This is a genomic window from Sphingobacterium spiritivorum ATCC 33861, from assembly GCF_000143765.1.
Classification (GTDB): Bacteria; Bacteroidota; Bacteroidia; order Sphingobacteriales; family Sphingobacteriaceae; genus Sphingobacterium; species Sphingobacterium spiritivorum.
In genome coordinates, this window is record NZ_GL379773.1 from 173,015 (window position 1) to 230,685 (window position 57,671).

At 39.8% G+C, this 57,671-nt stretch carries 49 protein-coding genes and 2 tRNA genes (2 of these 51 running past the window's edge); 17 read left to right on the top strand and 34 right to left on the bottom strand.

The window, feature by feature from the left end:
- Both HMPREF0766_RS16970 and HMPREF0766_RS16975 read right to left on the bottom strand, forming a co-directional pair.
- A protein-coding gene (locus HMPREF0766_RS16970; protein WP_002999901.1) for an Ig-like domain-containing protein crosses the window boundary here: on the bottom strand, positions 1 to 118 show its start. Its footprint begins 2,342 nt before the window's first position; only the first 118 of its 2,460 coding nucleotides appear in the window; the start codon lies at positions 116 to 118; the stop codon falls past the left edge of the window.
- A gap of 5 nt (positions 119 to 123) precedes the next feature.
- On the bottom strand, positions 124 to 3,480 hold the full coding sequence (locus HMPREF0766_RS16975) for a beta strand repeat-containing protein (protein WP_002999904.1): 3,357 nt from the start codon (positions 3,478 to 3,480) through the stop codon (positions 124 to 126).
- Positions 3,481 to 3,951: 471 nt separating this feature from the next.
- Here HMPREF0766_RS16975 and HMPREF0766_RS16980 point away from each other — a divergent pair, with 471 nt between their 5' ends.
- Both HMPREF0766_RS16980 and HMPREF0766_RS16985 read left to right on the top strand, forming a co-directional pair.
- Complete coding sequence (locus HMPREF0766_RS16980; RefSeq protein ID WP_002999907.1) at positions 3,952 to 6,108, top strand: O-antigen ligase family protein; 2,157 nt, start codon at positions 3,952 to 3,954, stop codon at positions 6,106 to 6,108.
- A gap of 218 nt (positions 6,109 to 6,326) precedes the next feature.
- On the top strand, positions 6,327 to 6,572 hold the full coding sequence (locus tag HMPREF0766_RS16985) for a helix-turn-helix domain-containing protein (protein WP_002999910.1): 246 nt from the start codon (positions 6,327 to 6,329) through the stop codon (positions 6,570 to 6,572).
- Between the two features lie 216 nt (positions 6,573 to 6,788).
- Here the strand turns inward: HMPREF0766_RS16985 and HMPREF0766_RS16990 are convergent, their stop codons facing one another.
- From HMPREF0766_RS16990 to HMPREF0766_RS17010, 5 genes are all read right to left on the bottom strand, one after another.
- Positions 6,789 to 7,556, bottom strand: a complete 768-nt coding sequence (locus tag HMPREF0766_RS16990) for an exodeoxyribonuclease III (protein WP_002999913.1) — start codon at positions 7,554 to 7,556, stop codon at positions 6,789 to 6,791.
- Positions 7,557 to 7,624: 68 nt separating this feature from the next.
- A complete protein-coding gene (locus HMPREF0766_RS16995) occupies positions 7,625 to 8,380 on the bottom strand; it encodes a peptidylprolyl isomerase (protein ID WP_002999916.1) in 756 nt (251 codons plus the stop codon).
- 17 nt (positions 8,381 to 8,397) lie between these two features.
- The gene (locus HMPREF0766_RS17000) at positions 8,398 to 8,745 is read right to left on the bottom strand and encodes a hypothetical protein (protein WP_002999919.1); all 348 of its coding nucleotides are present in this window, start codon (positions 8,743 to 8,745) and stop codon (positions 8,398 to 8,400) included.
- A gap of 95 nt (positions 8,746 to 8,840) precedes the next feature.
- Positions 8,841 to 9,275 carry a low molecular weight protein-tyrosine-phosphatase gene (locus HMPREF0766_RS17005; protein ID WP_002999923.1) on the bottom strand — a complete coding sequence of 145 codons (435 nt, stop codon included), beginning with the start codon at positions 9,273 to 9,275 and terminating at the stop codon, positions 8,841 to 8,843.
- An 86-nt stretch (positions 9,276 to 9,361) separates the two neighbouring features.
- A complete protein-coding gene (locus HMPREF0766_RS17010; RefSeq protein ID WP_002999926.1) occupies positions 9,362 to 10,927 on the bottom strand; it encodes a Do family serine endopeptidase in 1,566 nt (521 codons plus the stop codon).
- 212 nt (positions 10,928 to 11,139) lie between these two features.
- Between HMPREF0766_RS17010 and dapF the strand changes: the two genes are divergently transcribed.
- Positions 11,140 to 11,919, top strand: coding sequence for a diaminopimelate epimerase (gene dapF, locus HMPREF0766_RS17015; RefSeq protein ID WP_002999929.1), 780 nt, complete (start codon positions 11,140 to 11,142; stop codon positions 11,917 to 11,919).
- A 110-nt stretch (positions 11,920 to 12,029) separates the two neighbouring features.
- Entirely contained in the window at positions 12,030 to 14,912 is a 2,883-nt protein-coding gene (locus tag HMPREF0766_RS17020) for a DEAD/DEAH box helicase (protein WP_002999933.1), read from the top strand.
- A 55-nt stretch (positions 14,913 to 14,967) separates the two neighbouring features.
- On the opposite strand, the gene HMPREF0766_RS17025 is transcribed toward HMPREF0766_RS17020, so the two are convergent.
- Both HMPREF0766_RS17025 and gltX read right to left on the bottom strand, forming a co-directional pair.
- Positions 14,968 to 15,810 (bottom strand): sugar phosphate isomerase/epimerase family protein, encoded by an 843-nt coding sequence (locus HMPREF0766_RS17025; protein ID WP_002999935.1) that lies wholly within the window; start codon positions 15,808 to 15,810, stop codon positions 14,968 to 14,970.
- Between the two features lie 164 nt (positions 15,811 to 15,974).
- Positions 15,975 to 17,501, bottom strand: a complete 1,527-nt coding sequence (gltX, locus tag HMPREF0766_RS17030) for a glutamate--tRNA ligase (RefSeq protein WP_002999938.1) — start codon at positions 17,499 to 17,501, stop codon at positions 15,975 to 15,977.
- A 123-nt stretch (positions 17,502 to 17,624) separates the two neighbouring features.
- Here gltX and HMPREF0766_RS17035 point away from each other — a divergent pair, with 123 nt between their 5' ends.
- The 6 genes from HMPREF0766_RS17035 (at position 17,625) to HMPREF0766_RS17065 (ending at position 24,050) form a co-directional block, all read left to right on the top strand.
- The gene (locus tag HMPREF0766_RS17035; RefSeq protein WP_002999941.1) at positions 17,625 to 18,860 is read left to right on the top strand and encodes a sensor histidine kinase; all 1,236 of its coding nucleotides are present in this window, start codon (positions 17,625 to 17,627) and stop codon (positions 18,858 to 18,860) included.
- A complete protein-coding gene (locus tag HMPREF0766_RS17040; protein ID WP_002999944.1) occupies positions 18,838 to 19,359 on the top strand; it encodes a DinB family protein in 522 nt (173 codons plus the stop codon). Before HMPREF0766_RS17035 ends, HMPREF0766_RS17040 begins: the two co-directional genes overlap by 23 nt.
- Positions 19,352 to 19,780, top strand: a complete 429-nt coding sequence (locus HMPREF0766_RS17045; RefSeq protein WP_002999947.1) for a hotdog fold thioesterase — start codon at positions 19,352 to 19,354, stop codon at positions 19,778 to 19,780. The genes HMPREF0766_RS17040 and HMPREF0766_RS17045 overlap by 8 nt, the downstream gene beginning before the upstream one ends.
- Positions 19,781 to 20,081: 301 nt before the next feature.
- Positions 20,082 to 21,368, top strand: coding sequence for a sugar MFS transporter (locus tag HMPREF0766_RS17055; RefSeq protein WP_002999953.1), 1,287 nt, complete (start codon positions 20,082 to 20,084; stop codon positions 21,366 to 21,368).
- An 87-nt stretch (positions 21,369 to 21,455) separates the two neighbouring features.
- On the top strand, positions 21,456 to 23,189 hold the full coding sequence (locus HMPREF0766_RS17060) for a DUF4091 domain-containing protein (RefSeq protein WP_002999956.1): 1,734 nt from the start codon (positions 21,456 to 21,458) through the stop codon (positions 23,187 to 23,189).
- Positions 23,190 to 23,213: 24 nt separating this feature from the next.
- Entirely contained in the window at positions 23,214 to 24,050 is an 837-nt protein-coding gene (locus HMPREF0766_RS17065; protein WP_002999960.1) for a DUF2911 domain-containing protein, read from the top strand.
- A 46-nt stretch (positions 24,051 to 24,096) separates the two neighbouring features.
- Here the strand turns inward: HMPREF0766_RS17065 and HMPREF0766_RS17070 are convergent, their stop codons facing one another.
- Together HMPREF0766_RS17070 and HMPREF0766_RS17075 are read right to left on the bottom strand one after the other, a co-directional pair.
- Positions 24,097 to 27,021, bottom strand: coding sequence for an FAD-binding and (Fe-S)-binding domain-containing protein (locus tag HMPREF0766_RS17070; protein WP_002999962.1), 2,925 nt, complete (start codon positions 27,019 to 27,021; stop codon positions 24,097 to 24,099).
- 28 nt (positions 27,022 to 27,049) lie between these two features.
- Positions 27,050 to 27,958 (bottom strand): DUF1338 domain-containing protein, encoded by a 909-nt coding sequence (locus HMPREF0766_RS17075; RefSeq protein ID WP_002999967.1) that lies wholly within the window; start codon positions 27,956 to 27,958, stop codon positions 27,050 to 27,052.
- A 78-nt stretch (positions 27,959 to 28,036) separates the two neighbouring features.
- Between HMPREF0766_RS17075 and HMPREF0766_RS17080 the strand changes: the two genes are divergently transcribed.
- Complete coding sequence (locus HMPREF0766_RS17080) at positions 28,037 to 28,924, top strand: LysR family transcriptional regulator (protein WP_002999969.1); 888 nt, start codon at positions 28,037 to 28,039, stop codon at positions 28,922 to 28,924.
- A gap of 8 nt (positions 28,925 to 28,932) precedes the next feature.
- Here HMPREF0766_RS17080 and HMPREF0766_RS17085 read toward each other — a convergent pair whose 3' ends face one another.
- Both HMPREF0766_RS17085 and cdaA read right to left on the bottom strand, forming a co-directional pair.
- Complete coding sequence (locus HMPREF0766_RS17085; protein ID WP_002999972.1) at positions 28,933 to 30,177, bottom strand: dicarboxylate/amino acid:cation symporter; 1,245 nt, start codon at positions 30,175 to 30,177, stop codon at positions 28,933 to 28,935.
- A gap of 8 nt (positions 30,178 to 30,185) precedes the next feature.
- A complete protein-coding gene (gene cdaA / locus HMPREF0766_RS17090) occupies positions 30,186 to 30,971 on the bottom strand; it encodes a diadenylate cyclase CdaA (RefSeq protein WP_002999975.1) in 786 nt (261 codons plus the stop codon).
- 126 nt (positions 30,972 to 31,097) lie between these two features.
- On the opposite strand from cdaA, the gene HMPREF0766_RS17095 reads away from it, so the two are divergent.
- On the top strand, positions 31,098 to 31,814 hold the full coding sequence (locus tag HMPREF0766_RS17095) for a pyridoxine 5'-phosphate synthase (protein ID WP_002999978.1): 717 nt from the start codon (positions 31,098 to 31,100) through the stop codon (positions 31,812 to 31,814).
- 95 nt (positions 31,815 to 31,909) lie between these two features.
- On the opposite strand, the gene lepB (HMPREF0766_RS17100) is transcribed toward HMPREF0766_RS17095, so the two are convergent.
- From lepB (HMPREF0766_RS17100) to HMPREF0766_RS17125, 6 genes are all read right to left on the bottom strand, one after another.
- On the bottom strand, positions 31,910 to 33,316 hold the full coding sequence (lepB, locus tag HMPREF0766_RS17100) for a signal peptidase I (protein ID WP_002999982.1): 1,407 nt from the start codon (positions 33,314 to 33,316) through the stop codon (positions 31,910 to 31,912).
- Positions 33,317 to 33,337: 21 nt separating this feature from the next.
- A complete protein-coding gene (lepB, locus tag HMPREF0766_RS17105) occupies positions 33,338 to 34,771 on the bottom strand; it encodes a signal peptidase I (protein ID WP_002999985.1) in 1,434 nt (477 codons plus the stop codon).
- Between the two features lie 5 nt (positions 34,772 to 34,776).
- Entirely contained in the window at positions 34,777 to 35,520 is a 744-nt protein-coding gene (dapB, locus tag HMPREF0766_RS17110) for a 4-hydroxy-tetrahydrodipicolinate reductase (RefSeq protein ID WP_002999988.1), read from the bottom strand.
- A 174-nt stretch (positions 35,521 to 35,694) separates the two neighbouring features.
- Positions 35,695 to 36,435 (bottom strand): DUF5683 domain-containing protein, encoded by a 741-nt coding sequence (locus HMPREF0766_RS17115; protein ID WP_002999991.1) that lies wholly within the window; start codon positions 36,433 to 36,435, stop codon positions 35,695 to 35,697.
- Between the two features lie 8 nt (positions 36,436 to 36,443).
- Positions 36,444 to 37,370 carry a ParB/RepB/Spo0J family partition protein gene (locus tag HMPREF0766_RS17120; RefSeq protein WP_002999994.1) on the bottom strand — a complete coding sequence of 309 codons (927 nt, stop codon included), beginning with the start codon at positions 37,368 to 37,370 and terminating at the stop codon, positions 36,444 to 36,446.
- A gap of 1 nt (position 37,371) precedes the next feature.
- Positions 37,372 to 38,169, bottom strand: coding sequence for a ParA family protein (locus HMPREF0766_RS17125; RefSeq protein ID WP_002999997.1), 798 nt, complete (start codon positions 38,167 to 38,169; stop codon positions 37,372 to 37,374).
- Between the two features lie 237 nt (positions 38,170 to 38,406).
- On the opposite strand from HMPREF0766_RS17125, the gene HMPREF0766_RS17130 reads away from it, so the two are divergent.
- Positions 38,407 to 38,928, top strand: coding sequence for an NADPH-dependent FMN reductase (locus HMPREF0766_RS17130; RefSeq protein WP_002999999.1), 522 nt, complete (start codon positions 38,407 to 38,409; stop codon positions 38,926 to 38,928).
- A gap of 4 nt (positions 38,929 to 38,932) precedes the next feature.
- Here HMPREF0766_RS17130 and HMPREF0766_RS17135 read toward each other — a convergent pair whose 3' ends face one another.
- Complete coding sequence (locus HMPREF0766_RS17135; protein ID WP_003000002.1) at positions 38,933 to 39,760, bottom strand: UDP-2,3-diacylglucosamine diphosphatase; 828 nt, start codon at positions 39,758 to 39,760, stop codon at positions 38,933 to 38,935.
- A 108-nt stretch (positions 39,761 to 39,868) separates the two neighbouring features.
- On the opposite strand from HMPREF0766_RS17135, the gene HMPREF0766_RS17140 reads away from it, so the two are divergent.
- The gene (locus HMPREF0766_RS17140; protein ID WP_003000003.1) at positions 39,869 to 40,603 is read left to right on the top strand and encodes a 3-keto-disaccharide hydrolase; all 735 of its coding nucleotides are present in this window, start codon (positions 39,869 to 39,871) and stop codon (positions 40,601 to 40,603) included.
- 64 nt (positions 40,604 to 40,667) lie between these two features.
- On the opposite strand, the gene HMPREF0766_RS17145 is transcribed toward HMPREF0766_RS17140, so the two are convergent.
- The 3 genes from HMPREF0766_RS17145 to HMPREF0766_RS17155 form a co-directional block, all read right to left on the bottom strand.
- On the bottom strand, positions 40,668 to 42,296 hold the full coding sequence (locus HMPREF0766_RS17145; RefSeq protein ID WP_003000005.1) for a peptidase associated/transthyretin-like domain-containing protein: 1,629 nt from the start codon (positions 42,294 to 42,296) through the stop codon (positions 40,668 to 40,670).
- A 70-nt stretch (positions 42,297 to 42,366) separates the two neighbouring features.
- Entirely contained in the window at positions 42,367 to 43,329 is a 963-nt protein-coding gene (locus tag HMPREF0766_RS17150) for a FecR family protein (RefSeq protein WP_003000007.1), read from the bottom strand.
- Positions 43,326 to 43,880, bottom strand: coding sequence for an RNA polymerase sigma-70 factor (locus HMPREF0766_RS17155; RefSeq protein WP_003000010.1), 555 nt, complete (start codon positions 43,878 to 43,880; stop codon positions 43,326 to 43,328). Before HMPREF0766_RS17155 ends, HMPREF0766_RS17150 begins: the two co-directional genes overlap by 4 nt.
- A 265-nt stretch (positions 43,881 to 44,145) precedes the next feature.
- Between HMPREF0766_RS17155 and HMPREF0766_RS17160 the strand changes: the two genes are divergently transcribed.
- The 3 genes from HMPREF0766_RS17160 to HMPREF0766_RS17170 all read left to right on the top strand — a co-directional run bounded on the left by HMPREF0766_RS17160 (position 44,146) and on the right by HMPREF0766_RS17170 (position 46,175).
- Positions 44,146 to 44,961 (top strand): lysophospholipid acyltransferase family protein, encoded by an 816-nt coding sequence (locus HMPREF0766_RS17160; protein WP_236590603.1) that lies wholly within the window; start codon positions 44,146 to 44,148, stop codon positions 44,959 to 44,961.
- A 94-nt stretch (positions 44,962 to 45,055) separates the two neighbouring features.
- Positions 45,056 to 45,622, top strand: a complete 567-nt coding sequence (locus tag HMPREF0766_RS17165) for a porin family protein (RefSeq protein WP_003000016.1) — start codon at positions 45,056 to 45,058, stop codon at positions 45,620 to 45,622.
- A 154-nt stretch (positions 45,623 to 45,776) separates the two neighbouring features.
- Complete coding sequence (locus HMPREF0766_RS17170; RefSeq protein ID WP_003000019.1) at positions 45,777 to 46,175, top strand: hypothetical protein; 399 nt, start codon at positions 45,777 to 45,779, stop codon at positions 46,173 to 46,175.
- Here HMPREF0766_RS17170 and HMPREF0766_RS22175 read toward each other — a convergent pair.
- The 11 genes from HMPREF0766_RS22175 to HMPREF0766_RS17225 form a co-directional block, all read right to left on the bottom strand.
- The gene (locus HMPREF0766_RS22175) at positions 46,146 to 46,553 is read right to left on the bottom strand and encodes a GIY-YIG nuclease family protein (protein ID WP_081454864.1); all 408 of its coding nucleotides are present in this window, start codon (positions 46,551 to 46,553) and stop codon (positions 46,146 to 46,148) included. The genes HMPREF0766_RS17170 and HMPREF0766_RS22175 overlap by 30 nt on opposite strands.
- Positions 46,554 to 46,655: 102 nt before the next feature.
- Positions 46,656 to 46,907 (bottom strand): GIY-YIG nuclease family protein, encoded by a 252-nt coding sequence (locus tag HMPREF0766_RS22180; RefSeq protein ID WP_081454866.1) that lies wholly within the window; start codon positions 46,905 to 46,907, stop codon positions 46,656 to 46,658.
- A 39-nt stretch (positions 46,908 to 46,946) separates the two neighbouring features.
- A tRNA-Val gene (locus tag HMPREF0766_RS17185) sits at positions 46,947 to 47,024 on the bottom strand.
- Positions 47,025 to 47,038: 14 nt separating this feature from the next.
- Positions 47,039 to 47,113: transfer RNA gene (locus HMPREF0766_RS17190), tRNA-Val, on the bottom strand.
- Positions 47,114 to 47,486: 373 nt separating this feature from the next.
- Positions 47,487 to 49,478, bottom strand: a complete 1,992-nt coding sequence (locus tag HMPREF0766_RS17195) for a putative porin (RefSeq protein ID WP_003000022.1) — start codon at positions 49,476 to 49,478, stop codon at positions 47,487 to 47,489.
- Between the two features lie 62 nt (positions 49,479 to 49,540).
- On the bottom strand, positions 49,541 to 50,356 hold the full coding sequence (locus tag HMPREF0766_RS17200; protein ID WP_172462544.1) for a purine-nucleoside phosphorylase: 816 nt from the start codon (positions 50,354 to 50,356) through the stop codon (positions 49,541 to 49,543).
- Between the two features lie 79 nt (positions 50,357 to 50,435).
- A complete protein-coding gene (locus tag HMPREF0766_RS17205) occupies positions 50,436 to 51,923 on the bottom strand; it encodes a sodium:solute symporter (protein ID WP_003000027.1) in 1,488 nt (495 codons plus the stop codon).
- Positions 51,924 to 51,951: 28 nt separating this feature from the next.
- The gene (gene murQ, locus HMPREF0766_RS17210; protein ID WP_003000032.1) at positions 51,952 to 52,773 is read right to left on the bottom strand and encodes an N-acetylmuramic acid 6-phosphate etherase; all 822 of its coding nucleotides are present in this window, start codon (positions 52,771 to 52,773) and stop codon (positions 51,952 to 51,954) included.
- A gap of 31 nt (positions 52,774 to 52,804) precedes the next feature.
- The gene (locus HMPREF0766_RS17215) at positions 52,805 to 55,285 is read right to left on the bottom strand and encodes a bifunctional glycoside hydrolase family 9 protein/polysaccharide deacetylase (RefSeq protein ID WP_236590604.1); all 2,481 of its coding nucleotides are present in this window, start codon (positions 55,283 to 55,285) and stop codon (positions 52,805 to 52,807) included.
- A 39-nt stretch (positions 55,286 to 55,324) separates the two neighbouring features.
- Positions 55,325 to 57,181, bottom strand: coding sequence for an outer membrane protein assembly factor BamB family protein (locus HMPREF0766_RS17220; protein ID WP_236590605.1), 1,857 nt, complete (start codon positions 57,179 to 57,181; stop codon positions 55,325 to 55,327).
- A gap of 19 nt (positions 57,182 to 57,200) precedes the next feature.
- Positions 57,201 to 57,671 carry the 3' end of an exo-beta-N-acetylmuramidase NamZ family protein gene (locus tag HMPREF0766_RS17225; protein ID WP_003000042.1) on the bottom strand. The gene runs 759 nt beyond the window's last position, so the window shows 471 of its 1,230 coding nt (coding positions 760-1,230); its start codon lies beyond the right edge, outside the window — the gene reads right to left on this strand; its stop codon occupies positions 57,201 to 57,203.

Consider the following 57,671-nt stretch of genomic DNA (forward strand, 5'->3'; position numbering starts at 1 on the left):
TTATTGTAAATTGTGCATCCGCATTTTTTTGCATAAAAAAGAATGCAATAGCCAGGACTGTCATTTTTAAGACAGCCCTGAATGTAATGTTGTGCGTATTCAAATTTACTTGTGTCATTTTTACTATGGTTTTACAGCAAACACAATATTCATAAATGATCCGATTGTTACATCAGCATTTGCTTTTATTGTATAAGTCAGTATACCTGTATTGCTTACTGACACACTTGCAAATACATTTGTGTCGTACCATGTAATGTAGTAATCTAACTCACCTGAAGGTAAAACAGGTAAAGCCGTTGTCACTGCAGCATTCTGAGCCATTGGTGTTCCGAATTGTTTTTTATAACGATCGTAAAGATTGATTGTTCCAAAAGACTCTCCAGATACACCTGTTTCCGCTACAAACTGATCTGCTGCTGTAGGAACGATAATAGACGGCATATAGAAGAATTTCGGCATTGTCGCTTTGACTTGTTTTAATACTCCGTTTGCATCAGCTACGACTACTCTATCTGTACTTACTCCATTTGTTCCGTTATAAGCTGCTGCTGCTGTATTTTGCAATCCTGCCACAGCAAGTGTGTTTGTTGCCGTTGCGGTTATAGTTGTAGCTTTTGTTAAGCTACCGCCAAGCTGTACATTATTTCCTGTTTTTGTCAAACCATTATCTGCAGTCGTATTATCTGCCAATGTAGACTGTGCTACCCATTGTGCATTTGCACCTGTAGCATCTGTCACTAACACCTGATTCGCTGCTCCCGGTGCAATCTTACCTGCTGTAACATTTTTGTCTGCTAATTTAATGGTAGTAATTCCGGCATCCGCAACTTTAACATTTGCATCCACTAAGGTTGCGCCTGTTCCTGCACCTACAACTATTGATCCGTCTCCTGCTGACAAAGTTTTTGCATTTGTCAGATTACCGGCAGAAATTGCCTGATAGGTAACTGTACCATCTGCATTTGCTGTAGCTACTTTACCAGCATCAGCTGCCGTAGCTCCTAGTTTTGCAGCCGTAACATTCTTATCCGCTAACTTAATAGAAGTAATTCCGGCATCCGCAACTTTAACATTTGCATCTACTAAGGTTGCGCCTGTTCCTGCACCTACAACTATTGATCCGTCTCCTGCTGACAAAGTTTTACCTATGCCACTTGTACCTGTATTCACACTTAATGTTCCGTTTGCATCAACAGATAAACCTGTTCCTGGTTTTACAACCCCCAACGTATTCGCTGCTGCAGTTGACACATTAACCGTGTATGCTGTATTTCCTGTTGCATTTGGTGCTGCAGGTGTAACAGACACATTGCTTCCTGCAACTACTGTAGTTGTTTTCTGAGCAGATTGAATTGCATCTTTCAGATCAACAGAAGCAGAAGCAACTCCATTTACAGTAGTTACAAGTCCTGTTCCTGTAATCGTATTGCTCACACCATTTACAACCGGTGCTGTAGCAACTTTACCGTTTACTGTAGAAGTAAGTGTATTAGTACCATTATTTACTAATGTATTTGTTGTTTCAGGAGAGATTGTAGTTTTATCAACCCATGTTCCTTTGCCATCTGCACCTACAGTCATTACCTGTCCTGAAGTTCCGCCCGCAACCTGGTTTGCATTTAACGCCCCGCCAATATTTTGTAATCTTAGATTAGATTCATTTACATCAAGCGTAGTATTTTTAAGGACAGTACCCGTTCCGTCTGTAACAACAATTCTGTTTCCTGATGCTGCAGTAAGGTTTTTAGCATCGGATAAGTTAGTAGCAGAAATAGCCTGATAGGTAACTGTACCATCAGCATTTGCAGTAGCTACTTTTCCGGCATCGGCCGCTGTTGCGCCTAATTTTGCAGCTGTAACATTCTTATCTGCTATTTTGGTTGTTGTAATTCCTGAGTCTGCAACTTTAACATTAGCATTGATTAATGTTGCTCCGGTTCCGTTACCAACTGCAATTGATGCATCTGCTGCTGTCAAATCTCCTTTTGTTCCTTGAATAGTTTTTATGGTCGCAAGTAATTCATCGATCGCACCTTGTACATCTTTAGAAGTAAGTCCTGAAGTCGTGTTATTATATGTAATATGATCTGCATTTGTATTGATTGTAGTCAATACATTTCCTTCCGCATCTTTAAAAGTATAAACTCCGTTTGCAAAAGATACATTAACCATACTAGGATCCAGAGTTACCTCTTGTTGTTTTTCATTCTTATACGTATACGTTCCGTTAGCATTCTTTACTAAGGTCGTAACGGTCTCGTTCGCTTTTACAATGTTTGAGATGTTGATCGTCTGTGTTGTACCGTTATCATCTAAATATGTGAAGTTTGAACCGTCGTAGTATACATTACCACCTACATTCTTGATCAGGTTTGTGATCGCATTGGTAACATTGGTATCACCTAAGATATTGTTGAAGTTGTTGATAACATCTGCAGGTACATTGATGGTAGTCGTAGTACCGTTCTCTGAGGTATATGTGTAGGTACCGTTACCATTGTTGACTAAGGTCGTAACGGTCTCGTTCGCTTTTACAATGTTTGAGATGTTGATCGTCTGTGTTGTACCGTTATCATCCAGGTATGTGAAGTTTGAACCGTCGTAATATACATTACCACCTACATTCTTGATCAGGTTTGTGATCGCATTGGTAACATTGGTATCACCTAAGATATTGTTGAAGTTGTTGATAACATCTGCAGGTACATTGATGGTAGTCGTAGTACCGTTCTCTGAGGTATATGTGTAGGTACCGTTTCCATTATTGACTAAGGTCGTAACGGTCTCGTTCGCTTTTACAATGTTTGAGATGTTGATCGTCTGTGTTGTACCATTTGCATCTACATATGTAAAGTTAGAGCCATCATAGTACACATTACCTCCGATGTTTTTGATCAGGTTAGTGATTGCATTGGTAACATTGGTATCACCTAAGATATTGTTGAAGTTGTTGATAACATCTGCAGGTACATTGATTGTAGTCTTTGTGCCATTTTCTGAAGTATACGTATAGGTACCGTTACCGTTATTGACTAATGTAGTTAGCGTTTCATTCTTCTTAACTACCTCAGCCAGATTTATAATTACAGAATTACCGTTTGCATCTATATAAGAAATCTCGTAAGTGGATGGATTATAAGTAATGTTCGTTGCTCCTGTTGAACTGCCTGCTGCCACCCATTTACTTCCGTCGTTATAATATATACCAGGTCTCACATCATTGGAGGACACGGTATTATATACCATCATACCTGCAACATGTTTATTCCCCTGTAATGGAGCCGGATTCGCTGTCGAAATCAACTCTACACGAGAAAACAGAAGTCCTTTGAACTTACTTTCCAGTTCTAGCATAGCATCCTTATTCGGAAGAGCAGATTCTCCGGTTGTAGAGCCATCACTGATTTTCTGCTGAGCATACACAGATCCTACTGATACAACGAAAAATAGGAGAAAGAGAGCCAGACGATTTTTCATATTATGTAAATTATATTTTGCATTTCAGTTATTCTCAATTCAACTTTCTATGTTTGAATACATAGAAAATCCGTTTGATCACGATATAAACTACTCGTGGCTGCAAAACTAATAAAGCTACAATAGGCTACTTTTTTTTATTTCTACGATGTAGACATCACGCTACAAAACACCTGCATTTACATATATTCCTTAAAATTTTATAGACAATCAACTACATTTAACTGTTAATTCTTTCCTAAATAATGACGCTGAGGCAATAGATCCGGAAGGTATACGTTGATAAAATTCCTGAATAGAAAACATCTAATGATTTTCAATAATTAACAAGAGTGTACAGGAAGAAAGGAGCGGGTTTGTAGCTAAAAACCGATAATTTCTTAATTAATTTTTCTATAATTAGGCATATTGTGAAAACCCATTAAAAAACATGTATTTTCGTTTAGTTTTGAATGAAGATCACGTCCAAAAATGACAAAATCAAAAAAAGTTCATAAGAAGTCTGTCCTGAAAAATGGCAACAAAATAGCCGCTGATATAAACGAATCATTACCTCATAAAGAATTTGATGCAAGCGCTTATGTCTATCTTATTTTTATTGCACTTTATCTTATTGTTGATATTATACCACGTGGGGATATTATTGATACAGCAGGCCAGCAAAGAATACAGTTGGATATCATTAATATTTCAGCGATTATCTATATACTGAGGAAGTTTTCGCAGGGTTTTGGTTTTAAAGTCTCTTTATTTTTTAGACAAATCATACCCATACTTTTTATTTCCTTTTTTGTGCTGTCAGGTATCTCCATCTTTGCCGGGATCAACAAAGTTGAAGGTCTGTTGGAGTATGCGGCCTATACGACTACATTAATCTCATTCCTTAATATTTTCACCTTAATATTTCTGGCAAAAGATAATATTAAGGTCATCTCCATTATAGTTACCTGTATTGTTCTATATCAGTCAGGCGCCGAACTGTATAAATTCATACGTGAGGTTAAAACACTTCCGTTATGGGAGGCAATACTGAATATCAAATGGACCACTGGCAACAAGAATATCTTTGGCGCGACTTTGATCGTTAAACTTTGCTTTGTAGTCTATACATTTTTACGCTCGAAAGGTATATTCAGATACATTGCCCTCTTAACCTATTTTATTGCTCTGCTGACGTTGTTTTTTATTAGTGCCAGAGCTATTTACATTAGTTCGACACTTATTATTTTATTCATAGCTCTAGGTACAACTATTCTGTATTGGAAATCTGAGAAAAGGAACAGCACACTACTCCATAATGCAGTACTCATTTCTTTATTTATCATCAGTTTTCTGATCGTTGACAAGACCCTTACGAAATATTCAAAAGTCGGATCTGATAAGCAAATTAATACTGAACAGGCCCAGAGCAGTTCTTTTATTGAAGAACGTGCTCAGACAATTACGGATTTTGACAACTCAGGAACGAACATTCGTCTTTTTATGTGGAAAGCGTCATTAGAAGGCATAATAGAGCGCCCTTTATTCGGCTATGGGTTAGGGAATTATAAAATAGAATCGTCAAGAATTACAGGAAAATATTATACATCTAACGTCTTCAACCGCTATAATCACAATGACTTTCTACAGGTCGCTTTCGAAAGTGGCATAATTACAGGACTTTTGTATTTTGGTCTGTTTGTTTTTGCCTTTATTTACACATTAAAAATTCTTTTCAAAAAGGAATATAGTCAGGAAAGAAAATTTGCCGCAATATTGATTTTCAGCGGAATAATCGGATACTTTATTGATTCTGTCTTTAACTTTCCTCTGGCACGTCCCAATATGAATATTATGTTCGTATTACTACTAGCGATGACTATTGCTAATTATGTGAGTGTCAAAGTAAAAGCAGACACAACAAGTTATAAACCCGTTTACAAGTACATCTACATCTTCATCTTTATTCTGGGAATAGCCACGTTTTTCATTAATTACATAAATTATAAATCATATAAAGCGCAATATCTGATAGATACCGATTCAGACAATGTAGACTATTCAAATCCACACCCAAAATATACCTATCAGCAAGTCGAACAAATGTTATCCGGATCTGTTCCTAATCTCGGTGTTGACAGCGAACCCTTGCTTCTTAAAAAAGCGAAATACCTGTACTTTGAAAAAAGATATCGGGAAATGCTTGACATCTTAAAGGATTATGACAAAGTAAGCCCATACACGGTATATGATGATAATATGAAAATGCTTATGTATTCCAATTTGGGAAAATTAGATTCTGCATATAAATATAGTCAGGTTATGTTTAATGAAAGACCATATAGCTATAGTGACTATAAGATGAATATCGAATTAGCTGGCAGCAATAAAGATATAAATGGCGTTAAAAAGTCTTTCCATGACTTTAATAAGTACACCCAAAGTCAGGAGGCATATGAATATTATCTTAAAAATTTACTCAAATCAGAGTATGATTTTAAATCGGACACAACTATTCTGGCGGAGGGGATGAGACTGTATCCTGAAAGTGAGACTGTGACATCCTTAAAGAAATATGTTGATTTCTTAAAATCTTCGAATCTAACAGCAGAACAACTCAAGCATATACTTAATCAGAATAAAAAATAGCAATTACAGTATCACGCTGAAAGATGCGGAGGAAACATCCGGAGATTATATATGTCTCATTATTTATATGAATTGAACTACCATTCCTTCCCCTTAAAATCTTAGCATAGATTTTGCAATTATTTCATAACTGCTATTAACCATTATCATTGAGCTTAGCATAAAATATGTGGTACATGTATAGCATTATCAATTCATTTTTTTAACAATTTAAAGCTATGAAAGGAAAAACGAATATTACTCCTTTTGAGCAATCTGTAATTGATTTTGTAGTTAAGTTAAGGAATAGAAAAAACCTTACGCAACAAGACATTGCAACAATTTTGCATGTGGAAAGAACATTTATTACAAGTGTGGAAAGTAAAAACAGCAGAGCTAAGTACAACTTAAACCACCTCAATATGATTGCAGATCATTTTGGAATGTCGCCGAAAGATTTCCTACCGGAAAAACCAATAATATAATTTGGAATAAGCGGTATACCTTCATAAATACCGCAGCAGTGAAGTATTCTAACAATGCGCACACTAAGTTAAAAGACCAAAGGAGTTCGAAATGAACTAACCTTGGTTATCCAACATCAAGGTTAGCCTTTTCGGATGATTGTTAATAGCCTGACATCAATGTGTTCTTTATCCAGACAATGAAAATAGTCGCCTTTACGCATTCAAAAAAATTCTTTATTCGCTGATTTCTACGACAACAGGACAATGATCGGAGTGTACAGCATCATTAAGTAAATATGATTTTTCAATCTGACTAGCCAACGGAGCTGATACCATATTATAATCAATACGCCAGCCCAGATTTCTTGCTCTGGCACCCGCTCTGTAGCTCCACCATGAATACTGATGAGGCTCCGGGTTTAAGTGACGAAAAGAATCTACGTACCCGGAATTAATAAAATTCTCCATCCATTCCCGTTCTTCCGGTAAAAATCCGGAAGTATTCGCATTAGACTTAGGGTTATGAATATCTATTGCACGATGGCAGATATTATAATCTCCGCATACAATAAGGTTAGGAATATCCTTAAGGAGACGATCGCTGTATTGCTGGAAATCATCTAAAAACTGATACTTGAAAGTTTGTCGTGTCTCACCCGTTGTGCCTGAAGGAAAATAAGTGCTCATAACGGAGAATTTTTCAAAATCAGCGCGGATTATTCTTCCTTCAAAATCATACAACTCGTGTCCGCATCCATATTCCACACGTTTAGGAGAGACCTTTGTAAATATTGCAGTTCCGCTATACCCCTTCTTCTGTGCAGGGTACCAGTAATGCTCATACCCCAATTGCTCCAATAAAGCTATTTCAGGAATCAGATCCGGTGTAGCCTTTATTTCCTGAAGACAGATCACATCTGCATTCGTACTTTTTAGCCAGTCCAGCCAACCTTTTTTAAGAGCAGCACGCAGGCCGTTAACATTATACGTAATGATTTTCACGAGAAAAAAATAAAAGGTAAATCCTTAATTAAAATACAGGTTCAGACAGATTAATTCTGCCTCAGGCACTAATAATCCTTTCCTGAAAAGATATCGAAAAACCGGGTTAGAAAACCTGTTTTAGGTTTCTGTCCTTTGAGCTCCAGTTCGAGGTTCAGCGCTTCTCTTCTGGTTAACACTTTCATAGACATCCTTATATCATCTACCGGCCTGTCCAGAGCATCGGTTTTCACTTTAGCGATTGTCTCCACCACTTCTATCCCATTCAAAAGCTCCCCAAAAACAGTATAATTACCATCCAGATGAGGAGTTCCTCCGACAGTAGTATAAATTTTGCGTTGTGCATCCGTAAACTTACGGCCCTTTAATTTAAACTGTTCCAGACTATCCAGCCCTGCATTTGTAAAAACGCGGCCTTCAACCAGGTAAAACTGAGATCCGGAAGATGCTTTTGCAGGATTATTATCTCTTGCAGCTCCTATTGTTCCTTTTTTATGGAACAAAGTATCCCGGATTTCCGCATTGATTGTATATTTGGGACCTCCCTCTCCAAAAGCCTGTCCCTTTGCAGCGTGTCGTGAATCCGGATCTCCTCCCTGAATCATAAAATGATTAATCACTCGGTGAAACAGCAGACTATCGTAATATCCTTCACGTACCAGTTTCACAAAATTGTCCCGATGTAGCGGAGTAGCATTGTACAATCTCAACAAACATGTGCCTTTGTCTGTACTGATACTAACATACTTAAATTCAGGTTTAGCAGCCCGGACATACAGGCTGCATATCATTACAAAAAACAGTAAGATTATTTTTCTCATCATAAAAGAATAAGCAGAAGCTACATCATTTCCATTTCCTGGAAATAATCGACTATTAAAGATTTTATAATTAGTTCTTGTTCTAATAATGTATAATTCGGAATAGGTTTGACTAATTCCCAGTGTGGCCAACCTTCCTGATCAATGCCCTGTAATTCATAAAATCCCATAGCACTGAAAAGCTTACAGGTAGCGATATGCATCAGTTCTTCCTTTTCTCTTTTAGAGAATGTCTGAGGCCCCTTACCTAATTCCTGTACTCCTATCAGAAAAAGCATAACTTTGATATCCGGTATATCCATATCAAAACTTTCTGCCATTTTCCCCTGTAGCACAGACCAACTCTTATTCACTTGACTAGCATTCATATCTATAAACTCAAAAGTAAAAATTAAAAAGGTAAAAACCTTTTACAATAAACGGTACTTATTTTTCTAACAGCTTGCCTATGAACAACAGTTCTTTACCTGAGCTCGTTAATCAGTTCTGCACAACGTTTCTCAATCATTTTGTAGACAGGATCGAACATTTTAGCATCAAAATAGGGGTCAGGAACAGCATTGTCCGGAATGAATAATTTTACTTTCTCACGCTCATCCACAGAAGTTGTCTGTGCGATTACATCTTTATAATTTTGATTGTCCATCACCAGGATATAATCATATCTATCAAACAGGGTCGGGTTAAAATGTTGCGCTTTTTGCTTACTGATATCGATTCCATATTTTGCTGCCACAGCAATGGACCTATGATCCGGAGCCTGTCCGATATGCCAGTCGCCTGTGCCGGCCGAGTCAATCTCCCAGCCTAAACCGTGCTCATCTACTAAATGTTGTAACACACCATGTGCTAAAGGAGATCTGCAAATATTCCCCAAACAAACCATTAGAATTTTCATGCTCCTAAATTACTATTAAATATTACAATCAAAAAAGGGTTGCCAGATGTATGGCAACCCTTTGATCTTATCATGACAGTTATCGTTTAATATTCCACCGGAACATTCAACATAACGGTACTGCCTCTTTCCGGCACACCTTTGATACGGATAATATTACGATCGGTATCTCCTAATGCAGACTCTATATCATCTACATTGTTTACTGGTTTACCATTTATTTCAGTGATGACCAGACCTCTTTCTACTCCGAAGTATTCAAACAGGCCGCCACGATTCACCTGAGCTACCACAACTCCCGAATTGACGCCCAATTCTTTTTTGCGTGCAGATGAAGCGGGTACAAAGCTGGCGCCTAATTTATTGTAAATTTCGGTTGCGCTCTTACTTGAGCCTGAAGCGGTTTTCTTCGTATCTTCTTCTGCCTTCAGTGTAACCGTTACATTTCTTTCTTTACCACCTGATTTGACGGTAAGATTTACTTTATCTCCAGGACGAAGACGTGCCACACGTTCCTGAAGATCTGATGATGAGTAAATAACTTTGTCTTCGATCTTCGTAATCAGGTCTCCAGGCTTGATGCCTGCTGCTTTAGCTGCTCCATTGGCGACCACATCCTGTACATACAGCCCATTCAGCTCATCCAATCCCTTTTGTTTAGCCAGTTCAGGTGACATCTCTGTAAATGTAACACCAATCAAACCTCTTTTTACGGATCCAAACTTCACAAAGTCATCCATGATCTTTTTCATCAGATTCACCGGAATAGCAAAGCCATATCCTGCATACACTCCTGTAGGAGATGCAATAGCAGAGTTAATACCGATCAGCTCCCCACGGGCATTTACTAAGGCTCCTCCACTATTTCCTTTGTTGATCACTGCATCTGTCTGGATGAAAGATTCAATAGCGGTATTAATAATAGGCTCTTCTGATTGCTGTCCGTAACCTCTGGGATATCCTTGCTGATTTTGAGAATCACCGAGAATACCGATCTGACGACCTTTAGCACTCACAATACCAGCTGTCACTGTAGACTGCAGACTCAGCGGATACCCTACTGCCAATACCCACTCACCGATCTGTACATCATCCGAATTACCTAATTTAACGATAGGGAGCTTTGTCGCACTAACTTTCAATAGTGCCAGATCCGTATTGGGATCACGTCCGATGACTTTAGCTTCAAAAGTACGCTTATCCGTCAACTGCACTTCTATTTTATCAGCATCTTCAACAACGTGATTATTCGTGACGATATAACCGTCATCAGAGATAATCACTCCCGAACCTGAAGCTTGTTGCGGAGCACGGGGCTGTGATCTGCGGCCCTGCGGCATTCCAAAAAATTCTTCAAACATATCAAACGGTGATCCGGACTCTCCTCCTCTTGAACCTTTATTTGAATACGTGGTTCGGATATGTACTACACCCGGAGATACCGCAGCAGCTGCCTGTGTAAAATCAGGGTTACCTGTTGAAGCCATTACTTCACCAGCGGGGTTATTTGCATAGTAAACTTTTTGTCTTTCTTCGAAAGACATGTTGTCATAACGTTGATTTTCGAAGAGTTTATACCCTCCGATGGCAATCGCCCCACCAAAGGCTGCTGTCATCAATGTTAAAGTGATTTTTTTCATATTATCTTTCATCTTGTGTCTGTTATTAATTTACCAAAAAAACGTTAACACTCATTATTTATTAAATCTTATATTCAAATGTAATACCATTTGGCAGCTGTTGTCAAGTCATGTCAGTTAAAAAGTGTTAACAATAAAGCATATTCAGAAGATTTTAACAAGATTTAACGATTGGCCAAATTATTGTAACAAGAATATTAAATTTGTAGCATATTTCAGCAAAAATGACAGATCAAATCAAATTTTATAAATATCAGGGAGCAGGCAATGATTTTATCCTGATCGACAACCGAAATGGGGCCTTTGAGCGTGCTAATGAAGCTTTTATTAAACAAATATGTGACCGGAGATTTGGAGTCGGTGCTGATGGATTGATGCTCCTTCAAGATACGAAAAATTTTGATTTTGAGATGGTCTATTATAATGCTGATGGCAGAGAAGGCAGTATGTGTGGTAATGGCGGACGTTGCATCGTCGCGTTTGCCCGTGACCTTGATATCATTCGTCAGGATGCTGCCTTTTTGGCAGTGGACGGCCCTCACCAGGCTCAAATACATGACAATCAGGTCAATCTGCAGATGATAGATGTCGATCAGATCACGAAAGATGAAACAGCATATGTCCTCAACACAGGCTCTCCGCATTTTATTAAAATAGTAAGCGATCTCAAAAATATGGATGTATATAAGGAAGGATATACCATACGCAATAACGCTACCTATAAAAATGAAGGCATCAATGTCAACTTCGTTGAAAAAGAAGAAAACGGATACTTTGTGCGCACCTTTGAAAGAGGTGTGGAAGATGAAACATTAGCCTGCGGCACTGGCGCTACAGCAGCAGCCATGGCAATGTCCATCGAAGAAAATATGGAAGGACAGATCGAAATTCCTATTCGTGTGTTAGGCGGACAGCTCTACATTAGCTTCTTTAAAAAAGGGCTTACGTTCAGAGAAGTTTATCTAAAAGGTCCGGCGAAATACGTTTTTGAAGGAAATATCTAAAACCGGAACACAAAATTTATCTACATAAAAAGTAGATTATCTCACAAACCACCAAAAAAACCATAATAATCACTATATTAGAAACCTTTTTTAGTGATTTTAGCTTTTAAATGCAGCAGACAAAAGATAATCTGAGTTACAAACTTGTTTATTCCTTAGGGGAACATCCTTACCTGGGGTACCTGATCGAACCGCACATTGTATTTCTAAATGCAAACGGCAGTTACTCGCTCAAGTATAAACGGGTGTTCAGCAATACAGTAGATGAATTTGCTGACAAACTTGATGAAACAGACTATAAGCTCATCAAACTGTTAGATGAAACAGAACAAACACATGTCATCAAACGCTATCACAAAAAAGCTGTCCGGCCAATAGATTTCTTTGCCAAAATATTTGACAAGAAACTTTACGATTATATCCGTCCTAAATTAGACAACAAAATGCTGAAGGTACTGGATCTTATCGGAGATAAGCCTTTATTTTTAATGAGCAAGGATGGATATCCGGCGGAGCAGCAGCTACACATTGCCCCTCTTCCGGCATCCGTATTATTCCATTTTCGTCGCAGTGAAGAGGAAACACGCTATTTTCCCACAATCAAGTACGATGATAACCGCATAGAATTTATGTTTAAAGATGCGCAGGTTATCATCAATGAACAAGCCTGGTTGCTATTAGGAAACACACTCTATCATTTTGATCAGGCTGTGGAGGGAAAAAAACTAAGCCCTTTTCTCAATAAAAGATATATTTCAGTTCCCAGGGGAACGGAGAAAAAGTATTTTGAAACGTTCGTATGCGGACTTATTGAAAAATACCATGTCTACGCAGAAGGATTTGATATCAAAACCTATCAGCACGAAGCCACGCCTATCATCAAACTGGTGCATCTCAATACAGGATCACAATTACAACTGTTATTTCAGTATGGCCCTTACCTCTTTGAGTCAGGAGGTGAACATCGTGTCACAGTAAGAATGACCTATGATGAATCTGAAGATCTCTACACTTTTCACCGGATAAAACGTTCTCTTATTTGGGAAGAGAAGCAATTTGCCCTCTTAGAAAAACTTGGACTGGAGAAAATTGACAAATTATTCAGCAATCTTATTCCAAACGGGCAGAATGGCGGAGAGACAAACACCCTGGAATGGCTTTCCAGACATCAGGAACAATTGCTTGAATCCGGATTTCAGGTTATTCAGGAAGAATCAGCAAAGCGGTACTTTATCGGAAAAACAGTTCTTGACATTGCTGTGGAAGAAGATAATGACTGGTTTGATGTAAAAGCAGTAGCCCGGTTCGGGCCATATGAAATCCCTTTTATACAATTGAGGAATAATATCCTGAATAATATACGGGAATTTGTGCTTCCCAACGGAGAGATTGCGATTATTCCGGAAGAATGGTTCGCACAATACCAGCACCTGTTTCACTTTTCTTCCACAAAAAATGAACTTAAGCTGAATAAGGTACACATTGGCGTACTTAATGATATCAGCGAACATACCGCACTTACTTTCACTCGAAAATTAGAAAAACTTGCTGATTTTGAGGAAATAAGTGATGTTGCAGAACCTAAAAATTTCAAAGGTCAGCTACGTCCTTATCAAAAGGCAGGATATAACTGGTTTCATTTTCTGCAACATTATAAATTCGGAGGAGTTCTGGCGGACGACATGGGACTTGGAAAGACTATTCAAACGCTGGCTTTGCTTCAAAAACAGAAAGAAGACGCCGGAGAGGATGGGCAGCCTCATACTTCTATTTTGATTCTACCGACTTCACTGATCTATAACTGGCAAAAGGAGGCATCCAAGTTTGCACCCAAACTAAGAATCTTACTACACACCGGAACAAACAGGATCAAGGACAATTTCTCTCTTTCACATTTCGATCTGGTGATCACCACGTATGGTATTGTACGAAGTGACGAGCAAATGCTGGAAAAGTTTTACTTCAACTATATTATTCTGGATGAAAGTCAGAATATCAAAAACCCTGCATCCAAATCATTTAAGGCTATCAAAAGTCTAAAGAGCAGACATAAGCTGGCCTTAAGCGGAACCCCGGTTGAAAACTCAGTATCGGATCTTTGGGCTCAGATGCACTTTACCAATCCGGGATTACTAGGCACTTTTACCTATTTTCAAAAGGAATTTGTGCAACCTATAGAGAAAAAGAAAGATGAAGAGCGTGCAAAGAAACTACAGTCTATTGTCAAACCTTTTATCCTCCGAAGAACAAAAGATCAGGTAGCTACAGAATTGCCTCCGAAAACGGAACAGATCATCTACTGTGAAATGACAGAAGATCAATCTGAGACTTATGAAAAAGTAAAATCCGAATACCGCAATGCTTTGTTAAATGTTAATACAGAAGATAAAGCAAAAACTTCACAGATAACATTGCTGCAGGGATTGACAAAATTACGCCAGTTGGCCAATCATCCAAAAATGATTGATGATGATTTTGAAGGAAACTCCGGCAAATTTGATCTGGTACTGGAGACTTTAGAATCCGTGCTTCATGTCGGAAATAAAGTGCTTATCTTTTCTCAGTTCGTCAAACAGCTAAGTATTTTCAGAACTTATTTTGAAGAGAAAGGCATTCAGTATGCCTACCTGGACGGAGCCACAAAAAACCGATCTGAAGCAGTAGCTGAATTTCAAAAGAATAAAAATACCAAGCTGTTTCTGATATCCATCAAAGCGGGTGGTGTAGGACTAAATCTTATCGAAGCGGATTACGTATTTATTCTTGATCCGTGGTGGAACCCTGCTGTCGAACAGCAGGCAGTGGACCGGTCACATCGCATCGGACAGACCCGCAGTGTATTTATCTACAAATTCATTACGAAAGATACCGTAGAAGAGAAAATACTGGCAATGCAGAACCGAAAAAGAGGAATTGCCAAGAGTCTCATCACTACCGAAGAAAGCTTCATTAAGTCGCTGTCACAGGAAGACCTGAAAGAACTCTTAGGATAAATAAAAAAAACCTTCTGTATATGACCTCATAATACAGAAGGCTTTTTACTAAGGATTACAATTGTTTTCTAAAGTTAGCTACGCTCTTTTTCACATCCTCTTTATTGTTCTCCCAGTTGTATTCATATTCTGCAGAGATCATTCCTGAAAATTTCTGCTTTTTCAGTTCATTGATGATATCCTTCATACCGATAATACCTGTTCCCCAATGTACATCATGGGCTTTTTTGTCTCCAAACACATTCAGATCTTTAAAATGCACATGAAAAACACGTCCTTCCAGTTTTTTCAACGATTCTACCGGATTAAGTCCCGAACGCGCCCAGTGTCCCACATCCGCACAAGCGCCCATTCTTGCACTCTTACCTTTCAATAGAGTCAGGATTTTATCCGGATTCCAATAGAAAGAAGGATCAGGATGATTATGTATAGCTGCTTTGATATCATATTTATCACACAATTGAGATACGGTCTCCAGATCTGCTTCCTTTGGTTCACAATTAATAACCGGAATATCCATTGATTTTGCGAAAGCAAATATTTTCTCCCATTCCGCAGCATTCTTTCCGGATACCACTCCATAGGCCTGAAGGGAAATATTCTTCTTCTTCAACAGAGCTTTCACAGCTTTTTTACCTTCTTCGGAAAGATTATAGTCCATTTTTCCTTCGATTCCTCCGCCGATATCTTGCCCCGGAAAAGCTTCTACATACCGCAGGTCACAACTGTCAATCTTATCTAAAGCCTGAGCAAAGGTAAACAGTCTGAACGTATAAGCCTGTGATCCCAGCTTCCAGTTTAATTTCTTCTCCGGATATGCTGCTGCTTTTTTCTGAGCGTGGACCGATACTGTCGTTAGTGCGATCAGTGCACAAATAAGGAATTTTATATTTCTCATATTAGTAGTTTTTACATCCGCAACAGGGATGGTTGATCTTTCAAATGTACCTATTTGAGATCCATTCGTAAAACGATTAATCTATCATTTCTGTTATAAAAAAAGCCCGTCCGGAAATATCTATATTCCGGACGGGCCCATTCCTTTAGGACTAAGATTATTCTCTAGCTAAATAAAGGCAATGCTTTGCCAATACGACGAATAACCTCTTCCTTACCCAAAAGTTCTGTAATCTGAAACACATCGGGGCCAAACTTTCCGCCTACCAGCATAATACGGTATGGCATCATCAGTTCACCCATCTTCAGACCTGAACTTGTTATTTTTTCTTTAAACAAGGGTTCTAATACTGCTGCAGTCCAGTCAGACTGCAGCTCAAAATCGTTTATTATTTCCTGAAAAAATGCAGTCTTCTGTTCATTCCATTTCGGTTTTACGGCTTCCACATCGTATTGTTCAGGGGTTACAAAGAAGAACGACGCCTGTGTCCAGAAATCTTCAACATAGGTGAGGCGCTCTTTGACAGCTCCCAATACATTCAACATATACGTTTCCGATTGTGTAGAAGTATCTACTCCATGTTGCTCTATATTTTCTTTTATTTTAGGTAAAAGGGTTACATCATCAGTACGTTTGATCCACTCATGATTGAACCATTTTGCCTTTTCAAAGTCAAACTTAGCTCCGGCTTTGCTGACACGTGATACAGAGAATTTTTCGATCAGTTCTGCTAACGAAAACAATTCCTGCTCAGTACCATCATTCCAACCCAATACGCCCAGCATATTAACAAATGCTTCCGGTAAAAAACCTAATTCTCTAAATCCTTTAGTCAGATCTCCGGTCTTAGGATCGGTCCAGTTCATGGCATACACCGGAAACCCAAGACGATCTCCATCACGCTTGCTCAGTTTACCGTTTCCATCCGGTTTAAGGATTAACGGCAGATGCGCCCATTGAGGCATTTCATCAGCCCAGCCCAGGTATTCCCAAAGCAATATATGTACAGGCGCAGACGGCAACCACTCTTCACCTCTGAAAATATGACTGATTTCCATTGCTTTATCGTCGACTACTACGGCCAGATGGTAAGTAGGCATACCATCGGCTTTCAATAATACCTTATCGTCCACGAGCCCCGTCTCAAAGCTAACTCTTCCGCGAATCATATCCTCAAAAGAAACAGTCTCGTCCTGAGGCATTTTGATACGAATAGTATGTGAATGGCCTTCAGCCAGCAATTGTTGCGTTACTTCCGCAGGAAGGCTCAACGAGTTGCGAAGATTCATGCGGTTTTCATGACTGTATCTGAAGTTAGGCTGAATCTTTCTTTGTTCATCCAATTCCTCTGCTGTATCAAACGCATAATAGGCAAATCCCTTTTCTACCAGTTGTTCCGCATACTGACGGTAAGAAGGCTTACGCTCACTCTGTCTGTATGGTCCGTAGGCACCTTCTTTGGAAGGACTTTCGTCCGGTACTATTCCGCACCAGGCGAGACATTCATTTATATATTCTTCAGCTCCCGGGACAAATCTTGTCTGATCGGTATCCTCAATACGAAGGATAAATTCACCTTGATGCTGACGCGCAAACAAATAGTTAAATAAGGCTGTACGTACACCACCTAAGTGCAGACCGCCGGTAGGACTGGGGGCAAAACGCACCCTAACTCTTTTTTGAGAACTCATGCTGCAAAATTACCATAAAATTTTTTATTTGCGACAACTGTTATCTTCTGTTAAAGTTTGACCATATTTATCACAACTCATCTATTTTCCCTATTTTGCGGCATCATTTTGCAAAGTCGGCGCATGAATCCTTATCAATACAACAAACAACGCTGGAAATTTTTATTACTGATTTTTGCAGCGATCATCGCTGGAGCCTCTCTCTTTTATACCAATAATCTGGTCAAAAATCTGTCTGCATCCGAGCGGACAAAGGCACAGGTATGGGCCATGAGTACCAAAAGCATTATTACCATGCCCGATGTGGATGACGAGTTTATCACCTTCATCTATGCCGTAAGAGATAGTCTGGCACTACCGGCGATTATCACAGATCAGAAAGATAACATTATATTCTGGAGGGATCTGGATTCAACCAAAACCAATATCAGGCACAGCGAACAGGATTCTGTTGCAGCAAACAGCCCTGTCTATGATCCCGGATACTTTCAGAAAGAGCTGAAAGAGATGAAGCGCAGTCATCCGCCCATTACCATTAACCTGGACAATGGAGATCAATGGCAGGTATTCTATAAGGATTCAAACGAACTGATACAGCTCCGGATATTTCCCTATGTACAACTTTCCGTTATTGCGATTTTTCTTATAATAGCCTATACTGTATTCAATTCGATCAAGAAGTCAGAGCAAAATCTGGTATGGGTAGGTATGGCCAAAGAAGCAGCACATCAGCTCGGTACGCCTATTTCTTCCTTAATGGGCTGGTTGGAGCTCGTCAGAATGAGATTTGATGCAGAAGATGATAATATTCTGAACGAAATGGAAAGAGATGTCAAACGGCTGGAGATTGTCGCCGACCGGTTTTCCAAGATTGGTTCCATACCTTCTTTATCCAACTACAATGTCTACACGATAGTAAATGATTTTATAAATTATTTCAGAGTACGGACAAGTGATAAAATTACATTCACCCTGACAGGCGATACCCATATAGAAGCGAAGCTCAATGCACCCCTGTTTGACTGGATACTTGAAAATTTACTCAAAAATGCAGTGAATGCTATTGAATCAGAAGGACTCGTGAGTGTTAACATTTCAGAAAACATTGCAAAAGAAGAAATTTTTATAGACATTAGTGATACGGGAAAAGGAATTCCAAAATCAAATTTTGAAACTGTCTTCCAACCGGGATTTACAACCCGTAAAAGAGGATGGGGGTTGGGACTAAGCCTGACCAAACGTATGGTAGACTATCATAAAGGACAGATTTTTGTCAAAGAATCCGAAATAGGAAAAGGAACAACATTTAGAATAGTATTAAAGAGCAATTTAAGATATGAACCCACTCAAATCGGATGAGTATCCGGCAATCTACGCTGACTACATTGAGACCATTGTCGGAGATGTAATGGAAGTCCTTGAAGATCAACTCAGCACCTTTCCTGCTTTTATATCATCTATCCCCAAAGAAAAGGAGCTGTACAAATACGCAGAGGATAAATGGACCATCAAAGAGGTATTGTGCCATATTCTGGATGCAGAACGTGTCATGTCTTACCGCGCATTACGCTTTGCAAGAAATGACATGACTTCATTGCCTGCTTTTGAACAGGAAGAGTTTGTACAAAACGGACGACACAACGAACGTACACTGGAAAGTATAATCGAAGAATTCAATTATCTGAGACGATCAAACCTTTCTTTGTTCCACACCTTTAATGAAACTGAACTGAGCCGTAAAGGGATGGCTTCTGATCGTCTGATCAGTGTCCGTGCATTTGTTTATATTGTAGCCGGCCATTTGAATCACCACAAATTTATCATACAAGAACGTTACCTTAATCCTGACAATGAGTAGTATATGGTTTAAAGAATATAATCTGGATGAACTAAACGTCATATTTGCAAAAAATATGACCGGTTTTCTGGGTATTAAAGCAACAGAACTGACAGAGAACAGCATTACAGCGACTATGCCTGTTAATGAAAAAACTAAACAACCATTTGGCCTTTTGCATGGAGGGGCTTCTGCAGTATTAGCGGAATCTGTCGGAAGTATTGCTTCCAACATGGTTGTCAACGATGAAAAATATATGGGTGTAGGGTTGGAGATCAATGCTAATCATATACGATCAGCAACAGATAAAGAGGTAACAGCTATATGCAGCCCTTTACATATCGGTGCAACTACGCATGTATGGGATATCCGGATTAATAATCATCGCGGGCAATTGCTTTGCATATCGAGACTTACCGTTGCCATAGTTCCAAAAAGATAATTTGTTACAAAACTTTTTTAAAAATACATTGTCTAATACGTATATAAACCATTTTCTTGGTTTTGTGATACGGTTTAGGTTTTGAGAGCGGTTCCACCCCCTGGATTCGCTCTTCTTTTGTAATATCCTTAGTATAATTAATATAAAACTGAAGTTTTTTTATTAATATTATAAGATTTTTTAACCTGTCTATCGATTTAACAAACGTTTGCATAAACATTTGCATTTAAAAAGTGAAATTATTTCAGTAGCCTTGTAATAAAGATTTTTTCCAACAATAAAATAATCTATAATCCTAAACATGGAACCACAAAAAACTAATCAACAATCTACTTTCGGGCCGATGATAATCTGTTGTGCCCTCTTTTTTATCTTAGGTTTTATTACCTGGGCCAATGGTACATTAATTCCCTTTCTGAAAATTGCATGTAACTTAGAAACTGACCTACAGGCTTTCTTTGTTGCTTTTGCTTCATATATCGCTTATTTCTTTTTGGCTTTACCAAGTTCATGGATACTGAAAAAGATCGGTTTCAAAAACGGACTTATCGTCAGTTTAGTAATTCTTGGATTAGGTTCATTAATCTTTATTCCGGCAGCGGATAGCCGCAGCTACGGATTATTCCTTACCGGAATCTTTGTACAGGGGGCAGCAATGGCTTTATTGCAAACTGCTGTCAATCCTTATTTAAGTATCATAGGACCCATTGAAAGTGCGGCGCAACGTATATCAATAGCCGGATTATTTAATAAAGGAGCAGGGATCACAGTTCCTATTATCTTCGGAACTCTGTTTTTGAAAGATGCTCATCAAGTCACAGAAAAACTGGCCGCTACAACAGATGAGCTTGTAAAAAATCAGATTTTGGATGATTTACTGCAAAGAGTTCATGCACCTTATATTGCATTAGCGGTTATTTTTGTAGTATTTGCCATTATTATCAGATTCGCTCATTTACCAGATGTAGAAATAGACAAGGAAGAAAGCAGCGAACTGGATGCTTCTGATACTCATCAGAAACAAAGCGTATTTCAGTTTCCTCACCTGTTTCTGGGATCATTAGCCATATTCTTCTGTGTTGCAGTAGAAGTTATGGCCGGAGACATTATCGGTGTATATGGCCGTGAATTGAAAATTGACAGCTTTTTTGTTACCTATGCGACCACTTTTACACTATCCTGTATGCTGGTCGGATATGTTATCGGTATCATTGCTATCCCTAAATATGTAACCCAGCAGATGGCTTTACGTGTATGTACTATCGTTGGTATTATTTTTACTCTTATCTCTGTATTGACTACCGGCACTACATCTTTCATCTTCGTTGCTCTTCTTGGTATTGCAAACTCATTAATGTGGCCGGCAATCTTCCCGCTTGGCATCAAAGGATTAGGCAGATTTACGAAGGTCGGATCTGCTATTATGATCATGGGTATTGCGGGTGGTGCTATCTGGCCTCTGGTATACGGATATTTAAAAGATCATTTACATATTGATTTCCAACACGCATTCTTATATGCAATGGTTCCTGCTTACCTGTACATTCTGTTCTTTGCAGTCAAAGGACATAAAGCCGGTAAAGCATAAATTCAATCTTTGACATTTAAACTTTTTAAAAAGCAATTATAAACACGTATTATAATTGCTTTTTTAGCATAATTACAACTTAATACTATGAGCATTAAACCCTTTTTAACAGGTTTAACCCTGTTTTGTTCCACCTTATTGTTCGGACAGATCGGACATGAGTCTGCTGATCCGAAACCAGGTAGTTCTGCTAATTGGAAAACCGTTAGTCCCGGCATTAATCTTTCCTTTTCATCGACCAATTTTAGTCATTCCAAAACCACTCCTTCTCTGCAGCAGGTATTGAAGACATCCTGGTCTCAGAAAGCCTGGAAAGGTGAAAAAGTCGGAATACAAGCTGTGTTATGGTCTTCAAAAGATTTTCAGGATATCGAACTTTCTGCAACAGACCTTACCTCTGATTCTAAAAACACCATCAGCGCAGATCATATCTCTATCAGTTATGTGAGCTATGTGATGTCGGATCTTATCGGAAACCTCAAATCAGGTTGTGGTATCAGCGGAAAACTGGATTCTATCTTAGTTGCTGACCGTATTGAAAATGAACAGCACTTCCGGTATGATAAAAACACAACCCGACCGATATGGATATCTCTGGATATTCCGCAGAATACCAAGGCTGGCATCTACAAAGGTAAGGTCATCGCAAAAAGCGGCAATAAAGCTCAGGAAATCAATTACAGTATAGAGGTTCTGAATCATACGCTACCAACCAGTGACCAGTGGCAGTTTCATCTGGACCTCTGGCAGAATCCGTTCTCTACCGCCCGTTATTACAACGTAGAACCTTTTTCAGATAAGCATCTGGAAATACTAAAGCCATATATGCAAAAGTTAGCCAGTGCCGGACAAAAAAGTATTACGGCCAGCATCATTCATGATCCCTGGAACGGACAGACGTATGATAAATATCAAACGATGATCAAATGGATCAAAACGAAAGATGGCAGCTGGAAATACGACTATAGCAACTTTGATAAATGGGTCAGATTCATGACCGGTCTGGGCATGGGTAAGTTCATTAATTGCTACAGCATGATTCCCTGGGATCCAAAATTCTATTATGAAGATGAAGCTACGGGTAAAACCACTTTCCTAAAGGCAGCTCCCACATCTGAGGAGTACAAAAAACACTGGCTTCCTATGTTGAAGGATTTTGCACGCCATTTAAAAGAGACCGGTAATTTTGACCGTACAACTATTGCGATGGACGAGCGTCCTATGGATCAGATGCAAAGTGCTATTGCTATTATCAAAGAAGCTGATCCTTCTTTCAAAATTTCGCTGGCCGGAACATACCATAAAGAATTATCAGACGATCTGGCAGATTACTGTATTACGCTGAAGGAAGACATGGACAAAGAAGTACTGGCCAGCAGAAAAGCAAAAGGGCTGACCACGACTTACTACACCTGCTGTACCGAACCATTCCCGAATACATTTACCAGTTCAGGCTACAGTGAAGCCACCTGGCTGCCCTGGAACAGTGTACAGCGCGGATTTGACGGATATCTCCGATGGGCCTTTGACTGTTGGAACAAAAATCCTAACTTAGATACGCGTTTCGGGACCTGGCTGGCAGGTGATGCATGGTTTATCTATCCGGATGTAAAGACTTCAATCCGTTTTGAAAAACTCATTGAAGGAATACAGGATGCAGAGAAAATCAGAATTATCCGTGAAAAGCTTAAAGGGGAAGGCAAAACTGCCGAACTTAACAAATTAGAGTCTGTTATTCAGGAATTCAATAATAAGAATATCCATCAGAATACGATTCACGATCAGGTAATAAAAGCACGTGAATACCTGAATAGCTTATAATATTTAAGAATACACTAAACAGATATGAAAAAGTCAATTTTAACATTATTAGTTGCTTCAGCTTTAGCCTTCGGAGCTCAGGCGCAACTGAAAATACCTCAGCCTAGCAGCGCTACTGAAGTAACGCAGGCGATCGGGATTCACAATGTGGTATTGAAATATAGCCGCCCTAATACAAACGGACGTACTATTTTCGGTGATCTTGTACCTTACGGACAAGTGTGGCGTACCGGAGCTAATACCGTGTCAACACTGACATTTGAAGAAGAGGTCACTATTCAGGGAACAAAAGTTCCTGCCGGTACTTATGGGATTTTCACCATCCCTAACAAAAATGAATGGACAATTATTCTGAGCAAGAACAGCAAACAATGGGGAGCGTATACGTACAAACAAGAAGAAGATCTTGTGCGTTTCAATGTAAAACCAACTACATTAGCGAATAAAGTAGAAACTTTTACCATCAGTTTTGACCAGGTAACGACGACATCCGGTGTAGTGAGCATTGCATGGGATAAAGTCTCAGTACAGTTCAATATCAAGGTAGATCAGTCAAAAGAAATTTTAGCTTCTATTGATCAGGCTATGCAGGGTGAGAAGAAACCTTATTTTCAAGCTGCATTATACTATTTCAACAACAATCTGGATATCAAAAAAGCTGTTGAATGGGTAAATATTGCAGATCAGGGAAACACAGAGGCTCCATGGATTAAATACTGGAAGTCACAGATCCTGTTAAAATCCGGAGATAAAAAGGGCGCTGAAGAGACTGCTCAACAAGGTATTGATATGGCTAAAGCGGGTAAAAATGATGAATATATCAAATTAAATACGCAGGCTTTGAATAACGCCAAAAAATAATATTTGCGCACACCAGCACAAATAATAATGCCCGGAAATCCGGGCATTATTTATTTAATAAGGCATCGTACAGTATCTCTACGGGATGCATCGCTTTTACACCCGTACCATCCTGAATCTGATGGCGACAACTTGTCCCCGGAGCAGCAATAAGCTGCTGTGCGGCTTTATTTCTCACCTCCGGAAACAGTACAAGTTCACCGATCTGCATAGACACATCGTAATGTTCTTCTTCGTACCCGAATGAACCAGCCATCCCGCAGCAGCCTGAAGCGATCAATTCGACATCATAATGCGCCGGAAAACTCAGTATCTTCTCAGATGTTGCCTGAAGTTTCCAGGCCTTTTGCTGACAATGTCCGTGAAGTTTGATAGAACGTTGCTCCTCCGAAAATTCCGAACTGGAGATTTTCCCAGATGAAATTTCTCTCAATAGAAATTCATCAATCATTAAAGCATTAGCGGCTACCTTTTGCGCATCTTCCAACAGGTATTCATCTACAAGATCGACATACTCATCTCTGAAAGTCAATATTGCAGACGGTTCTACCCCTATCAGAGGAGTCTCGGCTGTAATCCTCGATTTAAAAATACGGATCTGCTGCTCCGCTATTTTCTTTGCTTCACGCAGAAAACCTTTAGACATCAGAGCTCTTCCGCTCTGCGGATGAGGAATCATCAAGACCTCATAGTGCAAACCTTCCAGCAGACGGATGGCTTTCTTGCCTAACTCCACATCATTATAGTTTGTAAATTCGTCACAAAAGAAATAGACAGTACCCCTTATTTCTTTCGTATAAAGAGGTTTTTCCCGCGACAGAAACCATTTCCTGAGACTAACAGAGCCAATAGTCGGAAGAGAGCGTTTCGGAGCTATGCCCACAGCCTTTTTAATCAGCTTACTCACCCAGGCATTTGATACAGACCAATTATAAAGTCCTGGTAAGAAAGAGCCCAATCTGGATACCTGATCTATATTGGCGATCATACGTGTGCGCAACGGCACGCCGTTGGCATCATGATAAGCCTGTAAAAAGTCTGCTTTCAATTTAGCCATGTCGACACTTGAAGGGCATTCGCTCTTGCATCCTTTACAACTCAGACAGAGATCCATGACCGCTTTGATCTCTTCATGATCAAAAGGATTTTCCTTTGTAGAATGGGTAAGCATTTCCCGCAGGATATTGGCTCTTGCGCGGGTAGTATCCTGTTCATTTCGGGTTGCCATATAAGACGGACACATGGTACCGCCCGAAATATGTAATTTACGGCAATCTCCGGAACCATTACACTGCTCCACATGCTGCAGAATATTCTGTCCCGGATATCTGAATACCGATTTTATATTTGCCACAGGTGCATCCGGCTCATAGCGAAGCATGGTATTCATAGCCGGAGTATCGACAATCTTACCCGGATTAAAAATATTATCAGGATCCCACGTCTTCTTTATTTCCTTTAGCAGATTGTAATTATGTTCACCGATCATGTAAGCAATAAACTCGCCCCTCAGTCTTCCGTCACCATGCTCTCCGCTTAATGATCCCTTATATTTTTTTACCAGTACGGCTATCTCCTGTGCGACCGTTCTGAACAGTTTATTTCCCTCTTTCGTTTTCAGATTCAGGATTGGCCGGAGATGCAGTTCACCCGTAGCTGCATGGGCATAGTGCACAGAATAGAGCCCGTACCTGGCCAGTATAGTATTGAACTCCTGAATATACTCGGGCAGATCAGCAACATCTACAGCCGTATCCTCGATAACGGCGACAGCTTTCTCATCGCCAGGGAGGTTACTCAGCAGCCCCAAACCGGCTTTTCGAAGCGCCCAGATCCGTTGCATATCTTTTCCGAAAATAACGGGAAAGTGATATCCCAGACCCTGTGACCGCATTTCATCTTCTACAACCCTGACTTTTTGCAGAATGGCTTCTTCATCATCTCCGTCATACTCTACAACCAGAATTGCTTCCGGATCTCCTTCTATAAAAAAGCGATTCTGACGCTGTTCCAGATTATTTTTGGTACATTCCAGGATATAATGATCAATAAGTTCACAACTGCGCGGTTGATACTTTAAAGCGATCAGGTTTGCTCTCAATGCTTCCTGCAAAGTCTTAAAATGAATGCCGGCCAAACCTGTTTTTTTTGTATGCAGCGGATCTACATGCAATTTGATCTCCGTAATAAAAACGAGTGTTCCCTCTGAACCGGCAATCAGTTTGCAGAAGTTGAATGGTTCAGTACCTGCTGTAAAAGGATCCGTTTCCAGCAACAGATCCAGGGCATAGCCCGTATTACGGCGAGGTATACTTTTCCGGGGAAATTCTTTTCGTATTTCCTCCTGATTGTGATAATCACCAAGCATGGTTTTGATCTGCTGATAAAGCTTGCCTTCCAGCGTATCCAGTTCACTTTTGGCGATGAACTGGTCAAATGTCAGCGGTTCGAATTCAACTTCCGAGCCATCACTCAGCAGTCCTTTAATTGCAATGCAGTGTTCCCTTGCACTTCCGTAGATCAGCGAATTGGAGCCACAGGAGTTATTACCAACCATACCGCCGATCATAGCACGATTAGCCGTTGATGTCTCAGGCCCAAAGTAAAGTCCGTGAGGCTTCAGATACATATTCAGTTCATCACGTATCACTCCGGGCTGTACACGTACCCATGACTCTTCTTTATTGATCTCTACTACTTTTGTCCAATATTTTGATACATCTACAACAATGCCATTCCCCACAACCTGTCCGGCCAGAGAAGTGCCTGCAGTACGGGGAATCAATGCACTTTTTTCTGCGCTGGCAAATGCAATTAACTCCTGCAGATCTTTCACATTCCTGGGATAGGCCACAGCAGTCGGCATTTCCCGATATGCAGAGGCATCTGTTGCATAGAGAATCTTTGTCTGGTTATCCCACAGCAACTCTCCTTCGAGTACTTCACTTAATCTCCGAAGTTTTTCTTCCATATGCTAATCTGTTATACCGAAAGAGATATTACTTGTTTTTTATTTGAGTGGTATAGGTACTTTCAAAGATTTTATCCGCATTATTCGTTTCGAATCCATCTCTGCGTTGTGCGGCTGTTATCTGATCCCTGGGCGTATCTTTAAATTCAGGCAATACACTTCGTTCGGCAAATTCAACATAACTTCCGGCAATCTGTAATGTGACGCCATCCGAAAATTTTGCATCATAAAGTGCCGAAACTGTACTGGACTGTCTCAGTAAACCGTCTTCACTGGTCTTAATCTTACCACCGGATGTATTTAGCTTGATTCCCAATCCTTCTACAAAATTGTTAAATTCTTCCAATGTATTATATCCTTCTTTAAGTTCATGGATACTGATAGTATAATGATTCAGATAATATCGGTTGAAAATAACCCAGGCTGCGTATTCACTCTCTTCGAGCAGACGTGTATAATCTGAAGACGAGGGGAGCTTCCACAAAGGTTTCTGAAGAAAATCAGCAGTTTCCTGACCGTTTTCCAGGTTTAGCGTATCAACAGGATCTGCTGTAATTCCATCTGTATATTTATGAATGATAGCCTGAGCCTCTTCACTCAATTGAGATACGATAAGTTCTGAAACAAATATTCGAGGATAATCAGTACCCGGAGGTTTGAACCAGTACGCATCCAGTTTTTTCCCTTCAAAATAATAGTGATCCATTTTCTTATATCCATAGGCCAGAAAGATCTTCTCGAATGACGCTATACCCAAATGAGGAACTCCTAGCGTACGAAAAGCAATATGATCATTTACAATATCCTCCTGCGAGGATACAACACCTTTCTGCAATAAAGCATCTGTAATCTGCCCTACTGCAGTTACATTCTTTCTGTAATGCTCGAATAAATCGTTAAGAACGATATCTAAAGGTTTATTTTCTTCGAATTTCATGTTATTGCTCTTTTAGTACTACCATTTGATCAAATTTACCTATTTTCATCATAAGTAATGATTAATAAAACTTAAATAATGATAAGCAAAACTAATCAGATAGAATTACGTCAGCTTCGCTATTTCAGGGCTTTGGCGGAAGAATTACATTATCATAAGGCTGCAGATAAATTACACATCTCACAGTCGGCATTGAGCCAGCAGATCAAATTGCTGGAGCAACAACTGGGAGTATCTTTATTCGACAGACTAAACAAAAAAATATCATTAAGCGATCCGGGTGAATTATTTTACGCGGAAGCCATTCACATTTTACAACAGGTGGAACGTAGTATGGAACGTCTGGATCAGTTCCATACAGGATCAGCAGGCACACTGAAGATCGGGTTTGTGGCATCTGCAATGTCTTCTTTTCTCCCGGAGGCAATTAAAAAATTTCATACAGCCTATCCGGCGATACATCTTCGATTTGAAGAGATGAACAATTTTGAACAATTACCTGCACTGGAAAACGGAGACATTGACATTGGTTTTATGCGTTCCAATCAGGTCAGAGACCAGATGCACATTCTACGGGTATTTGAAGAAACATTCACACTTATTCTTCCCCGGAATCACCGGTTCGGAAACTACCATTTTAAAGATCTGAGTATATTAAAGGACGAAGACTTTATTTTATTTCCGAATGCTAAAAGTGAATTTTATTTTCAGCAGATCATAAATCTTTGTAGCGACAGCGGATTTTACCCCCGAATCACTCACCAGGCTATTCATGGTCCAACTATATTTTCATTGGTCGGATGCGGTATGGGGATCTCCATTATCCCTACTTCTTTGGCTCAGCTTCATACCGAAGATGTAATAGCAATCGAACTTAAATCGATTCCACAGCGTACCCAGATCTTTGCGGTATGGGATAAAAGCAATCAGAATCCACAGATACAACGATTTATGAAATCTATCTAAGTGTATTCCTATAATTCAGAAATGGCGTTTTCATACTTTTCCTCATCGAATTCTTTTTCGCTTTTTGCGATGACAACTGTAGCAACACCATTTCCGATCAGATTAGTGATAGCCCTTGCTTCACTCATGAAGCGGTCTACGCCAAGCAATATGGCCATTCCTTCTACCGGAATAACCTTGAGTGCCGTCAATGTACCGGCCAGAACAATAAAACCACCCCCTGTAACGGCTGCAGCACCTTTACTGGTTACTAACAGTATCCCGATAATGGTTAACAGTTGCGCAAAACTCAGATCCACATGAAAAACCTGCGCTAAAAATATGGTAGCCATGGACAGATAAATAGTCGTTCCGTCCAGATTGAAGGAATAACCTGTCGGAATTACCAATCCAACGACAGAACGGGAACATCCAAAGTCCTCCATCTTTTGCATAATATTGGGTAACACAGACTCCGAAGATGAGGTCCCCAGTACGATCAGGATTTCTTCCTTTATAAACTTGAGGTATTTCCACAGGCTGAATTTATACATACGGCAGATAATATTCAGGCATACGAAGATGAATAGAATCATGGTGGCATATACCGAAAGCATAAGCCGACCCATAGGCGCCAGTGCTTCTATTCCGTGTGTTCCTATTGTATAAGCCATTCCTCCGAATGCACCTAAGGGAGCTAACCTCATAATCATCTTCATAATATTGAAGAGTACTTTTGAAAACCGGTCGAAGCTCCGCAGCAAAGGCTGTCCCTGTTCACCCAGTTTTGTCAGTCCAAGTCCGAATAATATAGAAAAGAATAAGACCTGCAGGATATTTCCATCTGTGAATGCTTTGAACACATTTGAAGGAACAATATGGGTAAAAAATTCTATCCAGTTGATTTCTGCAGCCTCATTCTTATATTTCTGAATATCCGCGACCCCTTCATGGTTAAAGTTGACTCCTCTTCCCGGCTCAGTATAGTGAGCAACAAAAAGGCCTATAATAAGTGCAAATGTGGTTACTATTTCAAAATAAAGAAGTGCTTTACCGCCTACGCGTCCGACCTTTTTCATATCTCCCATACTGGCTATGCCGAGCACTATGGTTAAAAAGATAATAGGCGCAATGACCATTTTGATCATATTGATAAAGGTCTCACTGATGATTCTTGCCGTATCAGCAAAACCTGGAAAATAGATGCCTGCAAGGACACCTAAAATAATAGCAGTAAGAACTTGAAAGGTTAGGTTCTTAAATATGTTATGCATTGGTTAGGTTATAATTCCGCTTTCAGAAGCTCTTCCAGCTCTTCGTGTGTAATATTCATATTCACATTCCCGTCCTTGGCAAAAGAGATTTCACCCGTCTCTTCTGACACGACAACAGCTATGGCATCACTGATCTCCGTCACTCCGATCGCTGCCCGGTGACGCAATCCAAATTGCAAAGGCAGATCCTCACTATCAGAAAGCGGTAATACACAACTTGCAGACATAATTTTGTTGTCTACAATCACCACCGCCCCATCATGTAAAGGACTTAGTTTATTAAATATACTTTCAATCAATCGCTTGGAGATATGTGCATCAATAAGCTCTCCGCTACTCTGATAGTATTCTTCATCAAAATATTTGGCGAAAACCAGTAAAGCTCCGGTGCGGGATTTCGACATACTGCGACATGCGTCGATAATCGGTCTCAGAAATTCGGTGTTCTCACTGGCGACAGCTTTTTTGTTCCCCAGGAATGACCACAGGTATTTTTTCCGTTTCATGGATATATTCTTACCTACATGAAGCAAAAAACGCCTGATTTCCTGTTGAAATACGACAATCAGTGCAATGGATCCCACTGAAATAAACCCGCCAAAGATTTCTGTCAGCAAACGCATCTCCATCTGCTTGACAATAAGATATATACCGTAAAACAGCGCTACGCCTATGAGAATGTTGACGGCAATGGTGCCTCTTATCAGGCTGTAGACATAATAAATAATAATGGCCACCAGCAAGATGTCCACAATATCTAACAGCCTGAAACCACTTAAGAAACTCGAATCCATTTAAAATTGATATATCCGCAAGTTAAAAAAAATCGACTAAAGATGTGTGTTAATAATTGACAAAAACGCACGGAAGTCTCTCTTTATATTTATGTTTGTATACGCATACTCTAATTACATCTCATTATGACTAGATTATCTGTAAATATCAATAAGATCGCCACTCTTCGTAATTCCAGAGGAGGCAATAACCCAAGCGTATTAGCTGCTGCTTTAGCCTGTGAACGGTTTGGCGCTCAGGGCATCACCGTACATCCCCGACCAGACGAACGCCATATCCGCTACACAGATGTATATGATCTGAAAGAAAATATTACGACAGAATTTAATATTGAAGGCAATTGCAGGGAACAAAAATTTGTTGATCTTGTATTGGCCAATAAGCCGGCTCAGGTGACTCTTGTTCCGGACGAAGAAGGACAGATTACGTCCAATCATGGTTGGGACACCATTAAGCATCAGGCTTATTTAAAGGAAATGTGTACGCTTTTTAAAGACCATGGTATCCGGGTATCTATATTTGTAGATCCCGATCCTGAAATGGTAGAAGCCGCTGCCGAAACGGGTACTGACCGTATTGAGTTATATACTGAAGCGTATGCAACTGCATTTCTGGACGAACGCGAAGCGGCAATACAACCCTATTTTAAGGCTGCTCAAAAAGCAAACGAAGTAGGACTGGGCATCAATGCAGGTCACGATCTGGATCTGAATAATCTGACTTATTTTAATCAGCATATCCCCGGTTTACTGGAAGTAAGCATTGGACATGCCCTGATAGCAGATGCACTATATCTGGGGTTAGAGGAAACTATAAAGCGATATTTAGCCGCTCTAAAGTAGAGTTTACCAACGGAAGAAATTGGACTTTATAATACCAAAAAAAATCCTCCCCTGAGTAACATTCCGGGAAGGATTTTTAGTATTCCTAAGGATATTTATTTTATTCCTTTAAATATTCTGTTCCATCGTATTTTTGAAAGAAAACTACCGTCCTTATCCCAGCTCAGCCATACAAATAGGGCTTTGCCTACAATGTGGTCTTCCGGTACAAATCCCCATCCTCTGGAGTCTTCAGAGTTGTCGCGGTTATCGCCCATCATCCAATAATAATTCATTTGGAAAGTATAGCTTGTTGCTCTAGCTCCATTGATATAAAAACCGTCCTTTTTTTCTTCCAGTGTATTTCCTTCATACACCCGGATAGCACGCTCATAAAGGGGCATAGTCATGCTGTCAAGCTGAACCGTCCAGCCTTTTGACGGCACGACAACGGGTCCAAAGTTATCAAATGTCCAGTCCCATTTATCGATATGCGGAAATGCTGAGTTCTGATTCTGAAACGAAATAACCTGTTCCACGTGCGCCCATTTCTTAACATCTTCTGATTCTTCCGGGGTAATATGCAGAAGATAGGGTTCTGTAAAACTGTCGGTAGCCTCATACCGTTTACGAATCAATTGCTTTTGATCCAGACCTGATCCGTCTGTAAAGACGAGATATCCGTGCTGCATATCTTCATTCGTGAAAGCCGGCTCTCCATTAATCAACAATCTCTTGTTTTTCATTGCTACCTTATCTCCGGGCATTCCGACCAATCGTTTAATATAATTTTCTCTTTTATCTATTGGCCGGTTATAGGGGGCATCTGCTTCCATTGGATAATTAAAAACAACTACATCGTTGCGCTTGATATCCTGAAACCCGGGGAGTCGTTTATAAGGAACCTGAATCCATTCGGAATAAGCTTTGCCACCGGTTACCGGCATGGTATGGTGTGCAAAGGGAAAAGCCAAAGGAGTAATAGGAATACGGGGCCCGTAATTCAACTTGCTTACAAATAAAAAATCGCCAACTAACAGACTCCTTTCCATTGACCCGGTAGGAATCATATAGGCTTCAATCAAAAATCCCCGGATCAATGATGCCGCAATAACAGCAAATACAATAGCATCTGCCCATTCTCTTGCGAAGGATTTGGTATAGGGATATCGTTTCTTAAACTCAGCTGTATTATATGCCCCGAGATATTTTACCTGGTCATCGTGTCCCCACACCGGCAGAATGATAAAAGGAACTAATACAACCGCTGCATGCTCCCAAAACCGCCTCTTACCGAAAGATTTGATAAAGTCGAACCATATTCCGTAGAACACGAAGACATTAACAATAGGTACAAGGAGAAGCAAAACCGTCCATGTCGGTCTGGCGGTACGTTGCGCCATCACATATTCTCTGTACAATGGAATAATAGCCTTCCACCCTTGTTCTCCTGCCTTTTCAAACAATCTCCATATCCCATATATTGACAGGAGAGCTGTTATTCCAAATATAATATACCACATGAAGTTGTGTCCTTCGCTTCTTTAATCGTTTATGCTTTTAAATACTCTATTCCATCTGAAACTTGAGAATCCTGAGCCATCTTTATCTTTGCTGTATAATACAAAAAGAGGTTTTCCTACGATATGATCCTCAGGAACTAATCCCCATACGCGGGCATCTCTGGAGTTGTGGCGGTTATCACCCATCATCCAGTAATAATTCATTTTGAAGGTATAGCTTGTTACTTTGGCTCCATTGATATAAATACCGTCCGCTTTAGTCTCCACTTCATTTCCTTCATATACACGGATTGCACGCTCATAAAGTGGCATAGTCATGCTATCAAGCTGCACTGTCCATCCTTTTTTAGGGATTTGCAACGGTCCGAAGTTATCTACATTCCAATGGTACTTGGGATTATGCGGAAATATACCCTCTCCCTGATCTATATCGGTAGGTTTGGCAATATTAGGAATGATCTGCTTGATATTCGGCCAGGTCTTCATATCGGCCAATTCTGCTTTAGTCAAAAACACCTGATAGGGCTCCTGACCTGCGGAATAAAACTCGATACGTTTTTCCAACATACGATCAGGATTCAATCCTGTTCCGTCCGTAAAAACAAAATAGTCCATCATTCCTTCCGGCGGATCAAAGCCGGGTTTATTATTGACGAATAGTACAGACTCCTTAAGTGTGATAATATCACCCGGAAGTCCTACACAACGTTTGATCAGGTTTTCCCGTTTGTCGATAGGCCGGCTTAATGGCGGATCAGCTTCTTCAGGAAGATTGAATACAAATATATCATTCCGTTTGATCTCCTGTAATCCAGGTAATCGGCGGTACGGCCATTGGATTATAGTCGAATAGGCTTTTGTCCCTAAAAGCGGCATGGTATGATGTGCCAAAGGAAATGCAATAGGTGTAATAGGAAGACGAACGCCGTAGTGAAATTTACTAACAACGATACAATCTCCGGTCATTAAACTTTTTTCCATTGATCCGGACGGGATGAAATATAATTCTATCACAAAGCTCCGGATAAAATAAGCGGCAACGATAGCAAAGACAATCGCATCTGCCCATTCTCTTCCAACAGATTTCTTGTACGGATATTTCTTTTTGAATTCTTCTGTAGCAGACAATCCCAGATATTTTACCTTCGGATCTTTGGCCCACATAGGCAATACGATAAAAGGAACTAATATTGCCGCAGCATGTTCCCAAAATCTAAATTTACCGAAGGATTTGATAAAGTCCAGATACAGACCGTAGAAAATAAAGATATTAACGATCGGGATCAGCAATAGAAACACCTGCCATGTTGGCTTTCCCGTTAATTGTGCGAATACATATTCCCGATAAAAAGGTACGATGGATTCCCATCCTTGTTTTCCTGCTTTGACAAAGAGCTGCCAAAGTCCGAATAATGCAACAATAGTTAATACTATAAATACAATAATACTGATCATATGATTTACTTATTAAAGTCAAACATTTCGGTTACCTGATAGAACCCTTTTTTACCTTGAAGCCACTCTGCTGCAATAACAGCTCCAAGCGCAAAACCTTCCCGATTATGTGCAATGTGCTTAAATTCGATCTGATCTACTTCAGAACTATAGAGTACGGTATGTGTACCCGGAACTTCTTCAATACGCAGACTTTCGATCAGCAATTCATTAGGTTTAGGAATGATACCGTCTCCGTCATCTACCAGTTCATTTACCCATTGCTGTTTGATATCACTATTATTCAAAATACCTTCTGCAATAGTAATAGCTGTCCCGCTAGGTGCATCCAGCTTATGTACATGGTGAATTTCTTCTACCTGCACATCATATTGATGATAAGGTTGAATGGCCTTTGCCAGCATTTTATTGATATGGAAGAAAATATTTACTCCAATACTGAAATTAGAACCGTATAATAAGGACTGATCTGTCTCCAGACAAATATCTTTTACCTCATCCAGATGATCGTACCATCCGGTCGTGCCCACAACGAGTGGTACAGATGCTTCAAAACAGAGACTGATATTTTCCAGAGCTCCTGATGGCACACTGAAATCGATGGCGACATCGGCATCCTGTATATCTTGAGCGGTCAATGTTTCTCTATTATGCTGGTCAACAACAAGTATCACCTCATGACCTCGCTTTTGTGCGAATTTCTCGATGAGCTGGCCCATTTTGCCGTATCCTAAAAGGACTATTTTCATATGGATATAATTTGTTTTTTAACTGCAATATGGAATATCTGAATAATATCCACTTCCGTTAGTACGGTCTGTGGCTCAGGTATATTTCGTATTATCAGGATTTTTTCTTCAAGTCAAAATATTTACCACGCTAATTTAATGACTTAAATGGATTTATAAAGAGGTTTGCGTGTATTATTTGAATTGCATAGTCATTTTTAGACCAACAGACGGACGAATTGGTCCGCTTTGGAAAGCATAACTGTTATTAGATATGATTGTAGGAGAAAATCGGATATTTACATTTTTGGCATCTCCTATATTCCATCGGTTCTTGAGCATAGAATCGACATAGGCTTCTACAATGTTTAATCCGTACCAACCCAGCGTCCCTAATATAGCCAAATCACGGTTTCTTCTGAAATTGTCTTTGGCCTGTATCAGCCCTGTGGTGGACATGCCTCTTAGTTCAGGATCTTTTCGTTCTGTATCTCCTGTGGAAATACGAAAATCAAGCTCTTTAAGTACCTGGCTGTAATAGCGTTGGTTAAATTCTATAATTAGACCTGTAGACACAAAACCTCCGTATATTACAGGAACTTTGATCCACCATAGTCCTCCGTTGTAATGTTGTCCCCATCCGGGAAGGATAAGAGATCTTTTCCAGGCTACTTTGGACTTGTGCTCTATTGCCAGGCGGGCAGAGTCTTTAAAGACTTCTTCCGACTTTTCTTTCGCTTCTTTCTCTGCCTTTTCTCTTTTTCTTCGTTCTTTTCGGGATTCTTCTTTTTTTATTGTATCCTGAGTCACGACTTTTTCTATTTCCGGTTTTGTATTCTTTGCGGGAATAGTTTTTACAGTGTCCGCTTTTTGGGCAAAACAGGCTACTGTAGTGGAAATCAGAACAAAAAGAGTGAACAGGTACTTTATCATCATACTATAAATTACCAATCCAATAACTCCAGGATCCGGCTCAGATCATCTTCTGACTCAAAAGGAATTTCAATAGCTCCTTTTCCTTTTGTAGATGACTTAACGTTTAGTTTTACCCTTGAAGCAAATTTACTTGCCAGGTCATCTTCTATTTTTTGAAATTGAAAAGTAAGTGCCGTTTTTTTATCTGAAGGAGCTTTCTTGCGTGCAACAGCTTGTTGTACCTCACGTACCAATTGCTCTGCTTTACGTACGGAAAGTCCCTTTTCAATGATTTCTTTAAAGATATACAACTGCTTATCCACTTCTCCTACATTGATGAGTGCCCGGGCATGTCCCATAGAAAGCTGTCCGTCACGAATGGCCGCCTGTATGACAGGGGGCAATTTCAACAGGCGCAGATAGTTCGTCACTGTAGAGCGGTTTTTGCTCACCCGATCCCCCAATTCTTCCTGTTTAAGGTTACATTCTTCTATCATACGTTGAAAACTCAGCGCCACTTCGATGGCATTCAGGTTTTCACGTTGAATATTTTCAATAAGTGCCATTTCCAGCATCTGCTGGTCATTGGCTGTACGTACATATGCCGGAATGGAGGTAATACCTGCCAGTTTGGAAGCACGCAGACGACGCTCTCCACTGATCAGCTGATAAGCATTGTCTCCTACCTGACGAACGGTAATAGGCTGTATTAATCCCTGAAGCTGTATAGATTCGGATAGTTCCTGAAGCGCCTGCTCGTCAAAATCTGTACGCGGCTGAAAAGGATTGACCGTGATTTCGTCTACTTTGATAAAGTTAATGCTGCCGGAAGTTTTTCCTTTTTCCATTACATCAGACTCCGATACACTCGATGATCTGGATACTTCAATGTTTTCATTCTGGAGCAATGCCCCCAGTCCTTTACCTAACCCTGTTTTACGTTGTTGTGCAGCCATATTATGCAGTTACCGTTTGCTTTTCCTCTTTAACCATTCCATTTTTTTCCAGAATCTCTCTCGCCAGGTTCAGGTAATTAATTGCTCCTTTACAGGAAGCATCATGCATAATTACGGAGATACCAAAACTCGGAGCTTCGCTCAAACGCGTATTACGTTGAATAATAGTACTAAATACCAGGTCATTGAAATGTGTACGCACTTCTTCTACCACCTGGTTTGACAGGCGAAGACGTACATCATACATGGTGAGTAAGATCCCTTCAATTTCCAGATTTGTATTTAATCTGTTTTGAACGATCTTGATTGTATTCAATAATTTACCAAGTCCTTCCAGTGCAAAGTACTCACATTGTACCGGTATAATAACCGAATCCGAACCGGTAAGGGCATTGATCGTGATCAGTCCTAAAGAAGGGGAGCAGTCAATGATGATAAAATCGTAATCATCTTTGACTTCATCCAGAATTTTCTTCATCTTATACTCACGCTCGTGCATATTGATCATCTCGATCTCAGCTCCGACCAGATCAATATGTGCAGGCAGCAGATCCAGATTTGGCGTTTCGGTGGTCTGAATAGCTTCGCGGGCGCTCAGGTCATTGACCAGACACTCATATACACTTGCTTTGATCCCTCTTGGATCAAAACCGATACCAGACGTTGAATTTGCCTGAGGATCAGCATCGACCAGAAGTGTTTTATATTCTAACACGGCCAAACTCGCAGCCAGGTTAATAGAAGTAGTGGTTTTCCCTACTCCTCCCTTTTGATTTGCGATAGCTATAATTTTACCCATTGAATGATAATCTAAAACGTTATATGCTTCTTAATTCAAGTAAACCATCAAAAAACCTGCTTTTGTTCTGCTTAAACGACAAATTTACTGACGATTTATGAATAAAATGCTTAAATGATGTTAAATTCGTACTTTTGATAGCAGTTTAGTCCACTAAACCACAGACCGCTAAGATACAAAAAATCAATGATATCGTAACTCCTGCACGGGGCGGTTTTTGTAAGTAACAAGACGACAATGAATTTAATTATATCGGGAACAAACAGAGTGGGTAGTCACTCCCTAAAGGTGGCATCATATTATCAACAGGAACTTAGCCGAAAAGGAGAAGAATGGGGTTTATTATCCTTAGGAGATCTTCCCGAAAACATCATCGTATCAGACCTCTACAACAACCGGAGTGAAGCATTCAGCGTTATTCAGGAGCAGGTATCCGCCGCCAAAAAGTTTATTTTTATTATCCCGGAATACAACGGCAGCTATCCCGGAGTGCTCAAGGTATTTATCGATGCCTGTACCTTCCCGGTGAGTTTTTTCAACAAAAAAGTGGCTTTGGTCGGTGTGTCCAGTGGAAAATATGGCAACATCAGAGGAGTAGATCATTTTACAGGAGTATGTAACTACCTCCGCATGCATGTATTACCCCTCAAAATTCATATCCCGCATATCCAGTCTGAACTGAATGAAGACCAACAGTTGTTTCAGTCAACAACTGTGAAATTTGTACAGGAACAAATCCACGAAATTATTCAATTCTAATCCCTTACCTGGATTTCAGAATATTTTCCAACAACTGATCTACAGAGGTTTTAAATGAAACTTCAGGGGTCGGGTATTTACCCAAGAGGTGTTTACTGTTTTCATATACAAACATTTCCCATTCGCCTTCATGATATTCCAATGCGGTGAGGTTTTCGACCCAGTCTCCTGAATTGAGGTAAATCGTCTCTCCCTTCTTTGTTTTGACCGTCCGGATCTGTGGCTGATGGATATGTCCGCAGATAACATAATCGTAATTTTGCTCTATGGCCAGCTCTGAAGCAGTTTCCTCAAAATCATTGATATATTTCACCGCTTTCTTGACACTGTTTTTGATTTTTTTTGAAAATGAGTATTTCTCTCTTCCCATTTTGCTCAGCACCCAATTCACCAGATTATTGAGCTGAATAAGCTTATCGTATCCCCATCCGCCCAATTTTGCTAACCACTTGGCATGATGAACGGATGCATCAAATACATCTCCGTGAAAGATCCAGGCCAGCTTGCCGCCAAGATTGAGAATTATTTTATTGGTGAGGAGAATATTTCCGAAATGCACATTTGCAAATTTGCGAAGCATCTCATCGTGATTGCCTGTGATATAAATGACTTCGGTATCCTGACAAGCGAGTTCAAAAATATACTTGATAACCAGTAAATGTGAATCTGGGAAGTAGCTTTTTTTGAATTGCCAGATATCTACGATATCACCATTCAGGATAAGTTTACGTGGTTTTATAGACCTCAGATACTGCAAAAGCTCCTGAGCTCTGCATCCATATGTACCCAGGTGGACATCAGACAGAATGACTAAATCGACTTCTCGCTTCATATGCAGATTGGTTTTTACAAAAAAGATAAAACTATATTAACTAATCATTTTCAGACAATTAAGAAATTATAATTTTTATATCTTTACCAAAAACCAACAATTATATATATGTACTTTATCAACAAACATCTCCTTTTTATTCCATTGCTGTTTATTATCTTCCAAAGCTGTTCAAATTCCAACTCTACTTCTAAATCCCTTACTGATGCTGAACAAAAGGCAGGATGGCAATTTCTTTTTAACGGAGAGAATACCGAAGGGTGGCATATTTTTAATAGCGCAGCAAAAGATTCAAAATGGATCGTAAACAACGGAGTCCTGGCCTGCTCCCCTCATAAGAAGGACGGTATATTCGGAGACCTTACAACGGATAAAAGTTATAAAAACTTTGAATTAGCTTTTGACTGGAGTATTGCCAAAGGGGGTAACAGCGGGGTATTTATCAATGTGCAGGAAGACCCTAAGTATAGCGCAACATTTGCGACCGGAGTGGAAATGCAACTTCTGGATAATGCAAATGCTGAGCCACGGCATCAAAAAGACAGCACACACTGGGCGGGCTGTATCTATGATGTAAGCTGTATTGGTAATCAATCCAAACCAAAACCTTTCGGGGAGTGGAATTCGTCAAGAATTGTTCAGAAAGACGGTAAAGTGAGCTTTTACCTGAACGGTGCACTTACTGCAGAAGAAGATCTGAGTGGCCCTGCATGGAAAGCAAAAGTGCAACAAAGTAATCTGAAGGTACATCCTGATTTCGCGAAGACTACTGAAGGCAAAATTGCTTTTCAGAATCATACCGACTCTGTAGCATTCCGCAATATTAAAATACGGGAGATATAAAATTTATTAAACAGATCAGAGGTCTCGATCATGACCTCTGATCTGTAGATCTTAATTGTTCAGATTACCAATTGAATACAAGCCCCACTGAACCGCCTCCATGGAAGGTATCAGCTTTTTTGTCTGAACCGAAAAACTTCCATTTAAGCGGCTCTTTGTCTGCATCAGGAACTATATGTTCTGAATAATGGAAAGAAGGTGCGGCGTATATAGCCAGATGTTTTGACAGATGAAATCTTGGGATTACCCGCAGACCCGCTCTTAAATAGTCATTCTTGAAATCCTTATCATAGCTTGTTCTGCTGATCAGTTCAGCAGCCAGAGAGAAGTTTTTATTACGGACCATATTTGCTCCTATTCCGAATTCTAAAGCATACTTGAGATCCGGATTGTCCCAATAATACCCTGCACTGATGAGACTGTACAGTATACGTCCTCCGGACCTGAAATTAAGGCTTACTAGCTTGCTTTCGTCCGCACTGACAGACAATTCTTTATAGCCGTTTTTTATTAAGTTAAAAAGACCAATCGGATAGTCACTGCTATCCGCAATATTAACCAAACCGGCGATCTGCACGCCTTTTACTTTTTTGGCCACATTGACAGCTCCTGCCAATTGATTCTTCACTTCTGATCGCGATACATTGACCAGTCCGCCAATCTGGCTTCCCTGTGAAGAATTGGCAATATTAAGTGCACCTGCAAGCTGCAATCCTGACTTTACGGTATCTACTTTATTCCATAGTCCTCCAATCTGTACTCCTGACAGGTCGTTAACCACTACATTCCCTGCCCCTGCCATTTGTAACCCTTTCACATTTCCACCCACGACATTTACAAGACCTCCGATCTGTGTACCACGCATATTGTATTGATTGATATTGAATGCCCCACCAATCTCAAAGCCATCTACTCCGGCAGTATAGCCCCCCAATACGTTAAGAGAAAACTTATTGACAACCTGAGATTCAAAAAAGCCATGTGTGCTCAGTCCGGGTGTCATCGACACCTGAAAGGGGCTATATGCAAATACACCTCCCAGATTGAGACTCTGAAGCCTGCGGGAAGAGTTAGAAAACAAGTTCCCAAGATATGTGGTAAATATTCCCTTTTCTTTGTTATAATCAGAATAGTACCCCAGCTTACCTTTTTTTGCCAATTTGGTAGCTTCTATGGGCAACAACAGAATAATGGATGTATCTCTGTAGTTTTCTTTACTCATTGATATAGCAATCAGCTGTTCAGGCTTCTTGATATCAAGCTCGAAATACCCGTTTTTATCCGTTAGTGTAGATACAAATGCATTTTTATCATAGATACTTGCATATTGAATAGCTTTATTGGTACGGATATCTTTTATATAGCCTGTTATCATAACCCTGTTATTTATCTGAGCGGGGATATGAACATCGACATCCATCTTTTGAGGAGAATAGGCAATGATAACGTGAGACATGGTTTCTTTAAAACTGAACTGATCTCCCAACAGATTTTCGAGATAACCGACCAGCACACCATTGTACGCCGGCACATTGACGATGCTGTCCTGATTGATGAGCTGACTGTTATAAGAGAAAAGAATCTGATTGGATGATTTAATCTGTTCAAAGATTTCACGTATTGATGTATTTTTGAATGCCTGCATTCTGATCTGCTGTGCTAATTTTTCCTGCGCACCAGCGTATGTACACATACACAATGCAACAAAAAGTGAACAAAACAGCATTTTTGACAAGTATATTAGGTAGTTTTTAGACATGATTTTATTTGATATGGTACTGATTCCCCTTTTTCTCAATTTTCAGATCAAAGGTCTCCAGGATTACTTTGATAATTTCAGATAGCGGCTGCTGTTCAAATGTTGCGGTAAGCAAAAGTTGTCTGTGCTTCGGATTGCTCAATACCAGATGCTGATCGTAAGCCTTATTTAGTATTTCAAGTACTCGTGGCAATGGTGTATTCTCAAATACAAACTCCTGATGTACATAGTAGCGATACAATTGATCGGGAACGGTATCTACCCTAAGCCTATTTTTCAGCGTATCGTTTATCAGAACAGATTGCAGCGGCTTTAAGATGACCTCCTGATCTGCACTGCGTACACTTACAGAGCCGGAGGCTACAATTACTTCTGTTTCGCCATTACCACGTCTTACATGAAAACTGGTCCCCAGAACAGTAATTTTAGTTTTGCCGGCATCGATTACAAATGGATGCTTTTCATCTCTTTTCACTTCAAAAAATACTTCTCCGGATGTAAGTTTCACCGACCTGTTTTTACTTAACCAGGACTCAGAATAGGCTATCTCCGAATATTTATTTAATGTGACCACACTTCCGTCAGGGAGCTGATCCCTTCGAACATCCGCAAAAGATTGTAATTGCTTATCTACTGCGGACTGCGTTGCAAAGAAATAAAGAGAAATACCCAAACACAACAAGGTGACAGCTGCGATCATCCATTTAACCGAAAAGACACGTGAAGGTTTTTCGTATTTGACCTGCGTTTCCTCCCGTTCATTCTTTCTCCTTACAAAATCTGCCCAGACCCGATCGATATCGATATCTTCCGGAACAGTTGTTTGCTTGCTCAGTTCCCAGGCTTTCTTCATTTGTTGATATACTTTTTCATTTTCATGATTACTGGAGATCCATTGTTCTACGACAAGAACCTCCTCCGGAGAAGCATCTCCTACAATATATTTTGTCACTAACACGTCTTTCATAACCCAAATAGTAAAGAGATGATTAAAAAGGTTAAATAATCTACCAGATGTACACGCAGATGACGTAGCGCCTTGCTCATATGGCCTTCTACAGTCTTAATGGATAAGTTTAGCAGATCAGCAATCTCCTTATACTTTAAATCCTGAAACCTGCTCATTTCAAACACCGCTCTGCTTTTCTCCGGCAGCTGTAACAGTGCCTGATGCAATTGTTTCTTTAACTCCGAATCTCCCTGATCCATATATTCTGTATCTTTTTCATGCAAGAGCTGGTATTCCTGGTACCTTCTTTTTAATTGCTCGCGCTTAAGTGTATTGAGACTTTCATGATACACTGCCCGATAGAGATAGGCTTTTAATGAAGTATGGATATCTGTCTCCCAGTCGCGCTCCCAAAGCCGCATAAATACCTGCTGCACCACCTCTTCTGCAATGGCTGAATCCTCCAGGAAACGAAATGCATACCGATGGAGATCCTTGAAATGTTCTCGGAAGATCATTTCAAACTTGTGTTCCTTTTGAAGCGGAATATGTTCAATACCTGCTAACATCGAAATAATTTAAATACGTTATTTATTCTTCAATTTATAGCTAAGACAACCCAAAAATCATTTACCCTCATCCTTTTCTGCTTTTTTTCTTTATACCGTATTCACAATTACTTTTCTAATCTTTTTAAGGGTAAAAGCCAAACCAATTGTCAAAACTATTAAAAAACAATGTTAAACATGGGCCTCCTCATCTACTCTTTTATTCTCTGCGGATTAATTTTTATTTCTTTCCTATGGATGCTTTATATTCTTATAAATGCTATACATGAAAGCGCAGAAACAGAACAATAAAAAGAATCTTAGCCTTCAGCATATGAACAGCATGTACCGCATTATGGGATTTATGATTGGTCGGATATTCCGTTACCGATACAATGTCGTTATTCAAAACTTCGCAAGAGCATTTCCCGACATGTCGTATACCACAATTGTACATCACGCACATGATTTTTATTGTATACTTGGCCGAATTGTGATTGAGCAACTATCCGGTATATTTCGTTCGCCCAAACTCCATGTGCAAAATACCCAGCTACTGGACACGCCTTACCGGGAAAAGAGACATATTATTATTCTGATGGGTCATTATGGCAACTGGGAACTGCTGAATCGTCTGCCGGCCCTCTTAAGCAGACCTGTACAGGCTCTTTACAAACCTTTAAAAAACAATCTTTTTGATCGCCTTGCACAAAAATCAAGAACACGTGAAGGACTGCGGCTTCTTCCTTCCTCACAGGCCTTAAGAACATTATTAAAGGAAAAGAATTCCCCACATATCACAGTATTTCTTGCCGATCAATATCCCGGGCCTGAGAATGGCTATGCTGTTACTTTTCTGAACCAGCAAACCTATGCCTTTAGCGGAGCAGAAAAAATTGCAAAGACTTTAAATGCATATGTAGTATACGGGGAATTCTTTCCCACAGGTGATTATAACTGGACGCTTCGTTTAGATCTGATCTGTGAATCCGCAAGCCAGACTTCCGTAGGTGAAATAACTCAAAACTATACCCGGAAACTGGAAGACAGCATTATAAAGGCACCTTCCTATTGGTTATGGTCACACCGGAGATGGAAATAAAAAAAAATTAAAATGCGACAAGGGTATAATGCAATTACTCTGTCTTATTCCTAAACAACAATAAAAATTTCATTATCTACTAAAATCAAAAAAGATGAACAAGAACTTAAAAACAGGATTTGCATTATTAGCACTTACTTTGGGATTGACTCTAACTGCACATGCTCAAAAAGTTGAATATGGCATCAAAGCCGGAGCACAGTACAGCAGCTTTTCATACGGAAATAAATCAATTAAAGACGAAGCCGGAAAAATAGGTGTACATATTGGAGTATTTGCCCGCACAACTGAAAAACTATACTTTCAACCGGAACTGAATTTCTCCATGTTTAAAGCAAAATATACTTACGAAAGCAAGGTATACACACCAAAATTCTATCAGGCAAATCTGCCTTTGCAGGTGGGATATAAAGTCCTTGAAAAAGATGATCTGAACTTACGCGTATCTGCAGGACCTCAACTTAACTATGATCTGAAAAAAGTGAAGGCAACTGCTACCACATCTTTCAAACAGCTGTCCTATGATGCATTAATAAATGTTGGTGCTGATGTTGAAAAATTCACCTTTGACCTGAGATTCAATTACGGCCTGAATAAAAGAAATAAAGATCTGGGTGCCCGAAATGAAACTTATGGTTTATCTGTAGGGTACAAATTCTAATTCCTTTCCCCTCTATTTTAGTAATCAGGCATCCGCGAGGGATGCCTTTTCTGTTTGCGGAAAATCGATATCAGCTGGTTTTGGAAGTGAGATACTAACTATGTAATTTAAAAACAATCACTAACTTAAGGTTAAAAAACTAGAATCAATAAAAATGCGCACAGGAGTATTAATAACATTTATAGCCATCATTTTTACATCTTCTATGGTAAGTTGCTCTACAACAGTAAAGCTAGGTCTATCGGGAAAGTATAATATTAAACATGTTCAAAGCGAAGAAATTGGGAAGAACAAAGTAGCGATTGCAATCAATCTCTTTGATATCAAAACCAAAGATAAGATTGCTATTGCGGATGTAAAAAATCTACCGGGAATTGTTATAGATAGCTCCAGCAACTACAAATTGCTTCTATTCGACCGCGATTCATTACCTCGAAGTATAAGAATCAATAAAAAGGGAAGAATGCCTTTGCCACTTCATCCTGAGAAAAGCAAAAAGAACCTCCTTATAATTAAAGTATATCTAAGTGAAGATATCAGAGGTGTTATCTGATACCTGAGGAATATACAAAACATAATTAAGTGATAACAAAAAAAGCATCCTCGCGGATGCTTTGGTGGAGGCTACTGGAATTCGAACCAGTGACCCTTCCGATTTTATCGGAATGATCTGAACCAGCTCGTCTGATTTGTTAATAAGTTCCTCTATTTTTAAACGGCTTTTCCAGGATTTAAGCTGACGTTCACGAATTAATGCTTCATTCTTCGTTTCATAACACTCCTGATAGACAATACACCAATCCATGAATTTTCCGGTAAAACCCTTTTTATAATGCGAATTATGCCTACGCAAACAACCTTCAAGATCATGCGTCACACCAATATAATAACGGTCTGCTTGGACTGAATATAGGATGTATAGGAAATACATAATCAGGCGATAACAAAAAAAGCACCCTATCGGATGCTTTGGTGGAGGCTACTGGATTCGAACCAGTGACCCTTCCGATTTTATCGGAATGATCTGAACCAGCTAGTCTGATTTGTTAATAAGCTCCTCTATTTTTAAACGGCTTTTCCAGGATTTAAGCTGGCGTTCACGAATTAATGCTTCATTCTTCGTTTCATAACACTCCTGATAGACAATACACCAATCCATGAATTTTCCGGTAAAACCCTTTTTATAATGCGAATTATGCCGACGCAAACGACCTTCAGGATCATGCGTCACACCAATATAATAACGGTCTGCTTGGACTGAATATAGAATGTATAGGAAATACATAATCAGGTAATAACAAGAAAAGCATCCGCGAGGATGCTTTGGTGGAGGCTACTGGATTCGAACCAGTGACCCTCTGCTTGTAAGGCAGATGCTCTGAACCAGCTGAGCTAAGCCTCCTTTTTACTTTAGTGTGGAGAATACTGGATTCGAACCAGTGACCCTCTGCTTGTAAGGCAGATGCTCTGAACCAGCTGAGCTAATTCTCCTTATATTTTTAACGGATTTTAAACCGCCTACTCCTTGCTGACCAGTGACTCTTCCGATTTGTATCGGAATGCTCTGAACCAGCTGAGCTAATTCTCCTTGTATTTTTAACGGATTTTATACCGCCTACTCCTTGCTGACCAGTGACTCTTCCGATTTGTATCGGAATGCTCTGAACCAGCTGAGCTAATTCTCCTTGTATTTTTTACAGATTTTATTATGTCTGTTGTTTTTTGATTTCTCAAAAAACACAATCGTTCTTCCTGATTGCGTGTGCAAATATAGGCGATTATTTCGATTTACAAAACAATTTGTAATATATTTTTATTGATTAAATTACAATTCACTCAAAAACAACCACATAAATTCTTCTGGTTAATCATAGAATTTCCAACTCACACCGAACCGAAGATTTGCTTCGTTCATCGGATACCTTCTCACGGTATAATATCCTTTAGGGTAAACGAATTGATTGATGAAATTATAGCTGATAAATAAGTTCACCCTCTTTATGTTAGCTGTAGCCCACACATCGACAATCGGGTAAGTAGAAAACTCTATGCCCACATTATCATTATAAAACTGTCCCGAATTGATCGAATAAGACGGCGTACGAAATGGTGTATTGAATTTCACATCCGTTCCCAGATTAAAATCCAACACTTTATATAATTTATTGTTGTAATAAAAGCTATGCCATGTGTATATTTCAGGAATCGCTAAAATACCAGCAGCATCGGATTTTTGATACACAACCAAATTGTTTAAATGGAAGTTCCCAAACTTAAAGTTTTGCCCTACAGATATTTTCAGTAAATTCAGATTTCCAAATTGTGCGGGTTCAATTTGCCTTGCGAGTTCTGCATTGTTACTTGGATTGTCTATTTCCTTAAAATAGAGATAATTGCTGATCAGGAAGTATTCTGCCTTACCTGTAAATCCTATTTTATTGTTTTTATAGGCAAATGACAGATTCTGTGTCTTTGTTTTATCAAAGTTGTTGTTCCATTTATGATATGTATAGTTTAAGCGGTCAAATATCATCTCCGGTGACTTATTTTGACTATAAGCACCTAAACTGATCTTTCCGGCATTTTCACTTAACAGTACATCCGCTTTTGCTTCATACAGATAATCGCCAAAGTTACGCCCCAATATAATCTGATCAACTCTTCCCTGAAAATTGACCCTGTCGCTAAACTTATACCCGACTGTACCCCAAATGGTGCTATTCTGAAAAAACTCACTACCAAGTGTATCTTTTGAGCCAGAATACCAGATCAGATCATTTTTAAATCCCAGATCCAGCTTCGCTTCATTTTTAAGTTTTCCTCCCGGTCTTAAATAGAATGTATACGTAAATTCATTAGATATATTGGTAATTGAAGTCGTATCTCGTGTAAGTACACTTCCTCCTACCGGGAAGGCATCGTATGAATCGGCTTCGTTCTTAAAAAACAGAAATTTCTGCATGCGGATAGATGAGTTGTGAGAAACAGCATTCGTCGGATGTATCTCCATTTCGGGCGTCCCTGCATTAATCGTATCCAGCCGACCTATGTAATAAGACTGCCGAAGAAAAAATGAATTATCTTTCCATTTATTATAGGGCCTGTTTGCTGTCTGCCCACTCAGCTTTGTTTCATAAGTATACTTGGCCTGGCCTGTCGTATCCTGAAAGATATTATTATTCACTACCGAACCATTCTCCGTGGCATCTAAGGAATTGAAGACAGCATTGACGAGCATATTATACCGCAGGTTGGAAGACTCATACCAGGAGAACACAGCCGCTTTTCGATCACTGTAATTTTGGTTTTTATAATAACCATCTGTATTCGTGGCGTGATATTCTGCCCCGATGTTCCAATGTGGTGTAATATTTTGTGCAATTTTGGCTTTAAAAACCTGATCATCAAAGAAAAATCCTACAGCATACAACTCCGAATATCTGGCTCGTGCTCTGTAATACTGTATAGAGTCGGGCCGCAGTAAATAACGCTCCATAGCATGAAATCCACTCTGAAATCCTATGGTTTTATTCGGATTGAAAAGAAGATCACGTGATGCAAGTCCGTAAGACCCAAGGTTTATACTTGGATTCCATGGTAAATTTTGCTTATTGAAGTACTGAAAATTTCGATGCGAGGTATCAATCTGTACGGTATATGTTGCTTGCTTCAGCATCTCTAATGTAGCATAGCGAACATATCTTGCCGTAAACTCTACCGAATCTTTTTTGTTATCCTCTTTTGCACGTGCAGAGTCCAGAGCAGTACTCCACTCTTCCCCTTCTTGAGCGTGCGCTTGCCCAATTCCCAAACTGACACAGCATATTAATGCTAAAACGCGGAGTAAAATTCTCATCTACAATCTTTCGAAATTTATTTTGTTGTTTCCTGCCTCAAAAATAACGCTAAAAAACAAAATTATTGTAGTGCAATTAATTCTTTCATAATCGCGGTCATTTTGGGTTCAGATCTTGCCGCCACATCTACAATCTCCTGAAGTGAAACGGGTGTAAGTTCATCATGAAATCCTTCATCTGTCACTACCGAAATCGCAAACACAGGTAATCCCATATGATTTGCTACGATAACTTCTGGAACGGTACTCATGCCGACAATATCTCCTCCAATAATACGCATATAGCGATATTCTGCACGCGTTTCAAGATTAGGTCCCGGAGTAGATACATACACAACTTTATGCGCTTTAAAACCCAGTTTGTCAGCTATATCCAATGCCTGTTTGGTCATGGTAGGATCATAGGGTCTGCTCATATCAGGGAAACGCGGGCCGAATACATTTTCATTTCCTCCACGCAAAGGATTATCCGGTAACAAATCGATATGATCATCTATAATTCCTAAATCCCCTTTTTTGATCTCCGGATTGAGTGACCCTGAAGCATTGGACACGAATAGTTTTTGTATGCCTAATACTTTCATAACGCGCACTGGAAAAGTAATTTCACGCATACTATAGCCTTCATAATAATGAAGTCTTCCCTGCATAGCTACGACCTTGCGGCCGTTTAAAGTCCCGAAGATTAGTTTTCCGGAATGAAACTCTACAGTGGAGATTGGAAAGTTAGGGATATTCGAGTACATGAGTTGGAACTCGACGTCAATTTCATCGACCAGTTTTCCCAATCCTGTCCCCAAGATAATACCGAATTCGGGAACAAAGTCTCCTATTCGTTTTTTGATAAATGATACGGTTTCTTCTATAGATTGATACATGCGTGCAAAAAAAAGTTTAAATTCAAACTTAACGCATTTTTTTTGCACGCACAAGTATCAAATGGTATTCATAGGTAGATTAGAGAGCTTTGGTATCAGCATGCTGTTTACCCGGTGATGTAATGATCAACATCAGGGCAGTCAGGAATCCGTTATACACGATCAATTCGTAACCAATTCTGTAAGTTGTATGCGGTACAATCAGAAAGTAATTGATCAAGAATAATATAACCGGAGAGAGCACACAAATAAGTGGAACCAAGTTATCATTGACACGATATCTTGTCAAAATACCTAAAGCAAATAATCCTAACAAAGGACCATATGTATAGCTCGCTGCTACGAAAATTGCTGTAACAACTGAATCATCGTTGAGAATTCTGAAAATCAAGATAACAACAAGCATCAGTACGGAGAATCCAACATGTACCCAGTTGCGCTGGCGCACTAAAGCCGGATCATTCGGATTTGCTTTTTTATTGAAGTTTAGAAAATCCACACAGAAAGATGTAGTCAGCGCTGTCAAAGCAGAATCTGTTGTTGCAAATGTCGCAGCAGTAAGCCCCATCATAAAGATAATACCCGGAGCAAGAGAAAGATAATTCAGTGCAATTTCGGGATATAAATAATCCGGTGTACGCAAAGCGGAAACGTCGATATTATTTTCTGCAGCATAGATATACAATAAGGCTCCTACTGCGAGAAAAAACAAATTGATAACAACAAATATGCTGGTAAAAGTCAACATGTTTTTCTGTGCTTCGCCGATCGTGCTCATACTTAAATTCTTCTGCATCAGATCCTGATCCAGTCCGGTCATAGCGATGGTAACGAATATACCCCCAATGAAATTCTTCAGGAAGTGATTCTTATCGCCCAACAGATCCTCCCATACGAATATAGAAGAGTATGAACTGTTTTTTACTTTTTCAAATGCTTCTACTACTGAAATTCCAAGGCCATCTGCCATGAAATAAATGGATAGTACAACTGCCAGCAACAGGAAGAATGTCTGCAATGTATCAGTGATAATAATAGTCTTGAGACCTCCTTTATTTGTATACATCCAGATCAGGATGAGACAGATCGCAATCGTTACTGCGAATGGAACCTGAAGCGAATCAAATATAAATTTCTGCAGAATGATAGCAACCAGGTAAAGTCTGAACGCCGAACCTATAGTTCTGGATATCAGAAATATCATTGCCCCGCTTTTATAGCTTTTATGCCCGAATCGTTCTTCTAAATAGGTGTAAATGGAAGTCAGATTCATACGATAATACAAGGGCAACAACACATATGCAATCATCACAAATCCTACAGCATTACCCAGGACAAACTGGAAGTAGCTGAAGTTAGTATGACCTACTGCACCCGGAACAGAGATAAATGTAACTCCGGACAGCGCTGTACCTATCATTCCAAAAGCAACCATATACCATTTAGAATTGCGGTTAGCAACAAAAAATGTAGAGTTGTCAGATGATTTTCTGGATGTAAAATAGGCTACTCCGAGCAAAAGTCCGAAATAAACCAATAAAAAGGTTAATAATATTAAAGGTGACATGTGTTTAGTTTGATTGTTTTAGTATTCGTTATCCTTTACTTACATAATTCTCAATTGCCTTCCGGACATTTCCAAATTCTTCCAGTAGTTCTGATGCCGTTAATTCATCAGCGCCTGTTTCATCCATAATAATACGAACTCCTCTGGCTACCAATTTGTGATTAGACAACTGCATATCGACCATTTTATTTCCTTTGACTCGTCCCAAACGAATCATGATAGAAGTACTTAACATATTGAGAACCAGCTTTTGTGCAGTACCGGCTTTCATACGTGTAGATCCTGTTACAAACTCAGGGCCTACAATCACTTCGACTGGTAACTGTGCTACCGCGGCGATCGGAGATCCTCCGTTACAAACAATACATCCTGTGATTAATCCTTTTTCATTAGCTGTAGTCAATCCACCAATGACATACGGAGTAGTTCCGGATGCAGCAATACCGATCACTACATCATTTTCATTTACACCATATTCTTCCAGATCTTTCCATGCCTGCTCAATATCATCTTCTGCAAATTCTACAGCCTTACGTATAGCCGTATCACCACCAGCGATCAACCCGATAATCCAGTCAAACGGAACCCCAAATGTTGGAGGACATTCCGATGCATCCAGTATACCCAAGCGACCACTGGTACCTGCTCCGATATAGAAAAGACGGCCTCCGGTTTTCATTTTCTCTACAGTAGCCGTTACGAGCTTTTCAATCTGAGGAATTGCTCTTTCTACAGCTAAAGGGACAGTCTTATCCTCTGCATTTATATTGGTTAACAATTCGTGTACAGACATTTTGTCCAGGTCCTGATAGTTGGATTCTTTCTCCGTGGTGTTAATCATCTTTATCATTGTCTTAATCACTTGTATATGCTGTGCTACATTACAGCATGTCGTTTATCACTTTAAAATGGTAATCTTTTTTTCTTAATTCTTTAATGAGACGAGGGAGCAAGGTATAAAATTTGTCCTTTCGCTTCGGATCCGTCCCCAAATGTACTAATATAATGTATCCGTTTAACCCTTCTTTTTGTTCCTTTTCAATCAATTGACTATAAATAGTTTCCGATTCCAGATAACGGCTGCCCATTTCCGGATACGTATAATCTGCAGCCGTTCTTAACCCTGGCGTAAAATTTACAACCTGAATCCCCTCCTGTTCGGCCCATGAAACAATGTCTGTATTATACCACTCGTATGAAGGTAAGAAATATCTGGCAACATCTCTCTTCACTCCATATTTTTTCATTTTCTGAAAATTATTATTCAGATCCTGCGTGAATTCCTCCTTTGAGACCCGTGTATGCTGGCGGTCTTCCCAGTCGCAGTACAACAAATGCTGATCAGAATGAGGCGCCAGATAATGCCCCCTTTTAACAATCTCTTTTGTGATACCATCGGTATCCGGATTATCCAGAAACCGGCCTGTAACAAAGAAAGAGCCCTGAATCTTTTCTTTTTTCAATGTTTCCAGAATGGAAGTCGCTCCATCATAGAATTCATCTGCTGTAAAGACTAATGAAATATTCTTTTTGGCCGGATCACCTTTTATAATCGCACCGTAATTATCTTTTACCAAATGATGGTTACCCTCTTCCTGAGCTGCTAACAAATACACCAGCGAAGCCGTTCCATCCATTGTTGGTTCATTTGTACTGTAATCGCCATAGTCATCATGGTAAACCGCCAGTTCGCTCTGGAACTCAGCATATTCATCTTCTTCATTCAGTTTAATTCCAATCAGATTATTGAATATTGAAGAATATACCGGACCATCTACCAATCCTCCATCTATAGGATGGTTTCCAATCTTTGTAAATGCGGAGTGCGGATCAACCGGGGTATCTCCATCAGCCGGGAGACCGTATACCATACTTGTACCCCATGGATTGACACCAAATAACCAATCGATATTGGCCTGCTCTAAAGCGGCATAGGAAGAATCCTTACTGATATCCCGATACCATTTACATTGTATAGCAAAAGAAACGGTAAGATTGTTACTGCACCAGATGAATGGTACGCCGCGGTAGAAGGCATTTTCCTTTGCCCGTGACCACACCTGATCTATACCTTCTTTATAGAATGCTATCACTTTCTTCTGCTCATCACCTTTTAGCGATTTAGCTAATTCATAGTGCCCAAGATTAATAAAAGGATAATATTGATAATGACTCGCTGTATCTCTGATCATCCAGGGAGTTACTTTTTCCTGCTCTGCGAAATCCAATGCTTTTCTCGCATATGTCTGATCTCCTGTTTTGGAAAACAGCAGAGCTGACGCCAGCTCCATATCATCTACCCAATTGTCTTCTGCATAGATATAAGGAGATTTGACAGAAACGGTCTGTGTTACTCCCGGTTTTATATAAGCATATTCCAGAGCTGATGTTGCTTTGTCCTGCAAGGTGCCGGAGTAGGTTGGATCAACAGACTGAAATAAGGTACTGCCTAATGTAAATGCACTGGAAAACTTAGCTGCGGTAGAACTTGTACCGGTAGTGTTGTTCATAAATTTCCCGCGTTGCTGTGGTTCTCCGTCAATAAAGTAAACCGGACGTTCGAATCCTCTTCCATAAAACGGATCTTCTTTGGGGATACGCATATTTGTGTGATCCCTGTCATCAGCGATCTGATTGAACATCAGATGTGGCTGAGGATGCATTTTCAGGAGCCAGTCCAGCCCCCATTTTGCTTCATCCAGAACATCGGGAATGCCATTTTTACCCACCAGTCCGTTGGCTTGTTTTGTATCCTCAAAAACATGCGGAAAATCACGGTAAGCAGCCAGCAAATGATATGTTGCATTAGCAGAAGTCGTAGAATACTGAAGATAGTCGGACGCATCATGCCAGCCTCCTCCTGCATCGATATGCGTACTATCCGGAATCCCGGCTTTTCCGGCATACATCGTAAATCCGTCATGGGTATGACAGCTATCCTGTAAGAACGGATTGAAAAGTGTACGTTGTTGCCTCATATAACGCAGAGCAAAATCTGCAGTGCCCTTATAGACATTTTTATTAATCTTAAATGTAGGGGAGACGGTCTTACCTGCCTTAATATAATATTCGCCCTCTTCCCGGAACACAGAAAAATCTAAACGAAGGGAATGGAGAAACGGTCCGTAAGCTCCGAAATTTTTGCCGCTGTTATTTTTAAAGACTGTTTTTTGTGTGCGCACATTGATCAACTCAAATTTTTGAGGTACCGATTGCTCTTTTGAAACCCACACAGCTACCTTGACGGCCTGCGGAGTATAGCCTATCTGATTAATACGAATCCAGGATTTTTCTTGTGATTTAGCAAGATTAAAACACAAAACAGCACAAAACAGCATGGTTGTCTGCATGAATTTTTGCATATGTTTATGTGTTAACGTCATCTTTAATATTTTCAGTGATTAAGGTTGATATGACAGCGAAACAACTTTACCGTCCATTGTACTTGCAATAATACTATTTTTTTTGCTTACTAATATAGGATTAACCATACCATTTGAAATTTTATATTGCCATTCTATTTCCCCGGACTTCGCATTGATTGCTGAAACCAGCCCTGATTGACTTGGCACAAACACGTAACGCCCCGCTGACACGATTGCAGACGGAGTAAGTTCGTAAGGCAATTGTAACTTTGACTGCCAGTCAATCTCCATACTATCGGCACGGCTTGAGACACCCAACAGTTGCCCATCCATGGTTTTAACGTATACATGCTGACCATCTTTTGATAAGCCCATAGATTCTCTTACACGATAAGGATCTTTTTTAGCTCTCCATATAATATGCCCGTCTGAAGCATCCAATGCTGTCATAAATCTATCGGGAGCAACCACAAAGATACGATCGTGAATAGCGACAGGGTAGCAGGCTGCAGCAGAAAACATACGGTTAGCATGCCCGTTGTTCCATTCCCAGGCCAATTTTCCATCTGCAATATTCAAGGCATAAAAGCCATTTCCCCAGGATCCGAAGATAACCTTGTCTTTATACAGAGTAGGCAGCGTCGAAACATATCCCTTTACCTGGTCAAAAGTCCATTTTACAGCTCCGGTGCTAATATCTATAGCTCTGAACTTTCCATCAGACCCACCTATGTAAGCCATCCCATTATGGACTGCAGGCGATCCTAATACAGATTTGTCTGTATCTACTCTCCATTTCAGCTTTCCGTTGTCGGCATTAATACCATAAATGGTATGATCCGATGATCCTACAACAATCGTATTTTTCCATACGGCAGGAGTAGAATAGACTTTTCCTTTTGTAGAAAAAGTCCATACTTTTTTCCCTGTATTGTTATTTAAGGCTATGATTTCACCAAGTGTATTGGCTGTAATAATAAGATCTTTATAGCTGTTCATACCTGCACCTATATCACCGGCATCTTCAAATACCCAATTCACTTTTACTTTATCGCTGTACTTTGTATTGACTGTATAATCAGGTCTGGGATAGACTGTTTTATCGGTCGCAAACTGATGATCTTTCAATTCTACAGTTGCCCAGGCAGATTCCAGGGCTTGCCCCGGTTTCTTTACCTGATAAACCGCTTTTCCGTCCCCTATTGTTACTATATTGTATCCTCCAATACTATCCTTTGCACGAAGATTAGATCTTCCCATTATACCGGGAATACCTTCCCAGTTGTATTTTACATTCGCGTGTCCGTGACCACAAAATGCCAGTTGTACATTCCTTTTCTTCACACGATTTATTGCTTCAAACCAATTGTTGAGCGATGAATCCTGCGGATAATGATTGATATATATGAGGGGCGTCTGCGTATCGGGATTTGCTTTAAAAACGGAATCCATCCACACCAGATTTTCTCTTGGGATCTGGCCGGGACTCATACGCATATTGGGTCCTGAGTTAGTCCCCATGAACATATAGCCTTTATGTCTGAAAAAAAATGTCTCTCCTCCAAATACTTTTCTGAATGTATTGGCGCCATTTTCGGACCAGTTGCCGTCATGATTTCCGGGTATTACATACCAGGGTAACTGCAGACTATCCAAAATCTGCTTAGCCAATCTTAATTCTGCATCTGCACCAAATTCCGTTATATCGCCCGAGAGAATAACAAAATCCAGTTGCTGCTGCGCATTCAGATCCTTAACCGTCCGACGCAAGTCATCCGCTCCTGTTGCTCCTCCAACATGCGTATCAGTCACATGTGCAAATCTGAATGATTGAGCAGAAAGACTTTGTGCAAAAAGAAGACAAAGAGCAATAAATATAGATTTAGTAGGCATGTTTTTCATTTTTAGGCTTTTATTCAAAATCAGGATATAGCAAATATTGCTTACGCATCTTTTTATAATCACTCAGTTCCTGTTTCCATGAATCACGGATTTGTTGTTCTGATTTTCCGGCCAGAATCTGCTTTCTTAATTCATCGGTACCAGCCAGTTTATCAAAAAATTCTGCGCGCACAAAGAATTTAGATTTATCCGGCATCTTATTATAGAAGTGAAGGATATATTTAAGTGTAAACTTCTGCTCATCTGCATTTAGATTTCTAAGATCAAGACCGTAATTAGTCGCTCCTTTTCCTTCCACATGTTTTACCATTCCGGCGCGTTCACTTGGGGTAAATGTAAACTGACCATATACCGGATCTGTATATCCTACCACCTGAAAAGGCCAGTCTGTGCCGCGACCAACTGAAATATCTGTTCCTTCAAACAGACACAGAGAAGTATACAAACGTACGGAAAGATGATTCGGAAGGCTTGGGGATGG

What these genes read in the sequence shown, in the direction of transcription:
- murQ (WP_003000032.1), bottom strand. Translation starts at nt 52,773, where the DNA reads ATGATAAAGATGATTAACACCACGGAGAAAGAATCCAACTATCAGGAC.
- HMPREF0766_RS17065 (WP_002999960.1), top strand. Translation starts at nt 23,214, where the DNA reads ATGAAAAAGTCAATTTTAACATTATTAGTTGCTTCAGCTTTAGCCTTC.
- cdaA (WP_002999975.1), bottom strand. Translation starts at nt 30,971, where the DNA reads ATGGATTCGAGTTTCTTAAGTGGTTTCAGGCTGTTAGATATTGTGGAC.
- HMPREF0766_RS17200 (WP_172462544.1), bottom strand. Translation starts at nt 50,356, where the DNA reads ATGTATCAATCTATAGAAGAAACCGTATCATTTATCAAAAAACGAATA.
- HMPREF0766_RS17140 (WP_003000003.1), top strand. Translation starts at nt 39,869, where the DNA reads ATGTACTTTATCAACAAACATCTCCTTTTTATTCCATTGCTGTTTATT.
- HMPREF0766_RS17120 (WP_002999994.1), bottom strand. Translation starts at nt 37,370, where the DNA reads ATGGCTGCACAACAACGTAAAACAGGGTTAGGTAAAGGACTGGGGGCA.
- HMPREF0766_RS17125 (WP_002999997.1), bottom strand. Translation starts at nt 38,169, where the DNA reads ATGGGTAAAATTATAGCTATCGCAAATCAAAAGGGAGGAGTAGGGAAA.
- HMPREF0766_RS16975 (WP_002999904.1), bottom strand. Translation starts at nt 3,480, where the DNA reads ATGAAAAATCGTCTGGCTCTCTTTCTCCTATTTTTCGTTGTATCAGTA.
- HMPREF0766_RS17020 (WP_002999933.1), top strand. Translation starts at nt 12,030, where the DNA reads ATGCAGCAGACAAAAGATAATCTGAGTTACAAACTTGTTTATTCCTTA.
- HMPREF0766_RS17165 (WP_003000016.1), top strand. Translation starts at nt 45,056, where the DNA reads ATGAACAAGAACTTAAAAACAGGATTTGCATTATTAGCACTTACTTTG.
- HMPREF0766_RS17055 (WP_002999953.1), top strand. Translation starts at nt 20,082, where the DNA reads ATGGAACCACAAAAAACTAATCAACAATCTACTTTCGGGCCGATGATA.
- HMPREF0766_RS17070 (WP_002999962.1), bottom strand. Translation starts at nt 27,021, where the DNA reads ATGGAAGAAAAACTTCGGAGATTAAGTGAAGTACTCGAAGGAGAGTTG.
- lepB (WP_002999985.1), bottom strand. Translation starts at nt 34,771, where the DNA reads ATGATCAGTATTATTGTATTTATAGTATTAACTATTGTTGCATTATTC.
- HMPREF0766_RS17095 (WP_002999978.1), top strand. Translation starts at nt 31,098, where the DNA reads ATGACTAGATTATCTGTAAATATCAATAAGATCGCCACTCTTCGTAAT.
- HMPREF0766_RS17025 (WP_002999935.1), bottom strand. Translation starts at nt 15,810, where the DNA reads ATGAGAAATATAAAATTCCTTATTTGTGCACTGATCGCACTAACGACA.
- HMPREF0766_RS17220 (WP_236590605.1), bottom strand. Translation starts at nt 57,181, where the DNA reads ATGCCTACTAAATCTATATTTATTGCTCTTTGTCTTCTTTTTGCACAA.
- lepB (WP_002999982.1), bottom strand. Translation starts at nt 33,316, where the DNA reads ATGTGGTATATTATATTTGGAATAACAGCTCTCCTGTCAATATATGGG.
- HMPREF0766_RS17085 (WP_002999972.1), bottom strand. Translation starts at nt 30,177, where the DNA reads ATGCATAACATATTTAAGAACCTAACCTTTCAAGTTCTTACTGCTATT.
- dapF (WP_002999929.1), top strand. Translation starts at nt 11,140, where the DNA reads ATGACAGATCAAATCAAATTTTATAAATATCAGGGAGCAGGCAATGAT.
- HMPREF0766_RS17000 (WP_002999919.1), bottom strand. Translation starts at nt 8,745, where the DNA reads ATGAATGCTAGTCAAGTGAATAAGAGTTGGTCTGTGCTACAGGGGAAA.
- HMPREF0766_RS22175 (WP_081454864.1), bottom strand. Translation starts at nt 46,553, where the DNA reads ATGTATTTCCTATACATCCTATATTCAGTCCAAGCAGACCGTTATTAT.
- HMPREF0766_RS17005 (WP_002999923.1), bottom strand. Translation starts at nt 9,275, where the DNA reads ATGAAAATTCTAATGGTTTGTTTGGGGAATATTTGCAGATCTCCTTTA.
- dapB (WP_002999988.1), bottom strand. Translation starts at nt 35,520, where the DNA reads ATGAAAATAGTCCTTTTAGGATACGGCAAAATGGGCCAGCTCATCGAG.
- gltX (WP_002999938.1), bottom strand. Translation starts at nt 17,501, where the DNA reads ATGAGTTCTCAAAAAAGAGTTAGGGTGCGTTTTGCCCCCAGTCCTACC.
- HMPREF0766_RS17205 (WP_003000027.1), bottom strand. Translation starts at nt 51,923, where the DNA reads ATGTCACCTTTAATATTATTAACCTTTTTATTGGTTTATTTCGGACTT.
- HMPREF0766_RS16995 (WP_002999916.1), bottom strand. Translation starts at nt 8,380, where the DNA reads ATGATGAGAAAAATAATCTTACTGTTTTTTGTAATGATATGCAGCCTG.
- HMPREF0766_RS17080 (WP_002999969.1), top strand. Translation starts at nt 28,037, where the DNA reads ATGATAAGCAAAACTAATCAGATAGAATTACGTCAGCTTCGCTATTTC.
- HMPREF0766_RS22180 (WP_081454866.1), bottom strand. Translation starts at nt 46,907, where the DNA reads ATGTATTTCCTATACATTCTATATTCAGTCCAAGCAGACCGTTATTAT.
- HMPREF0766_RS17150 (WP_003000007.1), bottom strand. Translation starts at nt 43,329, where the DNA reads ATGAAAGACGTGTTAGTGACAAAATATATTGTAGGAGATGCTTCTCCG.
- HMPREF0766_RS17145 (WP_003000005.1), bottom strand. Translation starts at nt 42,296, where the DNA reads ATGTGTACATACGCTGGTGCGCAGGAAAAATTAGCACAGCAGATCAGA.
- HMPREF0766_RS17040 (WP_002999944.1), top strand. Translation starts at nt 18,838, where the DNA reads ATGAACCCACTCAAATCGGATGAGTATCCGGCAATCTACGCTGACTAC.
- HMPREF0766_RS17045 (WP_002999947.1), top strand. Translation starts at nt 19,352, where the DNA reads ATGAGTAGTATATGGTTTAAAGAATATAATCTGGATGAACTAAACGTC.
- HMPREF0766_RS16985 (WP_002999910.1), top strand. Translation starts at nt 6,327, where the DNA reads ATGAAAGGAAAAACGAATATTACTCCTTTTGAGCAATCTGTAATTGAT.
- HMPREF0766_RS17155 (WP_003000010.1), bottom strand. Translation starts at nt 43,880, where the DNA reads ATGTTAGCAGGTATTGAACATATTCCGCTTCAAAAGGAACACAAGTTT.
- HMPREF0766_RS17115 (WP_002999991.1), bottom strand. Translation starts at nt 36,435, where the DNA reads ATGATGATAAAGTACCTGTTCACTCTTTTTGTTCTGATTTCCACTACA.
- HMPREF0766_RS17035 (WP_002999941.1), top strand. Translation starts at nt 17,625, where the DNA reads ATGAATCCTTATCAATACAACAAACAACGCTGGAAATTTTTATTACTG.
- HMPREF0766_RS17170 (WP_003000019.1), top strand. Translation starts at nt 45,777, where the DNA reads ATGCGCACAGGAGTATTAATAACATTTATAGCCATCATTTTTACATCT.
- HMPREF0766_RS17215 (WP_236590604.1), bottom strand. Translation starts at nt 55,285, where the DNA reads ATGCAAAAATTCATGCAGACAACCATGCTGTTTTGTGCTGTTTTGTGT.
- HMPREF0766_RS17135 (WP_003000002.1), bottom strand. Translation starts at nt 39,760, where the DNA reads ATGAAGCGAGAAGTCGATTTAGTCATTCTGTCTGATGTCCACCTGGGT.
- HMPREF0766_RS17010 (WP_002999926.1), bottom strand. Translation starts at nt 10,927, where the DNA reads ATGAAAGATAATATGAAAAAAATCACTTTAACATTGATGACAGCAGCC.
- HMPREF0766_RS17130 (WP_002999999.1), top strand. Translation starts at nt 38,407, where the DNA reads ATGAATTTAATTATATCGGGAACAAACAGAGTGGGTAGTCACTCCCTA.
- HMPREF0766_RS17160 (WP_236590603.1), top strand. Translation starts at nt 44,146, where the DNA reads ATGAAAGCGCAGAAACAGAACAATAAAAAGAATCTTAGCCTTCAGCAT.
- HMPREF0766_RS17060 (WP_002999956.1), top strand. Translation starts at nt 21,456, where the DNA reads ATGAGCATTAAACCCTTTTTAACAGGTTTAACCCTGTTTTGTTCCACC.
- HMPREF0766_RS17075 (WP_002999967.1), bottom strand. Translation starts at nt 27,958, where the DNA reads ATGAAATTCGAAGAAAATAAACCTTTAGATATCGTTCTTAACGATTTA.
- HMPREF0766_RS17195 (WP_003000022.1), bottom strand. Translation starts at nt 49,478, where the DNA reads ATGAGAATTTTACTCCGCGTTTTAGCATTAATATGCTGTGTCAGTTTG.
- HMPREF0766_RS16980 (WP_002999907.1), top strand. Translation starts at nt 3,952, where the DNA reads ATGACAAAATCAAAAAAAGTTCATAAGAAGTCTGTCCTGAAAAATGGC.